Consider the following 54,172-nt stretch of genomic DNA (forward strand, 5'->3'; position numbering starts at 1 on the left):
GTTTCATTCATATCGATAGAGGGTCCACTCCAGCAAAAATTAATTCACTGAATGATTGGTATTCACACTCGCTGCGGCCTGTAAATTCCCGCTGCCCATATTACCGCCAGAGGTCAGACACATTTCTTGGTCTATCAACTCACGTAAACTCGTATATTTCTCTCCATGAAAGTCTCGTCCGTTTAAACAGCATCCGGTTTATCGCAGCGTTATTTCGCCGTCTAATTTAGCGTTTCAATAGTCAGCGCATTATTCGCGCGCTAAGAAATACAGCTAACGTCAGTGCATTGCCCCCTCAGAAGCCGAGATAGCAGGAGGAGGCTGGATTGTTAAAAGGGAGCCGATTGGCTCCCTTAGGGTATAACTGGTTAACCGAAAATCTGCGCTTATTCGTCGTCTGAAGGTTCGATTTTATCGATACGAACTAATTCAATACGGTAATCGGTCACGTCAATGATTTGGAAACGCAGTTGATGCAGTTCAATCACATCTCCGGCAGATGGCATGTGGCCGGAGTGAGAAAGTAACATCCCCGCCAGCGATGCGTAGTCCTCCGTCGGGCTAACCAGTTCCTGACAGTTCAGCGCTTGCTCCAGCGAGTGCAAATCTGCACCGCCCTTCACCAGCCAGCCATCCCCGTCGGTGATGATATCCGGGGTTTCATCTTCGTCAGGGAATTCACCGGCGATAGCTTCCAGCACGTCCAGCGGCGTTACCAGCCCCTGAACCACACCGAATTCATCATTGACTACCACCAGACGCCCTTTGGCTTTACGCAACACCGCCAACAGATTGATGACATCCATGGTATCTGGCACCACGATGGGTGGCGTTGCCGCCGCAAATTCGCAGATAGACTGGCCTTGCTCAATGGCCACCAGCAGATCTTTAGCTCGCACCACGCCGATAATCTGATCCAGCGAGTCACGGCACACCGGGAACAAGCTATGCGGCGTATCCAACAACTGCATCCGAATCTCATCTTTGGAGCGATGGCAATCAACCCAGCTGATTTCGGTGCGCGGCGTCATAATGCTGCGCAATGAGCGGGAAGCCAGCGTCAGCACACCGCTAATCATATAGCGCTCTTCTTCCGCAAAAGCTTCAACGGGCGCATTTTGAGGCGCATTGCCCTGCTCTTGCTCCTGATTACGTCCGCCCATCAAGCGAATAATCGCCTCGGCGGTACGCTGGCGTCGCGGCAACCGGGATTCATTTTTGATAAAGTTACGGCGCGCAATCTGGTTAAACAGCTCAATCAGGATAGAGAAACCAATGGCCGCGTACAGATAACCTTTCGGAATATGGAAACCGAAACCTTCCGCGATCAGACTTAAGCCGATCATTAACAGGAAGCTAAGGCACAGCACCACCACCGTAGGATGGGCGTTAACGAAGTTAGTTAACGCTTTAGAGGCCAGCAACATGACGCCCATCGCAATGATCACTGCGGTCATCATGACCGGTAAATCGTTCACCATGCCGACGGCGGTAATCACCGCATCGAGCGAGAACACCGCATCCAGCACCACAATTTGCGCGACTACCGCCCAAAAACTGGCGTAGCCTCGGTTAGCATTGCCATCATGCTGATTACCTTCCAGCCGTTCGTGTAGCTCAGTGGTGGCTTTAAACAACAGGAACAGCCCGCCGACCAACAGGATTAAATCCCGTCCGGAGAAACTGAAACTGGCGACGCTAAACAACGGGGTGGTGAGGGTAACCATCCATGAAATCACCGACAGCAGTCCCAAACGCATAATCAGCGCCAGCGCCAGGCCGATAATCCGGGCCTTGTCTCGCTGTTTAGGCGGCAGTTTGTCGGCCAGAATGGCGATAAACACCAAGTTATCGATACCCAGTACAATTTCCAACACGACCAGCGTAAGTAACCCTGCCCAAATCGAGGGGTCCATTAGAAATTCCATGCAAGACTCCAAAAATTAGAACATGACTGACGGGACAGACGTGATTTAACAGGCACGACAAAACGCCGCAAACCGATTACACGTCGGAATTCAGTGAAAGATTGTACGAAGATGAGCGATAGATAAATACGCGATCGAATAACCTGATTTTTACCCGCAGGCGGGGGATAACCTTCTTCAAAGCAGTAACTTCGGTGACAGTCCATAGGGAGAGCTGAGGCCCTTAACTCCTTACAAATAAAAATGAACTTAACTTTATCAGGAATCTTTTTAATGTCATAGCGGGAATTATTAACCTTCCAACACTCTTTGTCACATCAGTGCTGTTTAATTATCCAACCAGACTAAATCTATTCATAACATGTCCCAATAAATGAGCAACGTCACATAAATTATTTTTTCACTGACTAAAATAAATACCAGCCAGCGGCATTGTGCCCATGACCTGAATCGATTCATGGGGATAAAGGACAAATCGTCGGCGGGTCGTAGTGATTACGACTATCATAATAGATTCAATATGTACCGCAGGGACGCGCTGGTAGTAAACCAACTTTCATGACGTGCCAGAACTCAATCTTGAGTTAACTGAGGGGGTAGCGAGTGAGTATAGCTATTATCATCGGCACACACGGGGCAGCGGCTGAACAGCTACTGCGTACTGCGGAAATGATCCTAGGCGAGCAAGAAAACGTCGCGTATATCGATTTCGTACCCGGTGAAAATGCCGAAACGCTTATTGAGAAGTACACAGGGAAATTGGCAGGTCTGGATACCACGAAAGGTGTCTTGTTCCTGGTCGATACCTGGGGAGGCAGTCCCTTTAATGCCGCCAGCCGTATCGTTGTTGATAAAGAAAACTATGAGGTCGTCACCGGGGTTAACATTCCGATGCTGGTAGAAACCTTTATGGCGCGTGATGATAATCCATCCTTCGCCGAACTGGTCAGTATCGCGGTGGAAACCGGTCGCACTGGTGTAAAAGCCTTAAAAACGCCAGATACGAGTGATAAGCCCGAGACGCAGCAACCAGCTCCCGCAGCCAAAGCGCCGTCCGCGCCCGCTGCACCTTTGGGTCCCGATGACCATATGAAGATCGGTTTGGCGCGTATCGATGACCGTCTGATTCACGGCCAGGTCGCTACTCGCTGGACCAAAGAAACCAACGTCAATCGTATTATTGTTGTCAGTGATGAAGTTGCTGCCGACCATATGCGTAAGACCCTACTGACTCAGGTTGCTCCTCCCGGCGTAACGGCCCACGTCGTCGATGTGGAAAAAGCCATTCGCGTATACAACAACCCTAAATATGCCAAAGATCGGGTCATGCTGTTATTCACCAATCCAAACGACGTCCTGCGCCTGGTAGAAGGCGGCGTGGATATTAAATCAGTCAACATTGGTGGTATGGCGTTCCGTCAGGGTAAAACCCAGGTCAACAACGCGGTTTCCGTTGATGAGAAAGATGTCGAAGCATTTAAGAAATTAAATGAACGCGGGATCGAACTGGAAGTACGAAAAGTGTCTTCGGATAGTCGCTTAAAAATGATGGATCTGATCGCAAAACTTAACTAATTAGCTCTATAAATAACTACACAGAAAGGTTATGTCCGGTTCTGTTTGAACAGGGTTATTTTACTCAGCTTTTTTTAGTCATAGGAGAAGTACAATGGAGATCACAACTCTTCAGATTGTGCTGATATTTATCGTTGCCTGTATCGCCGGGATGGGTTCCATTCTGGATGAGTTCCAATTTCACCGTCCCCTCGTCGCCTGTACCTTAATCGGTATCGTTTTAGGTGATATGAAAACCGGTATTATTATCGGTGGTACGTTGGAAATGATCGCTCTGGGCTGGATGAACATCGGCGCCGCCGTTGCCCCTGATGCTGCTCTGGCATCCATCATTTCTACCATTCTGGTTATCGCCGGTGGTCAAAGCATCGGGGCCGGTATTGCACTGGCGATCCCGCTGGCCGCCGCCGGTCAAGTGCTGACCATCATCGTTCGTACCGTTACCGTGGCTTTCCAGCACGCGGCAGACAGTGCGGCGGAGCGCGGTAGTCTGCGAGCCATTACCTGGCTACACGTCTCTGCCCTGTTCTTACAGGCCATGCGTATTGCTATTCCTGCACTGATCGTTGCCCTTTCCGTCGGGACATCGGAAGTTCAGTCACTGCTTAACTCTATCCCAGAAGTCGTTACCAACGGTCTGAATATCGCAGGGGGTATGATCGTCGTGGTCGGTTACGCCATGGTTATCAACATGATGCGTGCTGGCTACTTGATGCCGTTCTTCTATTTAGGTTTCGTTACCGCAGCCTTCACCAACTTCAACCTTGTTGCTTTGGGTGTGATTGGTGTCGTCATGGCCGTTCTCTACATTCAGCTCAGCCCGAAATACAACAAATCTCAGGTTGTGCAGTCTGGTCCGGCTCCTGCCAATAACGATCTCGATAACGAATTAGACTAAGCGAAGGTGAGAGAAATGGTTGATACAACAACTACTGGTGAAAAGAAACTCACGGCCAGCGACATTCGCGGTGTGTTTTTACGCTCTAACCTTTTCCAAGGGTCATGGAACTTCGAACGTATGCAGGCGCTGGGCTTCTGCTTCTCTATGGTGCCGGTGATCCGTCGTCTGTATCCAGAGAATAACGATGAGCGCAAGCAGGCAATTAAACGCCATTTGGAGTTCTTCAACACCCACCCTTACGTGGCCGCGCCGGTACTGGGCGTTACCATGGCAATGGAAGAACAACGGGCTAACGGCGCACCGATTGACGATGCAGCGATTAACGGTATCAAAGTCGGTTTAATGGGGCCTCTGGCCGGTGTGGGTGACCCGATCTTCTGGGGCACCGTACGTCCGGTATTCGCGGCGCTGGGGGCCGGTATCGCCTTGAGCGGCAGTTTGCTCGGGCCGATCCTGTTCTTCGTGCTGTTTAACCTGGTTCGCCTGCTAACCCGTTATTACGGCGTGGCCTACGGTTATAAGAAAGGGGTCAATATCGTTAACGATATGGGCGGCGGCTTCCTGCAAAAACTGACCGAGGGGGCGTCAATTCTCGGCCTGTTTGTTATGGGAGCCTTGGTTAACAAGTGGACGCACGTTGATATTCCGGTGGTGGTATCCCGTATTACCAACCAGGCCGGTGAAACCACTATCACGACGGTACAAACCATTCTGGATCAGTTGATGCCGGGGCTGGTACCGCTACTGTTAACCTTCGGCTGTATGTGGCTGTTACGCCGTAAAGTTAACGCCCTGTGGATTATTATGGGCTTCTTCGCCATCGGTATCTTCGGCTACTGGATTGGTTTCCTGGCACCGTAATTTCCGCGCACTGTCTGTATATCTGTATCAAACCGGGGGCTAGCCCCCGGTTGTTTTTTCAGGAGTAAACGCATGTCGGTTACCGATATTGTCTTGGTTGTCTTTATTACCCTATTGCTTATCTACGCTATTTACGACGAATTCATCATGAAGACGTTGAAGGGAAAAACGTTATTGGCCATCCGCCTAAAACGTAAAAATAAACTCGACTGCCTGATCTTTGTCGGGTTAATTGCCATTCTTATTTATAATAATGTGATGTCCGACGGCGCCCCACTCACCACTTATTTATTGTTTGGTTTGGCTTTAGTCGCTCTGTATATATCTTATATCCGTTGGCCTAAATTATTGTTTAAACCCACCGGATTCTTCTACGCTAACGCTTTTATAGAATATAACCGGATAAAGACTATGAATTTGTCTGAAGATGGCATTCTAGTTATCGAGTTAGAAAAGCGTAGGTTACTGATTCAAGTGACACATTTGGATGACCTAGAAAAAATTTATAACTTTTTCCTTGAAAATCAAGGTTGAAAATATTTCCTCGAACCTAATGGCAGATTAAAATTTCCGCAGAATGCTTAATTTGCCAACAACAAAAATATATTTCCGCTTTAAGTCCACATTATTATTGCTGCTTATATCATCTGATTTAGCGCTCAAGTTGATAACAAGAATAAATATCATTATCAACTCGATCGCTATTATTTTTTTATAGTTGTCCGATGTCAAAATAATATGATAAGGTTGCGCCGTTCATTGGGGAGTAGCCGGTTTCTGACGCATGTAATCCTGCATTACATCGCTTTTCAGAAACGCCCGTATCAACATACTCGTTTCATTCATCGAAACGTGGTGCGGGCAGCCAGGTAAGGTTGGCGAGACCATAGACACGTAACTCCGTCGTAGGTTGGGGGTGGGTTGCGTGTATATGGAGCCACCCGGCCGAGACTATTTACCATGAATCTATCAGCAACCCTTATTCTGGCTTTTGGCATGTCAATGGACGCATTCGCGGCCTCAATTGGCAAAGGTGCCACTCTGTATAAACCCCGTTTTCGTGAAGCCGTTCGCACCGGATTAATTTTCGGCGTGATTGAAGCTATTACGCCATTAATCGGCTGGGGCATCGGCTTATTTGCCAGCCAATACATTATGGAGTGGGATCACTGGGTAGCCTTTAGCCTGCTGTTTATCTTAGGTTGCCGAATGATCGTCGAAGGCTGTAAAGGGCCTTCTGCGGACGAAGCGCAGGTTAGGCGTCACGGCTTTTGGGTTTTGGTGATGACCGCCATTGCCACCAGCCTGGACGCGATGGCCATCGGTGTAGGTCTGGCATTCTTACAGGTCAATATCCTGCATACCGCCATGGCTATCGGTATGGCCACCATGATAATGGCAACGCTCGGTATGCTGATTGGCCGCTATATTGGCCCACTGTTAGGCAAGAGAGCCGAAATTATCGGTGGCGTTATTCTTATCGGCATCGGCTTTAATATTCTATACGAGCACCTGTATAACATGGCCTAGCTCCTCCGCAGCCGGTTAGTTATTCCCTGATCGGCTGCCTGAACACTCTCTTCCTCACGATTCATCCTACTCACAACACAACGTTCCCCTCCTTGTATTGGCGAATGGCCCTCTCTCCCCTATTCTGTCTGTTCCCGCTATTCACTGAGGTAACAACAGAAAATGGATAATTGGGCGACGTTGGCTCCCGAAATAGTGGTGCGCGACATCAAGAAAAGCATTTATTTTTGGTGTGAAATAATTGGTTTCAGCATCAGATACGACCGACCAGAACAAGGCTTTATCTATCTGGTTCGCGAAGGTGCGCAAATTATGCTGGAGCAGTATCAGGGAGATGATGATCATTGGCTGACGGCACCTTTCGGTAAGACATTGGGTAATGGCGTGACTTTCCAGATTGAAGTGACTGAGGTCGCCCCGATTCTGACGCGCCTGCAGCAGGTCAACTGCCCGGTGTTTCAGCCCTGTGCCGACGTTTGGTATCGTGCCAATGAAATCGAAATCGCCCAGCGACAATGTTTAGTGCAAGATCCGGACGGTTATCTGCTGCGTTTGGCGCAGAATATCGGTAAACGAGCTATTATCGATTAAAAAAATCCCGCCGTTAGCAACCCAACGGCGGGACAGTGACAGAGAGTTTAATTAGCCTAAGCTAATTAGAAATCCATCGAGACAGACAGTTTCAGCTCGCGCGGATTGCCTTGATAAATATAAGTACCCGTATCTTCTACAGATTCCCAATAACGTTCGTTAGTCACGTTCATTAGGTTGGCACGCCAGATTAGATTGGTATCTTTTAACGGCATGGTATAACGCATACCCAGATCCAGACGAGTCCACGGTTTGATTTTCAAGGTATTGGCATCATTCGCATACTGAGAGCCGGAACGAGTCACGGTGCCTGTCGCCGTTAACCCCTCAACCGACTGAATATCATATTCGCCGCCGAACACCAATTGATAGCGAGCAACGCCAACCGCGTAGTTACCGTTATTCTTACTATCCTGCGCTTGAGTCAGAATAGGATCTAACCAGACCGCGCTACCTAACAGGCGAGTGCCAAATACGGGTTCACCGAACACATTCAGCTCAATACCACGGTTACGTTGTTCGCCGCCGAGAGCGTATGTATTGGTGACAGGATCGATAGAACCTGCCGGCTTGGTAATTTCAAACAGCGCTAACGTACCTCCATAGCGTTTGTTATCAAATTTCACGCCCACTTCATTTTGTTTAGAGTGAACAATGCCGGTTACATTACCTGCGTTTGCCGTATACCAGGGCGCAACTTTCCCCGGAGACAACGCTTCAATGTGGTTTGCATACAGAGATACGTTTTCCCACGGCTTAACCAACACGCCGTAGATTGGGGTCACTTTCATCGCATCTTGTGAATTGACGCTGTCCGGCACACCGTTACTAAAGTTACGAATCACCAATTCCTGGCGACGCAGCCCCAGCATCAGCTGCACTTTATCATCCAGTGCCGATAAGGTATCAGACACGGAAATGCTGCTGGCGCGAACCTGACTGTTAAGCGTTGGATCCTGATTGGCACTACCTGAAGTTGCCGGCGGGAATGGAATCACGCCCGGATTATAGATATTGGTCTCTACCGGGTCGGACATATTCCAGGCGGACATCGCTTTACGATAGTTGGCCGCATAACCAATATTCACTTTATGCGTGACCAAACCAGTATCGAAATGACCGCGAACCCCGCCTAACGCGGCAATAGAATCCGAGGTATAAGGCACGTACAGGCGGCTAATAGTCGCGTTGCCGTTGTTATCCGTCAGTGTAGGTGAGCCATACTGGCCGGTTTCTTCGTTACGACTGGCACCAACAGAACCATAGACGGTCCAGTTATGACTTAGGTCATATTCACTGCGCAGCATACCAAAGGTGGTCGCCATGTCGGTATAAACCCACTGCTGACCATAATTCAAAGTCGCCGCCGGCGGTTCAGGAATAACGGTCGCGGCGCCTACCGCAACATCGGTACGCATGCCGTGTACGGTTTGTTTCTGATAACCCACATCGATGGAAGTACGGGCGCGATCGCCACGATAATCCAAGCCGGTAGAAAGTGCGGTGGTACGCTCTTTCTGGTCATGGATTGCCGTCTCCCCTTCGCGATGCAGCATATTCACACGCACGCCAAACTGATCATTGTCACCAAAGCGACGCCCCACATCCAGCGCCCCGCCCACTTTGGATGAGGAAGTATAATCCAGACTAACGCGAGTCAATGGCGTATCACCGGCGCGTTTAGGTTCAAGGTTAATCATCCCGCCAACGCCGCTACCGCTCGGCGAAATACCGTTCACAAAAACGTTTGGGCCTTTGAATACTTCAACGCGTTCGATCATGCTGGTGTCAACAACCTGACGCGGCAATACGCCGAACAGGCCGCCGAATGAAATATCATCACCATCCAGATTAAAACCACGAATCCGATAGTTTTGTGAGGCATTACCGAAACCGCGTACATTTTGTACCGAGGCATCATTTTTCACGACCTCAGCTATTGTATGTGCCTGTTGATCTTCCACCAACTTAGAGGTGTAACCGATAACGTTAAAAGGAACGTTACGAGCATCCTGCTGGCCGAGGAAACCAATGCGGCCACCGTTCGCCACCTGACCGTCCAGATAGGTCGGAATCAGATCGTTACCGCCCGCGCGGAAAGTTTCCTGCGTGCCAACGACGGTAATAGTATCGCCACCTTTTGCCGCAGCTGGCTTAGCGGCGTCTTTGGTTGCTACCGCTGTTTCATCGGCTGCCATTAGCGGCGCAGATAGCGTGCCCAAGGCTGCGCCGATCATGACAAACAAAAGGCGCGGCGCTAAACGATTTTTACCGCCCCGGATTATTGCTGTGCTTTTCATTATTTGGTGTTCCCTGAAAGTTTGCGATGTTATCGCTAATGCGAATATTTAAAGGTTGATGCCTAAATGTTAATAACTAAATGCGAATGCTTATTATAAGAATTCACGAATTATGCCGCCGACGTGACACTTTGCAAGCGTTTATGTTCATTAATTTGAATGCTTTTACGAGATTTGTTTACGTAACAGATAGATAAAGCGCGGAGCACCCGAAAAAATTGCCCGTAATCCAGCTTGTCTGCCACCGCTCACGCTATTGCGTCCAGCGCCAAAATCGTTCGAACGAAGGCATTCCCACGCAATGCAATAATGTGGTTGAGATTCAGATGTCGTGGCGTTGAACCATAGGAAAATGTGCCAAACGACAGCAATGCGACCCCTTGCAACCACCGGAAGCGGGAAATCTCACTCTGGATATAAAAACGATTCTCATTATGATTCTTATCCCCTATTATGCTTGCCTGAACTCGTCAGCCGATGCCCCAAAGCCTGATTTGAATAAGGTTTTTAAATAGGATTATTATGGCGCTAACCGCAGAAAATCTCAGCCTCGCCCGACAGGAAGCCATTGAACAGTACTTTCCGTCTGCAGCCTCGAGACAACGCGAGACTTTTTCTGCCGGTGCTTTATATACGCCTGAACGCGCACTCACCTTGATCTCGCCCCTGCTGAATCTTCATTCGAATGAAGATCGCGCAGCTTTGGTATCAAAATGGTCGCAATGGTACTTTGCCCGCCTGTTGGGGCCGTGGATGCGGATTAATTTGCAGTTCAACTGGCAGTTGCCCATTTTACCGGAGCATATCGGCCTGACGCTCAATGAAGCCGGCGTGGTTGAAAGCTTTATTCTTTCCCATTCGGGTCATCAAGTAACCCAACAAGACCCTGAACGTCGTTTTCAGCAGTTGGTGCAAGATCATCTGACACCGGTTTGCGGTACTCTGAGCCAACTGGCGGGTATGGGCGAAAGCCTGTTTTGGAATAACGCGGGGATTCGTCTGTATCAGGGAATAAAAATGGCGCAGGAACAGCAGGCAAATACGCAAATTGCCGAGCATTTTCTCGCTTTACGTACCCTGTCCGACGGCAGCAAAAACAAGCTGTTTCAGCCTGTTCGTCAGGTCACGGAGAAAAGTGGCAATATAAGAATTGAGCGCCGACTTTGCTGTTTACGCTATCGTTTGAATGGATTGGAAATTTGCTCTACCTGCCCATTACAGCGCGTCAATAATTTAGATAAGAAATTGAACAGACGCTGATTCGTTTCGCGCACCGTTCACCACAATATAAATGTAACCACTCAACGCAATCACATCACTAAGATTAATCGCCTCTGCATATGGCGCTATTAACGATTCGAGTTTATAGCCCACAAACGCAGTTAGAATGCGTTTTATCTTAAAAAACATCCCTTAAGCCAAATTTCCTGTTTTTTACTTACGATAATATCAATCTAACCCAACAAACCGAATCCACGGTTCAGGCGTTGCGTCAGGCAGATATTGCCTGCTACTCGGCTAAACACGGTGGTCGTAACCGATGGGTGATTGGTCTTTAACTTCTCAGAGCACTGGCACTGTTCCTCTCTTCCCTTCCTTTCTCTTTTCTTCCCTTCTTTTCTCTTCTTTTCTCTTCATTATTATCCTGCTTGCCGTAATGATTCGTACAAATAACCGCCACCTACCTTAACGCATCCTGCTTAATTCTCAGCAATTCGATCTCGGTCATAATAAAAAGCCGCCCATCATGATATACAGCATATTATCCCGCACTAAATAAATGGATTTCTATGCCTTACTTTACCGTGAGTGTTAAATTGCATAATGCCGAAGAAAGCGATTACCAGACGCTTAATGAAAAAATGGACGAAGCCGGTTTTACCCGATTAATAGGTCGGGACAAAGTTTATAAATTACCGGACGGCGAATATAATTACGGCAGCGGATCGTTGAATAAGCAGGAAGTTGCCGACTTAGCCTTGAAAGTGGCAGAGCAAGTGCGCTTCGTACCATCGATTCTGGTGACCGAGTCTGGCGGACGCACATGGCGTAACCTGGATCTTAACTCACAAAAATAGAGATAATACGTTTTAAATTTAAAGAGTTAATAAAATGACAGTGAAAGAACCAATCCAGTTGCTCATTGACCCATCATTAGGCCGACACTTTCCCCGGCCCGCGATCTGATTGGTTTATTGATAATATCTAAATCATTACCAATACTATAAAACGGTCACCCCTAGTTATCACTAATGATTTGACTTAATTATCGCTATTTCGCTGTTTATTACATCATTGAATGTTATAGAGCGTCAGGTTCGCCTATTTTCCCTGACGCTCATAATTCTTTATCTAAATATTATTTAAGCCATAATGATCTGGCTATATAAAATAGAAACCGACATTAATCTGCACTACATTCAGTTTTATCGATATGCCGCTGATGCACACGAATAACAAAATCTGTTTCGCAGGCAAAAGTTTCCATCTCGGCCAACTGCTGACCGGTTTCAACTGACGCTCGCCAGGCAAAAGGCGTCATTTGCAATAAATTGACAGCCTGCGATCCCGGCAACGCCATTGGGTAGGCTAATGACTCATGGCTAACCAAATCAAATCCTTCCAAATGTTCGTCGTTCTCACCATGCAGCTGCACTTGCTGATAGATCATTTCTTTCAATTGATATAAATGACGTGGGCCCGGCGCAACCGTCACCAGAAAACCGCCCGGTTTCACCGCTCGCGCCAATTCTTCCGCCTTACATGGCGCATAAATACGCACAACGCCGTCCAGTGCCCCGTTGGCAAACGGCAAACGGTGGCTGGATGCCACGCAAAAACTCACCTCAGGGTAGCGTTTTGCCCCATAACGCACCGCAACCTTGGCGACGTCTAAGCCATAAACCTGCATCTCTCGCCGCTGTTTCAGCTGTTGAGCTATAGCCGCGGTGTAATACCCCTCACCACAGCCAATATCTAGCAATAATCCGGCTTCAGGCGGCAAAACGCCGTCCAACAGCGCAGCAACCCGCTGTTGCAGTGGCTGATAGTAACCGGCATCAAGAAATGCGCGCCGCGCCTGCATCATCTCCGGGCTGTCTCCCGGCTGCCTGGAGCCTTTATGCTGAACGGGCAGCAAATTGACATAGCCCTCTTTGGCACAATCGAACTGGTGATTATTTTCGCAGCGCCACTGCTTCTGATTAAGCTGTAACGGCTGATGGCAAAGAGGACATTGATAAGACATGGTTATATTTCCAGATAGCAGGGAAAATGCGAGAACGCGCAAGGCGGCGCTAGTCTAAAGAACCGCCTCCGTGGTTGCAAGCCGGGGCAGCCTTGTCCGACACTATTCTCAGCTATGGCGCTGAGGCGAGCCAAGAACGGCATCTGGCTCCACGTTCATGGTTCGCAAAATTTGCCCCATAATTTCGCTGAATACCGGGGCCGCCACTGCTCCACCGTAATATTTTCCCCCTTGCGGGTTATTAATCACCACCACCAGAGCAAAACGCGGCTGGCTGGCGGGAGCCACGCCAGCGGTATAAGCCACATATTTATCAATATATTGTCCGTTGGGGCCAATTTTCTTAGCGGTACCGGTTTTAACTGCCACCCGATAACCGCGTACCGCTGCTTTCACCCCGCCGCCGCCGGGCAGCGCCACGCTTTCCATCATATGCTCTACTTCTTGAACCTGTTCCGCAGGCAGGACTCGCTGCCCTAACACCGGCGGATCGACTTTAGTGATAGACAAAGGGCGATAAATCCCATAACTGCCAATCGTGGCGTAAACCCGCGCCAGCTGCAGTGGCGTCACCATCAATCCGTAGCCAAACGAGAAAGTGGCGCGATCCAGATCGCTCCAGCGTTGACGGTGCGGCATCAACCCACTGCTTTCTCCGGTTAATCCCAATTCGGTAGATTTGCCCAACCCAAATGAGCCATAGGTTTTTAGCAGTGCCGAAGCGGGCATCGCTAATGCCAGGCGGGATACGCCGACGTCGCTGGATTTTTGTAACACGCCAGTGAGAGACAGCGCGGGGTAAAAGCCGACGTCACGAATTTGGTGACCACTCAAAATATAAGGGTGCGTATCTAACACGCTATCGGGTTTCACTAGTTTGCGCTGTAATGCCGTCATCACCACCATAGGTTTTACCGTCGAACCCGGTTCAAAAATATCGCTGATAGCCCGATTGCGGAAATTTCCCTCCGGCGTATCGGTTCGGTTATTGGGGTTATAGGTCGGGTAATTGGCCATCGCCAGCACTTCGCCAGTGTCCACATCCACCAACACCGCCGATCCAGACTCCGCCTTATTAAACAACACCGCATTGGTTAAAGCATGGGAAGCTTCGGCCTGTAAGCGCTCATCAATACTGAGCTGAACATTTTGACCGGGATGACTATCGGTGGCGGAAATATCCTCCACCACGTTGCCGTAGCGGTCTTTGCGTACTACCCGATTGCCCGCCGTTCCGCTCAGTAGCTGATTAAAACTCTTTTCGATACCTTCGATGCCCTGGTCATCGATATTAGTGAAGCCGACCAGATTCGCCACCGTAGCACCCGAGGGATAGAACCGGCGCGACTCCGCTCTCAGGGCGATTCCCGGCAGTTTAAGCCGTTGAATATACTCAGCCGACGCCTGCTCCACCTGTCGCGCTAAATACACAAAACGCCCATCCGGATTCTGATTGATACGGCTGGCAATATCAGCCAATGGCATATGTAGCATTTGGGACAACGCCCGCCAGCGGGCATCATTCCCGACGCCGCCTTTTTCCAGCAAAACCTTGGGGTCGGCCCAAATTGCCGCCACCGGCACGCTCACCGCCAGAGGATGACCGTTGCGATCGGTAATCATGCCGCGAGTATTCGGGGTCGTCATCACGCGAACCGAACGCATATTCTCTTCTTTTACCAGCGGCTCCGGTTCAACCACCTGTAGCCAGGCCACCCGCCCAAGCAATCCTAGGAGTGACAGCAGGATACAACCGCACAGCAGACTAAAACGCCAACGGACAAAATTGTTAGCGTCATTATTTACTTTAGAAATCATTCGGTTTCCCTGTAGGCATTATCCGCTCTGGTCGATCATTAAACCTGAACCTTGGCCGTTACAGGGTGGAAACAGTGATACAAGGCGTCTTATTTTGCAACAAAGCGCAAATGGGAACGTCATTCAGGTTATTAAAGCAGCCAACAGTAGCCAACTAATCAAAATTCGGCCTACACTGGGCTACTCCGCAGCCACCGAGGCAAAGTGATTCACATGACTGACGTATCCAGATTATTTACCCATGTCCCTCATATTCTTCATGGCTTTGGCAGTAAATCCGCATTGCTGCCGGAGAATTTACAGCCATTTCGTGCCACCATGCCGGAGAAAAAACAGGTACATGGTACGCGAATTGTCGATGTTCGCGAACCCAAGCAAGCCTGCGGTGAAACCGACGGTTTATACACCACCCAACCCGGTATTTTGCTAACGGTACTCACGGCGGACTGCCTACCGGTCATTTTTAGCCGACGGGACGGAAAAGCTATCGCCGTGGCTCACGCAGGCTGGCGCGGATTATTGGATGGAATTTTACTGCGAATGGCAGAACGTATATCGCAAGATGATTCGCCGCATGAATGGGTTGCAGCTATTGGCCCAGCGGCACGTTCCTGTTGTTACGAGGTAACCGAAGATTTAGTGGCACGATTTATTGATAATATGAATGTCCCAAAAACGGTTATTTCTCCCCGCTATCGACATCTCAACCTTACCGCCATTGCTGAGCATCAGTTGCAATCATTGGGTTTTCATCAGATAGACCGCGCGGGAAGTTGCACCATCTGTACACCGGCAGACTGCATGCCGCCGAAATCAGCCGGTTCGGCCAACGAGAATCGGGAAGAGCTTGTCCCTGCGTTTAAATACACCAGTTTCCGCCGCAATAGCCAGCAGCGAGCCATAGATCCAACCCATCCAGGGATCAGCGGCAGAAACCAATATTCCGGCTTAATCATCTTGCCTTAATTATTAATAAAACGGATTACTATAGAAACGAAAAAACCCGCACCAAGGCGGGTTTTTTTCAGCTAGAGCTGAATTAGATTGCAGTAACGTTTACTGCAGACGGACCTTTCTGACCGTCTTGGATTTCGAACTCTACGTTCTGGCCTTCGCCCAAGGTTTTGAAGCCGTTACCCTGGATTGCAGAGAAGTGTACGAACACATCTTTGCTGCCGTCAGCTGGAGTGATGAAACCGAAACCTTTAGACTCGTTGAACCACTTAACTTGACCTTTAATCTTAGCCATCTTGAGTATTTCCTTTGGATTGTTTAACTCGCCCGGAGGCGTTACATAGACAAACTAGAGTCGTTACTGCTTGAGGCACTAAGATAAGGATCGGCAGAGAAGCGGTATTCAACGCTAACGTCTTTACTCAGAACTTCTTTACTGAAAATGCCACACATATACAGAACTGTACCTCGTTTTACCCATATGCGTTATCACATACTCTGAATTCGTTGGCAAGCCATTTTTAATCAACGATGTACTTGTCGCACATATTTGGGCCAGTCGATCACAAACACTGCTTAAATATGCTGAAATTTGTTGAAGGTCATCGTATTTTCTGCTCTATTTTTTTATACTGTTTAACCCGTTTTTTTTGCTTAACTTTAACAATCTTGCTAACTATTTTTATAATACCTATTACGTCATAAACGTTGTCGATTTTCTATCCGTTCTACGCGGAACAAATCTATTTTAATAAAGCCTATTGGTCTTTGATATATAAAAATAGAATATACCTGCTCTGCCAGCCCTCAGCCCTTCCACACCTCACTCCGGGTTGAAATTTTCAACTTTTAGTTGATTAAATCCTTACTTATGCTCAGGTTGGCGAAATCTCATGCTTATGACAATCGGATGACAATAACGGCTAAAAGCCGCAGATCTTCACAAAAAAACGTTACGATGCATAAATGACTACAAATATATTTACCTAAAAAAATAAATGTGAATAATAAATAAAATATCGGAATCTATTTAATCAATATTTAGTACCTCATCATTAACGGAAGTTTATTATTCTATTTAATCAAAATGGATGCGCACTATCATGGTGCAATGGAATGGATTATCACTAGTGGCATAAATACACATAAAACGGACTCTTTTAATCAAGTAAACGCACCTGAAAAACCGAGTGATTCTTATACCTTAGCTAAATGAAAAGGGTAAATAGGATATTTCTTCCTTTTCATCAGCATTTTTTTCAGTACAATACCCGCCTTTATTTAAAGCCCGATGTATTTTACTAAATTAATTAAACTAGCTATAAAGACACCTATGAAAGTAATCAAAACGGCTAATAGTCGGATTATTTTCAATAATAATTAATCGGCAAAATTTGTTTTACCTTTGATAGGCACAAGGGGCAGAAACTCCCCCTATTCAACTTATCGATACCAGAGACTCCATTATGAAATATAAAGTTGCAGCTATAGGTGCTGCTCTCCTTGCGCCGAGTCTGTTGTCTGTGGCCTTTCCGGCATGCAGCGAAGCGTTACCGGTAGCCAATCAACCTAATGCCATTAAAGCCGAAGATGGCGGCCTGTGGGAACGTTTTAAAGGCAATGTCTCGCTGACCTGGGATGCGCCGGGGCGTGAATTCTACCTACCGGTGCTGACATGGCATAACCGTTGGACCTACGACAAGGAAAAGACAGACTCGTATAACGAGAATCCGTGGGGCTTTGGCTTTGGCAAATATCGATACGATGAAGATAACGACTGGCACTCTCTGTATGCCATGGCTTTTATGGATTCACACAATAAAGTTGAGCCTATTATTGGTTATGGCTTTCAGAAGATGTGGATTCCAGGAGCAATGGACGGATGGCGTTTCGGCGCGGGCTTTACTCTCAGCGTCACTGCGCGCCATGAGTACTATTACATTCCGATGCCATTGCCTTTGCCTCTGGTTTCCGTCGAATATAATAAGCTTTCGCTGCAAGCCACCTACATTCCGGGGACTTATAATAATGGTAACGTATTGTTTGCCTGGCTTCGCTGGCAGTTCTAATCATATTTGATTATATGGAGATAATATTCCCTGCTGTGGCGTAATATCTCAAACCAATTTGCACCAGATCTCTTAATGGATAACTACGCCGTTATCAGGAATGATTCTCAAATAGCAGTGCACTCACTCGGTGCACTGATTTATTAGCTCGCACACTCGGCAAGATATTCTTTACTTCGCCTAAATTAACCCGAAATTAAGGCGGAAAATAGCCCCCCGCCGCCTCTAACGCCTTTTGCCTCTATCCACTCCGTCTTTCTTCGTCTCTATTTCTTATCCGCGTGACAAAGCGTTGAGGCGCATTCAGCACCGACTATTTATCGATTTCGCTCACAAAAAAGCCCGCTGATGAGCGGGCTTTACGTCAGGTTTCAAAACATTCGCACGGCAGACATGAGAAAATAAACCCAAACTGCCGGTTTCATCTTAAGCCTCGGCTTTTTTCCGTCGTGTCAGTATAAAACCGATCCACAGCACCCCAAGCCAAATAGGCATTAACTGCACGGAAATACGGATCCCTTCGGTCATGTACATAATCACCAGAATCAGGCTGAGGAACACCAGGCACAGATAATTACCGTACGGATACCACAAAGCCTTAAAACTTGGCTCTACGCCTTCACGCACTTTAGCGGCGCGGAATTTCAAATGCGCCAGGCAGATCATGACCCAGTTAATCACCAGCGTTGAGACCACCAGCGCCATCAATAAAGCAAATGCTTTTCCGGGCATGATGTAGTTAATTAATACGCCAGCGGAGGTAGCCAAAGCAGACAAAGCGATTGATAACACCGGTACGCCGCGCTTATTCACCTTGGTCAATATTTTAGGCGCATTGCCTTGCGTTGCCAGCCCAAATAACATGCGGCTATTACAATAAACTCCACTGTTATAGACCGAAAGGGCCGCAGTCAGTACCACCACGTTAAGAATAGTGGCAACCAAATTGCTGTCTAACGCATGGAAAATCATGACAAACGGGCTACCACCCTCAACCACTTTTATCCAGGGATACAGGGAAAGCAATACCGACAGAGAACCGATGTAGAAGATTAAAATCCGGTAAACCACCTGATTGGTCGCCTTAGGAATGCTACGACGCGGGTCTTCGGCTTCAGCGGCGGTAATACCGACCATTTCCAACCCGCCGAAAGAAAACATAATGACCGCCATCGCCATAATCAGGCCGCTGATACCATGTGGCATAAAGCCGCCATGTGCCCAAAGGTTGGTGACGGACGCCCCTGGCCCACCGGAACCCGAGGCCAGCAGATAAGCGCCAAATACAATCATTCCGATGATGGCGGCAACTTTGATAATGGCAAACCAGAACTCGGTTTCACCATACATTCGGACGTTGATTAAATTTATAGCGTTGATTACGACAAAAAATACTGCGGCAGAAACCCAAGTGGGGATTTCCGGCCACCAATATTGGATATAGATACCCACCGCCGTCAGCTCAGCCATGCCCACCAAAATGAACATTGCCCAATAATTCCAGCCTGACAGGAAGCCCGCAAAATCGCCCCAATATTTATAGGCAAAATGGCTAAATGAACCAGCAACCGGCTCTTCAACGACCATTTCACCCAGTTGACGCATAATCAAAAAGGCAATAATCCCGCCGATGGCATAGCCTAAAATAACCGAAGGTCCAGCCATTTGAATCGTTTGCGCGATGCCCAGAAACAGGCCGGTACCAATCGCGCCACCTAGCGCAATCAGCTGAATATGTCGGTTTTTTAACCCTCGTTTTAGGGTCGAATCTTGTAACTGCTCTTGCATTGTATCCTCTGCCGCAATTTCCTCCCGTTAAACGAGAAAATTGACTGTCCGTAAATGAAGCCGCGCGGCTTTTTAACATTTAAACCCGGTAGCATCAAGGATTAAGGCATTTCAGTGCGGGGAAAATGGGGGTTTATCAGTCTGAAATTTGTGATAAACCCGGTGGCAAAATTCGTTATATCAATGCCATTGATGTTTGAGTATCAACCACGGCAAAGATGTGATTGATGCAATTAATTAAGGATAAAGCGATGGAATATTGCACAATCTACTCAGATTACGTGCACCTATCATTAATGTGGCAACATAAGACTGACGTCGAGTGACAACTTCAACGGCGACCCGATTATTTTTATAGCGGATGAGATAAGTTGAAGGCCAGCCTTGACGACGATCGCCATAGGACTGTTGGTGGCGATCAATCGCCGTATGAGCAATAACGAGGTGGGATAAATTCATATCCCCTTTAATAATACGTTTCATGATCAGCTCCATCGCAAAATGACTGGCTAAAATATGGATAACGCATACCACCCAGCCAGATTTTCTGGCGGATTTACTCGATAACTACATTAGGGCTTTCTCAGTATCTTGACTCAATAAAAAACAGATCATTGCCGCCCGTAATGGGCTGGTGCTTCGGGCTTGCCATTCCCCCTGGCTTGTGGCGATACGCGCCTGCCAGTGGTTATCGTCGCTATTTTCAGGAGAGTGAATGCCTATTTTATTGGCGCAGATAATCGGCCAGGCATCGGAAGGATTCTTGCAATAGTCTTTACCTTTCACACCGCCGTAAGGGTACCATTTGTCCGGATCTTCTCCGGTCAGCAGTGCAATATTTCGGTTCACTTCGGTGTCGCTTTCTTCATACCATTTAATCATCTAGGTTTACCCTTGGGCTGGAGTATTCCGGCTACATTAGGGGAAAAATAAGACACATTTATGACAATCAGCGTCGGTTTAAGATTAAAGCTAATAATGTATAAATGAAAGGAACAATAACGCTGAAGCAGCAATTTTTACCGCGAGGAGGATAATAGAAAAAGGAGTGAAACCAGCACATCGGGCAGGCACTGCAACCCGGTCACAGTGCCTTCACAGCATTAACGCTCAGGAATGAATCCTTTAAAATCCAGCACTTCTACCGTATCACCATCCGGTAAATCCTTGCCGTCGCCGGAGGTCTTACGCACTAACGTATTGAGTAACTCAATTTGTTGTTTTTGCTGTTCAGTGATTTCCTGAAGCAATCGAATTTGCTCATTGGCGCGGACGCTGGCTCGGCTTAAAAAGAACCAGACGACCAAAAAGAACACGACCACCAGCGATGAGAATCCAATTGAGGCGATATTCACTGCGCCCATACCTGTTTCGTACATTGACAACCCTATTACATGCGAGACTAGAACGCTATCTTATCACTGCGCCGCGCCCAATGGCGCGTTCAGAAAACAAACTAATACTGAAACGTAGTACACTTGTTCAGAGGAAAGACGGCAACGGGCAATAATTATGCCTCTGTTTTGCCAGATCGCGGTTCAACATTACCAAGGGACAATAGCGGTAATAGAACAAATACCATTAGAGAAATTACCGCCTTGATCGCAGTAACTGTCTAACGCTAATAGATAAAACAAGCAACAAACGGCTATCAGTATCACCGTTGCAACAAGTTTCTTAATGTTCACATCAGGCACCTTTTAATTATTTTGATAAATTATACTTCAGCCAGCCTCAACGGGTCATAGCCGAACGGTCATTCTCTATATCACTCTGCCTGCCCGGGCTACGGATGTTATTCCTCAGGTTAAACGCCTTGCCCTACTCCGCAAGTTTAGGATTTTTAGCGTAAACTGACCTTAATCTTTCAGCTAGAGTTGTGCTCAACCTTGTAACAGATTGAGTACATCTCAATTTATGGAGCTCTTTATGACCCTTTTCAGACTTGCACTCATTTTGCTGGTCGCTTACCTGGCACTGCTTTTTTCAGGCTATGGTGTCCTTATCGGCAGCGAAAAGAACGCTGCTGGATTAGGCCTACAGTGTAAGTACCTCACAGCCAGAAGTATTGTTACTGCACAATTCCTGAATGGCGATAATGGCTTTATCGGCATCACCGACTGCCCATTACTGAAAAAAACCACCTCGGTGATTGAGTAACTTGACTAACAGCCCGCATATACTGCGGGTTGTTTTTTCAGTTTTGGGTGAATTTCAGATCAATAAGGGCGATGGCTTTCTCAATTGCCCGTTTAGTCACCGGATCGGCACCTGCGGGATGAGTAGAGAAATCAATGGATTTGAGTTGATGAGACATCTTATCGCGCACTTCGGTAGGCGCGATAACGTCAATAACATCAAGGATTTGTTTGATGACTAACTGACAGGCAACCAGATCGGATACCAATTCTTGATCGTTTGTTAAAATCTCAGACACAATAAAATTCCTAATTTGCAGCTCAGTAGGCAAAGAATATCACGCTCGCAACAACTTTTCTTTATTCGGGGTGTCGTCATCAGAATAATCTGTATAGGTTTAACCACGGTTAACCTTTGAGATTGCTTGGAAATGGGATATTTGACGCAGCGTTTACCCCTGTGCGCGGTTTCTGAAAATCAATAGCATTGTAGCGAAATGAGCGTCTTAAACTGACGAGGAACCAAAAGGAAAGTATAAAAAAACCAGGCGCTAGATGAGCAGTTCGCCTGGTTCGAAGTAGACAATCATCACAGCAATCCTATTCTCACAGTTCATCACCTCCAACACGTTTGCCTTTATCCAAAATCATCACTGGCATCATGAGAAACACCGTAACACCAACTACCGCTATCAGAGTCATAATCACCGTTATCAACATGCGATCACCTCATCAATTTTGATTTTTTCTTACGGGAACGGACAAATTCCTCAGGGGGAATCCCCCACAAACGACACTACTCCTTTTACTCTCGCAGCTGATACATTTTTTACTTAATCGTGCCATTTAATCATATATGCTAATCAGGAAGGCGCCCTGATTTTGTCTTGTTGGATTTAACTTGTGTATACTGCATCACTACTTATCTTCGGAACAGACTAAATAATGCAACAAGAAAACCATCTCTCGTTAGTCTGCGCCCTCAGTAAATGGGTTGAAACTCACCTCGGTAGAGTCATCCACCTTGAGGAGCTGGCGGCTTACTCAGGCTATTCGCTGTGGCATATGCAAAAAATATTCAAGGAAGTGACCGGCATTTCTCTGGGTAAATACATCCGGGAAAGAAGATTGGCGGGCGCGGTTTATCAATTGAGAAGCAGTGACACTTCTATTTTTGATATTGCTTTGGATTTTGGTTTTGGTTCGCAGTCGCACTTTACCTATATGTTCAGGAAGCGTTACGGCATTACACCCTACGATTTTCGACAGAATGCCGACATTGATTTGAAAATCGCCCCGCCGCTGCACACCATCCATCAAAAACAGGCGTAATTTTCCCTGAGATGATATTAGCCCCGGCCCTCAGAAAGCGGCAGTGTGGCTCTGGCATCTAAACAGGGTTATTTGTTTTGGATATAACAGTTTTGGATATCTACAACTTTAGCTTCATTACGCTGGCGTTCCGTCATATAAGTCAGAGTAAACATCACACTGACGGCAATTAACGCCGCTGTTAATAATCCTACCAAGGCAATGACTTTATTATCATCAAATAAACTCTTATCCACACATCCTCCATTACTCAACAATTGCTCAAACTATCCATAAAATTACAGCCAAAGTTACAACCACTAATGCCGCAGAAGTCGCCAGCAACACGACCAGTGCAAACTGCGCATCCCCTATTCCCCCCGTGTAATCACCCGCGGGGACAGAGTTTCGTTGTTTTTTCAAGAAAGCACCTACCGGTGTATTATTCACCAGCCATTTTTTATTTAAGTGGTAACGACCTCATTCATTTACCCGCGGGTGCTGACCACTTAATGGTCACAGATCCTGTCGTAGTCTAGGTGACAGATCAAGCCCCTGCCGGAACGAAATTCAGCGCATAATGGAACGCATTAATAACGGTAATATATTAACCCTTCATCACTCGCCGATTAAGTGCGAATGAGTTCCGCACTTTACGCCATTTTTTACAAGCTACTCTCGATAAATATTGGGAGAGTAACGTTGCATGAAAGTCTGCGGCTGACTCAGTGCCGTAAAACCGAATTGAGCATAAAGCCCATGGGTATCTGACGTAGCCAAAGTAAAACGGCGCAGCCCCTGCAAATCCGGATGAGAAAACACCTCACCGAGCAGCAGTTTACTATAACCCTGACCACGAAATTCAGGTAATACAAACACATCCACCAGATTAGCGAAGGTAGCACAATCGGTGATGACTCTAGCAAACGCCACTTGCCGTCCGCTCAGGTAACCGCCAAAGCAAAGCGAACCGCAAAGAGAACGTTCAACTTTTTCTCGCGAAATCCCCTGTGCCCAGAGACTCTGGCGGGACAGAAAATCATGAATAAGCTCGATATCCAGCACATTTTTATCCGTTGAGATCTGAAACATTCTGCGGTATTCCCATCGCTATGAACGTGAAACACTCAGGCTCTGAACGCCCCCAGAGGCTGTCGTTATAAGTGATTGTTGTTAAAGATAATATAGCAGCGAGAAGAACTATTGGGCTCTACACTGCGGTATCCTGGATTGAGTGCCGTGTATTTATATATTGATGGCGCCGGTCACCAAGCCATAAACCGCGCCCGCTGCCGCGGCAATGGCTACGGCAAATAAAACCTTCTCAACGGCTGTAAATACCGGTTTATGCTGCTCTCTCTTGGCCAAAATAAACAACAAAGTGCCTGGTCCATAGATGACGGCCGACAGTAATACGTATTTCAGTCCACCGGCATACACCATCAAAATGGCGTACAACGTAGCTATGGCGGCAATCAAAAAGTCTTTTTTATGCTCTCTACTATCCTTTTCATAGGTTTCCCTGCGCCATGCCAGTTTTAAGCCATAGGCCGCAACCAACAGGTAAGGAATCAGCACCAGAGAACTGGTTAACTCTAAAGCTAGCTGGAACGCATATTCTGTGAATAGGGTGACAATTAAGAAAAATTGAATAAAAATATTCGACATCCACACCGCCGCAGAGGGCACACCATGCTTGTTTTCCGTGGCAAAGATTTTTGGCACAATATGACTTTTAGCCGCGGAATACAGCGCTTCGGCAGCCAGCAACGTCCACGAAAGATAAGCCCCCATCACCGAGATAATTAAACCGATACTAATAAAAATAGCGCCCCAGCGGCCAACAATATGCTCCAGCACGCCCGCCATTGATGGCTGCCTTAAACTGGCTAAATCGGGGCGCAGTAACACGCCGTATGACAGCATCGTGACCAAAACTAATAAACACAGTACCCCGATAAAACCAAGTACGGTGGCAATACCAACGTGCCTGCGTTCTTTGGCATAGCGCGAATAAACACTGGCGCCCTCTATCCCCACAAAAACAAATACCGTGACTAACATCGTGCTACGTATTTGAGTAAATAATGAGGTTGAAGACGCGTCTATTTCCGTGGCCGCATGGCCGACATAACCGTAATTATCCCAATGGTTGATATCTGCCGTCATCGACGGCACCGGCGCGCCCCAGAAATTCTGCATAAAAATATCGCTGTTAAAGGCGAAAATCAGTACCACAATAAAAATAAAGATAGGAACGACTTTAGCGAACGTCGCGATGGTATTAATGGTGGCGGCTTCTTTCACACCTCGCAGCACCATAAAATGAAAACTCCAGAGGATTAAGGAAGCAATCAACACCGCCGAAAGCGTATTACCGTCACCTAATAAAGGGAAAAAAGCCCCCAGCGTCGATTTTATCAGTACAAAATAGGACACGCTGCCAATACAGGCTCCAGCCCAAAAACCTATCGCGGAAGCAAATCCAGCGTAATCACCAAAACCTTTTTGCGCATAAATATACACGCCGGAATCCAGCTCAGGCTTACGCTGCGCCAATGTTTGAAACACAAAGGCCAGCGTTAACATCCCGCCACCGGCAATCACCCAGGCAATCATTGCCCCTAAACCGCCGGTAGCTCGGCCAAACGTCGCCGGAAGCGAAAAAATACCGGCCCCGATCATTGATCCTACTACCAAAGACGTTAACGACCACAGAGATAGCTTTTTAATTGACGAAGCTGACATATAGGTATACCTGCATTAAGGCTGGCTAACGTAATAGACAGAACTCTTATCATTAACTATATCAGTAACGTCGGAGAGCGCACGAAGCTACCCCACAACTTACTTATCAGCTGAGAGCGCCCTAGGCATAGTGGCAATCAGAAAGTCCAAAAATACGCGCACCGATAACAGCATTCCACGTCGGGTAGGAAAAACGGCATGCACCACTAGCGGATTTGAAGCCCATTGCGGTAACACGCGCACCAAAGCTCCGCTGGCAATCTCTTTTTGGCAGGCGATGTCCGGCACAGAAGCAATGCCCAATCCCTGACAAACGGCTTGCAGCATGACGCTCCACTCCATGCACATTAACCGGGGCTGAATCTGAATATTCTCCAACTTGTCATCCGGGCCAATGAGCGGCCATTGTTGTACCGACTCTGAATCAATCAGGCTTAGAGTCTGGTGTTTAATCAGGTCTTCTGGTGCCATCAAAGCACCGGCCTGAGCAAGATAATCAGGTGAGGCGACCAGAATACGCTGGCTGTGACCCAGTACGCGTGAGACCAATCCTTCGTCCATTTGCGATGCAGCGCGCAGGCGAATTAATACATCCAGATTATCGCTGATGGGATCGAAACGTTGATCTGAAGTGACCAATTGCACCCTAACCTTGGGGTATTGCTGCAGAAAATCGGATAGATAAGGCGCTAGCAGAAGTCTTGCAGCCAGCGGCGGGCAACTGACCCGTACCAGCCCCGCGACCTCGGCCCGCGAATTGGAAACAACGCCTTGCACCACTTCAGCCTCTGCGACCAAGGCCTTGCAGTTTTCCAGAATGTTTTGCCCAATTTCGGTTAACTGCACCTGTCTGGTTGTGCGTTGAAACAACAATACGCCAAGATTCTTTTCTAGCGTTAACACACGTGCGCTGAGTCTGGATTTGGAAATCCCCAAAGCGCGACTGGCGGCGCTAAAACCGCCAAATTCAGCGACACAGGTGAAGTAATACAGATCGTTCAAATCCAGATTCATCAGTTTCTGCATTGCATTATCCTAAAAATCGAGACAGTCCTTCCTATTTACCCCTCTTCTGCCGCGATTAGCCAGCAAATATACTCATTTACCATAAAAAACCTCGTCGCAGTCGAAAGGAGAGCGCTATGGAAGCGGTTATGATTGATTCATTTTCTGACACACCCAAACTAGCCACGCTAGATAAACCCACTCCAGCCCCAGGTGAAATTCTGCTGCGAATGGTAGCCGCTAGTCTCAATCCCATCGATTGGCGCATTGCTACAGGTTTTTTGGATGGCAAAAAGCCCCATCATTTTCCGCTGATTTTAGGTGCGGAAGGCTCGGGTATTGTTGAAGCCGTTGGCGAAGGCGTGACAAAATTTTTGGTTGGTGATGCGGTTATCGGCAACTTTTTACATCATCAAATTGGTCACGGGAGTTTCGCTGAATACCAGGTCATTCAGGAAGATGCGATGTTATTGCGGGTTAATAATCTGATCGATCTGGTTCAAGCTTCAGCATTACCTATTGCCGCAATGACCGCCTGGCAGGCCGTTAACACATTGAATCTTCCCTCCGGTAGCCGCGTGCTTCTGGTCGGTGCCAGCGGTGGAGTTGGCACGTTTACAGTTCAGTTTGCCGCTCAGTTCGGTTACAAAGTCATTGCTGTTGCCGCTACAGAGGCAACGACTTTGTTGCATAAACTCGGTGCCTGCAATGTTATCGATCGCCATAAGAGTTCGGTTAACACCCAAGTTTTACTGCGCTATACCAACGGAATTGACGGAATTATCGATCTTGTAAACCCTCCAGATGCCTTTGCTCAGCTGCTTCCTCTGCTAAAGCCGCAGGGTACCGCTATCAGTACCATAGGTTCCGCGTCACTCAAGATGTCCCAGCATATTCGCCTGGTGAATCTAGAGATGAAACCCGAACTATCGGACCTGCGCCTGCTAATGGAAAAACTGGCGAACAACACGCTGCAGGTCGTGGTCGACCGAACTATTGGCTTAGAGCAGGTGCCCGCCGCGTTGGAGCAAATACGCCAAGGTGGCATACGTGGAAAAATTCTGATCAGATATTGAGGACCTAGGAATAACACTATGAATATTCATGCAGCCGTTAGCGTTGAGAGTAACCCTTTGCTCCAGATCCGCCAATTAAGGTTGGAGGAACCGCGAGAGAATGAGGTTCTGGTAAAAATTATTGCAACGGGCCTATGCCATACCGACATTGCATCGCACCAACAAGTGATCAATGTACCTCTGCCTGCGGTTTTAGGTCATGAAGGTGCTGGCATTGTTGAACGCGTCGGTTCTGGTGTTAAGCATATCCAACCAGGCGATCACGTCGTGCTTTCGCTTGCTTCCTGCGGAGAATGTGAAAAATGCCATATCGGTTTACCGACCTATTGCCGTGAACATTGGCCACTTAACTGGCACGCCAGTCGCAGCGATAAATCGGTTTCGCTACAAGACCCCACGAGTGGCGAAGCCATTCATAGCCATTTTTTCGGCCAATCGTCTTTTGCCAATTATGCCACGGTAAATGTCCGCAGCGTGGTGCCCGTGGATAAAACCATTCCTCTGGAATATTTGGGGCCGCTGGCGTGCGGGATGATGACCGGTGCCGGTGCCGTCTTAAATAGCCTGAAACCTGAGGCGGGTTCCTCGATAGCTATTTTCGGGATGGGAGCCGTTGGGCTTGCCGCTATCATGGCCGCAGTTTTAGCGGGCTGTACCACAATTATCGCCGTGGATATCAAAGCCAATCGGTTGACGCTGGCAAAAAGCCTGGGCGCCACTCACAGTATCGATTCCTCAAAGGATCGCACGCGAAATAGCCTCCCAATGCTGCTTCAAGAACTAACCGATGGCCGAGGAGTGGACTACGTGGTGGAGGCCGCAGGTAGCCCGGCAGTGATGGAAAGCGCAATTGCGGCTCTGGCAGAGAACGGCCAATGCGTCCTGACCGGCGTGGTCGCACCAAATGCCACTTTACCATTAAATATTATGCACTTACTACGTGGCCGTTTGGTTCGAGGTTCCATTATGGGTGATGCCGCACCGATATCATTCATTCCGCGATTGGCTAGCCTATTTCAGCAGGGACGCTTTCCTGTCGACAAATTGGTACGTTTTTACGCCCTGGATCAAATTAATCAGGCCATGGCTGACTCTCAGTCTGGCAGCACAATTAAAGCCGTAATAAAAATGCAGCATCTGGCTGTCTAAACAAAATAGTGGGGTTTCTCATGAGCAAGCTAATAAAATGTTTATTGATCTTCACCGCAATATCAGCCAGTTCTACCGCCCTGGCCGCACAACAACTGTCAGATCATATTATAAGTAAAGAGGGTAAATACTATCTGCTCCCAGGCTATAGCACTGAAGATGTTGCCATATTCTTTTGGCAAAGCCTGAATCGTTGGTCAGAAAAACCGGATAACGTCGCAAAATATTTTACGCCCGCCGGAGAGTTCGAATTGGTTTATGCGCCGGTGGATGATTTCCCGATATTTTCACGAGGTTCAAGAGGCCGCGAAGCGATGACGGCCTATTTCACTAAAATAAGTGCCTATCTGGAGGACTTACGTTATTCCAAACCTCAAACCTGGACCCAATTAGCGACAGATAAACCTGGAGTCTACGTGTTCGAATACAGCAGTTCAGGTTTTATTCGTTCCGCTACATCTGAAGATAAAAAATCGAAAAACCATAAAAAGCCTTATCACCAGAACTTTATCAGTATTGTGACGGTTTCACCCGACGGTCAGTTAAAAAACGTCAAAGAATATTGGGATCCCTACGTTGCTCTACGCGATTTCCATATGATAGATAAAGCGCAGCCCCAGTCTTAAGTTAGCTAAGAATCAGCATTACGACTTATCGAACAAATAAGGCTGTCGATATAGTAGCTGCATTTCCCCCCAATGCCGACGGGATCACTTACCGTATATAACCTTTCGATTCTGATGAGGCGCAAAGGTTATCGTTTTGATCCCTGTCGGCACGATCATTACGCCAAAAACATATTTCGGATACTCAACCGATTTACCCTAACTAACTGACAATGCTTTCGTGAGATAATAGCGATGATGGGTATCCAGATAATTATTTAACGCCATTTGTAGCTGATAGCCCTGTTTTTCGTAGAATGGTCGCGCCTGGAAGCTAAAAGTATCAACCTGAGAAAACTGACAACCTCGTTTAACCGCTTCTTCTTCAGCCATTTGAATCAATCTGGTGCCCATCCCAGAGTGCCTCACACTATCGGAGACCCACAGCATTTCAATATTTAGCCATAGGCTTAAGGTATAACCGGTCAGCCCGCCCTGGTTTTTGCCATTGTCATCAGTAATAAATACCGCCAAGGGATTTCTGCGTTGCGCACCAACAAAACGTCGATTAAAAACTCTCAAACCGTCACTAATAGCCTCAATATCTTCAGGTTTTGGTGCATCGGTTAATTCTAGTTTCATTATTCAGCTCCTGATCATTGGGCATTAACAATACTCAATAGCCGGAAGAATCTGCAACGGATAAAAATGAGCCAATGCGTGACGATAGTCATCTAATTTGCACTTTATGGTAATTAATAGTTTCGCCGACAAAATTTAATCACGTCAGGTGACTTTTAATAGGCTAATAGCTTGACAACTAAAACAATCTAAAAATGCTATATGTAGTTTATTTAAAAAAAGAACCGGCATTCTTCATCTATTATTAGTAGATGTGAAAAATAGTAGATCTGAAAGACGACAGGAGGCCAATAATGAATCGCCTAACACCCTATACCATTAAAACCGTCAGCCGAGAAAATCGCCCTATATTTGAACATGTAAATAATGAACTGGGTTTTATTCCCAATTTATTTGGCGTTTTGGCTCATGCGCCCAAGGTATTGAATGCTTATACAAAAATGTCGGCTGTCAACGGCAGCGCAGACCTTAATCAAAGCGAACGCGAAGTGGTTAAATTAGCTTCAGCTACGGCTCATGAATGCCATTTTTGCGTGGCTGGCCACTGCGCGGTTATTGATAGAAACGATTTGCTTGCCCCAGATATTGCTCAAGCTTTACGTCAGGGCGATAATTTAGCCGATGATCGTTTAAACGCGATTGCCGCATTTACGCGGGCCATTATACGTAGCCAAGGAAATGTCTCTGAACCTGAATACCAGGCATTTTTACAAGCCGGATACAATATGGAGAATGCGTTGGAAGTCATTTTCGGCGTAAGCCTGGCAACGTTGGCTAATTTTGCCAATAACTTAGCCCAGCCGCCGTTAAACGTAGAGCTTGAGCCTTACAGTTGGGCGGGAAGCAAATAAGAACTTCCTATTCTATTTATTATTTTTTGCAGTTTAGATTAATGATTCCATCGCGTAACCACCACGATAATATCAGGTTACGCGGCGGTATTCCCTCACTGCCAGCAATATTACCCCAGTTCCTTTTTTGTCTGCCCGGCTAGCACATCCAACTCCACGCTTTCCGTCTAACCTGCCATCTGTGGGAACCGATGCTATTAATAATCATTTAAATTTATTATGCTGCGAACTGGTAATGAGCCATTTATTCACTAACTCACCCATTTGTCTCTCTCCGACTTTAAGGAAGCATTGATGCTCCGCCGTTTTTTCGCTTACTACACGCCGTATAAAGGGCTTTTCCTCCTCGATTTTGGTTGTGCCATTCTGGCTGGTTTGCTGGAGTTAGGCTTCCCTATGGCAGTCAAAACCTTCATTGATAAACTGCTTCCGGACCAGAACTGGTCATTGATTCTATGGGCCGCAGCCGGCTTACTCTTAATTTATTTGTTGAATACTGCTTTGATGGCCGTCGTAAACTATTGGGGTCATGCGCTTGGCGTTGGTATAGAAACCGATATGCGCCGACAAGCGTTTAGCCACCTGCAAAAACTGTCTTTCCGCTATTATGACAATACAAAAACTGGCCATATCATTACCCATGTCACTAAAGATTTAGAAGAAGTCGGTGAAATAGCGCACCACGGCCCGGAAGATTTGTTTATCGCAATCATGACCTTTATCGGGGCCTTTATCCTGATGGCCATGGTGCATCTGCCTCTGGCCCTCATCACCATTGTTATCGTGCCCTGTATGACTTATATGGTCAGCCGCTATGGTTCGCAAATGACTGATACATGGAGAAAACTATTTGGTCAGGTAGGCAATTTTAATGCGCGAATCGGAGAAAGCATCGGAGGAATTCGCGTAGTGAAGGCTTTTGCAAATGAGTCTCACGAAAAGAAACTGTTTGCTAAAGATAACGAAAACTACCGTACCACCAAGCTACGTGCTTACCGCATTATGACCACCAGCATGACGCTCAGCTATCTGAGTACCCGTTTGGTTCAGTTGATCGTGATGGTTTTCGGCACCTGGTACGTCATTCAGGGGCAATTGAGCTACGGCGGTTTCGTCGGATTCTTGTTACTAGTGGAAGTCTTCTTCCGGCCGGTGGCTAAAATCACCTCGGTATTAGAAAGCTATCCGAAAGGGATTGCCGGTTTTAAACGTTTTACCCAGTTGATTGATACTGCACCAGACATTCAGGACAGCCCAGATGCACAGCAGGTTGGCCATTTAAAAGGTGATATTTGTTATAACAATGTCACTTTCGGTTATACGCCACAAAGCCCTATCTTTACCGGCTTGAATCTGCGTATTCGCGCAGGAGAAACCGTGGCTTTCGTTGGGCCGTCTGGCGCAGGTAAAACGACCCTATGCTCTCTGCTGCCACGTTTCTACGAGATAGATTCGGGTTTGATAACCATTGATGGTATTGATATCCAAACTATGACGCAGCAATCCTTGCGTCATAACATTGGTATTGTTCAACAAGATGTCTTCCTGTTTGGCGGAACCATTCGAGAAAACATTGCCTACGGCAAACTGGATGCCAGCGATGACGAGATCATGCTCGCGGCCCAACAGGCCAAACTGGATGAACTCATCAACGCCCTGCCCGATGGACTGGACACGCGGGTAGGTGAACGCGGCGTCAAGCTGTCAGGCGGCCAAAAACAGCGTCTTTCCATTGCGCGAATCTTCCTAAAAAATCCGCCGATTCTGATTTTGGATGAAGCAACTTCTGCCCTGGATACCGCCACCGAACAGGCGATTCAGCAGGCGCTGATTGAGCTATCTCGTGGTCGTACCACGTTAGTGATTGCCCACCGTCTGGCCACCATTCAAAACGCCGACCGAATCATCGTGGTAGATAAGGAAGGTATTGTTGAACAAGGCAATCATCAGGAGCTTTTAGGACAGCAAGGCGCCTATGCCCGATTGTACAATGCGCAATTTAACGCGGCCTGATCCCCTAAATACCACCTGCGGTAGATGGCGGATGGTAAACTGGAGGAAAATTCGACCAAAACCATTCCATCGCGGGCTTAAATAGGGTAAAAGGACGCCATGAAAATTCCAAAACGAATCCAACCCTTGGTTGATGACGGCTTGGTTGATGAAGTCATCCGCCGTTTGAAAAGTGGTAAAGAAGCCGACGTCTATGTCGTTCGCTGCGGCTCCGATATTCGCTGCGCCAAAGTTTATAAAGAAGCCGAAAACCGTAGCTTCAAGCAGGCCGTACAGTATCAGGAAGGTCGCAAAGTCAGAAACAGTCGCGATGCCAGAGCGATGGCGAAAGGCTCGAAGTTTGGCCGTAAGCAGCAAGAGGAAACCTGGCAAACCGCCGAGGTTGACGCTCTGTATGTGTTAGCCAACGCCGGCGTGCGCGTTCCTCAGCCCTATGCCTGTCTAGACGGCGTATTGTTGATGGAGTTGGTAACCGATGAAAACGGCTCGGCCGCACCGCGTCTGAGCGATGTTCCTCTCACGCCGGAGCAGGCGGTGCACGATCACGCCTTGATCATTCAATCCGTGGTCCGCATGCTGTGCGCCGGGTTAGTTCATGGCGATTTGTCTGAATTCAACGTGTTAATGGATGCGGAAGGCCCGGTGATCATCGATCTGCCGCAAGTCGTTAACGCCGCTGCCAATAACCATGCCAAATCCATGCTGGAACGAGATGTAGCCAACATGACCAACTATTACGGCCAGTATGCGCCTGAGTTATTAGGGCGAAAATATGCCAAAGAAATGTGGGCGCTGTATGAAGATGGCAAACTTCGTCCTGACACTCAGCTAACCGGAGTGTTTGCAGAAAGTACTCAGGCAGCGGATGTCGAGTCAGTGCTGGAAGAAATTAAAGCGGTCATTGCAGAAGAGCAAGAACGTCTGCGCGCCGCTCAGGATCCTGATTAATACCACGGGCAGAGCACTCCCTGTTGCTCTGCCATTTATTTCCCTCAAACCGATATTTTCTCTCCGCCTGACGCAACGCCAGTTTCGCATTTTCAGTTCGCCTCAGAGCGACACGGCCTCCACACGATTTTTACCCGCCTGTTTTGCCCGATACAACGCTTTATCTGCAATATCCGACATATCGCTGGCGGATAATCCCTCTTTCTTCGGAACCATCGTCGCCACGCCGATGCTGATCGTCACCTTACCTTTGGGCGACATCGCATGAGGAATATCCAACCGCTCAATAGAATCGCGCATCCGTTCAGCAACCAGAAGCGCTTCGTCATGGTTGCTTGGTGATAGCAGAACAATGAACTCCTCCCCGCCGTAACGCGCAATCATATCGGTATTTTCTCTGATGAAAGAAGACAAGGTCTCCACCACCAGTTTTAAACAAATATCCCCGCGAGCATGACCATACTGATCGTTAAAGCTTTTGAAGTTATCAAAATCGATCATTAATATGGAAAGAGACTCTTCGGATACCTGACTGACCTTCCAGGTTTGATGGTAAACCTCATCGAAATGACGACGGTTGGAAACGCCGGTCAGCACATCCGTCTGCGCTAAGGCTTTTAAAATTGATTCAGACTGCTTCAGTTCAGTTATATCGAAAAACGAGCCATACCACATCGTCGATCCGTCATCATGACGAGTAGGAAAAGATTCGCCGTGAAGCCAGCGCATTCCTTTATCCGGCAATATGACTCTAAAATCACAGCGCCAAACCGATAAATCACGGCGTGAAACCATGACTTCTTCTTGCAGCATGGCCATATCTTCAGGATGAATCAGCGAGAATATCGGATTATCTTGTTTCGGAATATTCGTCACCTGTTCTGGGGACAACCCGAATATTTTATGGATACCGTCACTACAATACTTAAAATAAGACTCTCCCGCTTCACTGAGATGATAGGCATAAATCATCGCTGGGATGTTTCGCGTCAACTTGTCCATTATTCTTTTGCTGTTTTCCAGCTTTATCAATAGCTCTTTACGCTCGGAAATGTCTGAGATCAGGCTGACATAACCAATGGGCTCTTTATACTCATTATTAATAACGTGTATGCTTAAATCGCCCCAAAAAGCATCACCGTCTTTGCGTCGATAAAGCCATTCGCTTGATTCAGGTTGGTTCTTCAACAGATTTTTTACGCAGCTTTGCTCGGCTTTGTTGGAGTCGACATAGATAACCTCCGTCGCTAATTTTCCTAAAACTTCTTCCTTTTCATAGCCAAACATCTTTTCTGCGCCAGCGTTGAAAATCTGGATACGATTATCCAGATCGGTCGTGATAATCGCTACCTGAGTTGCAGCATTAAGCAGTGATTCCAAATGCAGATTAATCAGTTGATCATTACCGGCATGTTTATGAGATCGATCACTTTTACGATAGTTGCCCGCTAATCTCCTGGCGAAGAGCCGCAGGCTATTTCGGTAAAAATAACGTAAACTCATAAAATTAACTCACCTATATTTAAAGATGTAAATAAAACAATAACGTTTCATTAAGTTTATTAATGATAATTACTGTAAATGATAGCATAGGTGACTGTTTTTTTATAGAACCCAAAGGGATGCTGAGAACAAGGTAAGTTGTGAGAAATAATAGAATTGTTTTTACCTATAAATATGATAGCTATAATCAATATGTTACACCCAGCTAATGCCTTACTTTTTAAATGGTCTAACGTAACCTATTCTTCCATCGCCATTATTACTACACTTTGTTTAAATAAGTATTGTTGAGAATTTTTTAGTATTAATTACAGCATTAAACATTACAGTAGTGATATATTTCGTAAATCCAACATTATTAACTTTAACAACCGTTACTCTCAATTTAAAAAAAGGGCTATCCGTCATATTAAAGTAGATTAGCCCATAGATTCTAAGCGCCTTTCTGAACAGTCTTGTGTATTAATTCGGTATTATTGATTAAATCGAACGGCAATGTGATCGGACATATAAGTCATCATCGCAGCTATAAGCGGGACGGCAAACAGCCTAACCGTACCGGTTGCAGCCCCCAGCACGGCGTAATCCAGCGTATTCCCCCCCTGATGCGTTGGCACATTGGGATCAACAACGTGGTAAGTATTCAGCATCGTAGTGCCAGGCAATGACAAGCTGGCGCGTAAACTATCCGGCGATTGGTTAAAATCCCCCATGAGTATCCAAGTTGCCTCCGCACGCCGCGTTAATACGCTGTTAGCCATATAGTTATCAATGAATTGCACAATCATCGCAGCCTCATTATGTTGATGCGCTCCAGCGTGAAGGCTAAAAAAATAGTCATTACCGATTCGAATGCCTAATGTTGGCCGTGCATTAGGCCCGGTTTCCAACGGAGGAATAATAAGGACTTCATCCGCCCGAATCCGCGAGGCAATAGCAATATTAACCCGATGCGCGTTGGTATCATGATCTATATGATAGATATAAATATTTCCGCCACGTCGTCCGCCGGGTTGCCAGAGCGATTCTTCAACGTCGGAGATCACACCACGCCGTTGTGGATTGACTCTATTTGGTGCCCCGCCGGCGATTCGTTGTAAATCAATGCCTCCTGGGGTTCCCGGACTGGGATAAGGGCATGCGGAAGGCGGTCTGGCCCCCGCCTCCTGAATGGCAACAACCTGGATATTTTCACGCAAAAACATATTGGCAATGCCGCTAACCCATTTAGAATTACTGGCCGCGCCGCTGCCCGCGCCTTGAATATTCCAGGTCGCTAATTGGTAGTCTGTCACTGAGGCTGATAATAACGTTGACCAATACAAGCCTCCAAACACAAACATCCTAGATAAAACACTCTTCATTATTCACTCCCTGTGGATTCACTCAGTTATTGAGCGGAGGTACGATGGTCCAGTAATGATAAAAATTGATCTCTTCGCATTTATCACTGTATACATAGTAATGGCTGATGCCAGGATGAATATAAAGGCATTCATTATTACTATTAAACCGCATAAGCATTCCGCCAGAGCTGACCAGTTCCAGATTGATTTGCTGATTTCTCAATAAGGGATCACAGGTATCTTCAATGACCTGATATTCTGTCCCGTAATATTGTAGGCATAGTCCTGAGTATCTATTTTTAAATGATACCGTACCATTCCTATTATAAATATATTTCCAGTTTGCATTTTCTTTCCATCCTCCATTAAGATTATATGCATAATCAGCAGATAGATATTCTTTTTGTTTGTATTCGGAACTGTAGACCAACGTGCCGCTACCAATATTATAGAGAGATACAGCCTGATTACTTTCTTCCAATACGCGCGATGATAAGTGTTCTCGGTTATCAGAACGAGGGATGACATTATTAATGTTGTGAGCCTCAGCATGAATTCTCACTGTAAGTAAAATGATAAATATCAGTGCCATGTTTGGTTTTTCTTTATTCATGATTTACCTTTAGTCCGTTTATTGAAATTTAGAACTTCCGTTTCCCACCCCATGCTATTCTCACCTCAGTTCAAACTGTAAAATAATAGCATCCGGAGCCTGGCATTACGCTTATCCGAATTAAATATCACACTGAAAACAACGTAATAAGCCTTACTAACAAATAAAAATAATCTCCTGGCCAATTTCAAATAAAAATCAAATTATAAACCCAATAATAACCATGCGAATTAATATAATATCGACGCATAACTATAAATTGAATATTTACCGTAGAGGATAAGTAGTCGAATGGCGCAACAGATAAATTAAGTGAATTACTGGCCTAATTTAAATTATTGGTCCATGCTTAGACTCGAAATATAAACCAGAACCTGAGTTATATTGGAAATTATTGATCCGAAACCGCAAGGAGATAGGCATGTCATTTAAATCATTACGTAATATCCCATTGGCTGGTTTGCTGCTGTGCGCAGCCACCGCGTCATTTGCTGCCGCTACCAGCCCGACTACGCCAGCGGATATGAGCTGTAAAGAGTTTATCGACCTGAACCCGAAAAGCTTCACTCCGGTCGTATTCTGGATGTTGAATGACGATACGCAATATAAAAAAGGCGATTTCGTTGACTATCAAGAAATTGATACCGTTGTAACGCCGAAGGTGTTTGAGTTATGTAAGAAATCACCAGAGAAGAAGGTCAGCGACTTTAAGCAAGATATTGTTAACTTCGCGAAAAAACACCTGTAATCGTTTTCAGAGACTCCCTCTCGGCCGCAGGGGAGTCTCTGTTATTTCTCTTTTATGGTTGAGTTAAATAGTTGAGCGATTAGGTTACAACGTCACTAATCAGGTTGCGTGACTTAACAACAACGCTCCCCTTTTCATCTCAGTCGAAGTGGACTACAGAGACTTAGACTTTAAGAATGCTGCATGGTCGACGAACATTTTCACCGGATCAAGATGCACTGGCACTACGCCAGCCGTTTGGTTGACCGCATCCATATGGTCCATTGAATAATTCGAACGAATAACTTTACCTAAATGCATACTAAAACGCCCTACCATGCCATCGTTCTGTTCTGCCTCTCTAATAAAGAATTGTGAACCAACGCGCATCGCGATATGCAGTGGATCAGCTGTATTCAACCCTTGCTCAAGAATCCCTCCTTGGATAAATCCACCCCATGAATAGTAATGAACGCCGTTTTCAACTTCCTTGCCTTCGCCCCCCCATTTCTCTGGCAGACCCTGCGGATATTTGGCGTTAAATTCCGTAACGCCTTTCGTGGTTAATGCATCCAGTGACGCAATAGCATCCTGAGGCAGTTCTGGATGACCACTGAGTAAAGACATTAAATTTGTGAATGTAGAGACAACCAAATTAGCCACTGATTCAGGCAGGCCACCTTCGACAAAGGCTTCACGAACCCGATCGGCAAACTCTGAACCGTGGTTGACACCGTTAACCGAAGTGACAGACGCCACCAGGTCAGGACGCATCGCGGCAGCATAACGGCAGGCTAAAGGCCCTTGGCTGTGGCCGATGAGATTCACCTTTTTCGCTCCGGTTTTATTCAAAATATATCGAATAAAATCAAGTAGTTGCTCACCTCTCGTTTCATTTGAATTGGTTGCAGAAACTGACGCAGTGAACACTTGTGCACCGGCAACTTCCAATGCTGGCTGGATTTTGAAAAAGTAGGGATAGCCCAGCATTTTGTCAAAACCAAATAGGCCGTGTACTAAAATAATAGGGTACTGTGTTTTTGTTGAAGTTTTCATATTACTCATCCTTGAATTAATTTTCATTATGTGTACAGCAATATACTGTATATATGCACAGCATTTATATGGTGGATAAAATACAACAGGAAAATAATGCGAAATGCGCAAATGATGACCAGCATCATGTTTGCAGCTCCGATTGTAACCCGCAATAAACACTTTAGTTACACTAATGAAACTTTCTCTATTTTCTTCATTGAGGGCAGTCAAAATTAAAGGGTTTCGACTTCATCATAACCAGCCATTAAAAAAACAAAAAAATATAGCTTTATTTACAATTAGTTATAAATTAACTGACGATAAAAATCTTAGAGATAAAGACTCGGGGAGAGGCATCTGTTTTGCCGTCTACTATGGAAAAACAGATGATAGATAAAATAAAATGATGATAAAGATAAATGCCAGTCCTACTCATCTGCGCCTGGCGCCCAACCTTATTTATAAACAGGTACAATATTTAGTGCACTTATTGAGCAATGGCCTTAATTTCGACCATTAATCCATAGTGCAATTCGGCTACGGGTACTACGCAACGCACTGACCGATGTTCCCCTAAACAATGAGCGTATAATTGATTGAATTGCAAGCACAATCCTTCATCGTTCAGATACCCCCGAATCCGTATCAACGCACTGCAATCGCAGCCACAACTAAGCAGTACGCGATCTATATTGTCGAATACCTGTGCCAACTGAGATTCAACTGGCTGATTCGTCAACGGTTTCCCTAGAGCAATTATGGTCAACTGGCCGAAAAGATAGGCCCGGCCGTCGGCGCAGGCTACGTGGCTGTCATGGCCTGGCGGCGGATTTCTATTAAGATTTATCAGGTGAATATCAGAGATTAATTTTCCTGCTGGATGAAGTGGGCAAAGCGGCTGAGATCCACATTTCCACCGGAAATTATCACCCCGACCCGTTTGCCGCGCAGGTCCAGCGCCTCCCCAAACGCCACGGCGGCCGCCAGACATCCCGTAGGCTCGGCCAGTATTTTCATCCGACTAGCAAGAAATTTCATGGTTGTAATTAACTCAGCGTCGCTGGCGGTAAGTATGTCGTCCACTCGTTCTTGTATCACCGGAAAAGTATAGTTTCCCAGAAATGGCGTCTGCGCACCGTCGGCAATAGTGTGCGGCGTAGCGATTTTCACAATTTTCCCACTGCGAAAGCTCTGCTGCCCGTCATTACCCGCTTCAGGCTCAGCGCCGATCACCAAACATTGTGGATTCAAAGCCTTGGCGGCCGTGGCGCAGCCAGATAACAGACCGCCACCGCCCAAAGGAACGATGAGTACATCCAGGTCCCCCACTTCCTCAAACAGTTCTTTCGCCGCCGTGCCCTGCCCAGCCATTACATGGGGATGATCATAGGGAGGTATCAGCGTTAAACCTCGTTCAGCCGCCAATCGTTTTCCAATCGCATCGCGATCTTCGGTATAGCGATCGTAGAGAATGACTTCGCCACCGTAACCTTTGGTAGCGGCAATTTTCACCGCTGGCGCATCAATAGGCATAATGATGGTGGCGCGGATGCCCAGTTTTCGCGCGGCCAGTGCGATGGCCTGAGCATGATTGCCAGATGAAAAAGTGACGACCCCCTTCTCTCGCTGCTCTGGTGTTAACTGCGCTAAAGCGTTAAAAGCGCCGCGAAACTTAAAAGCGCCCATGTGCTGAAAATTTTCACATTTGAAAAACAACGACGCTCCGGTTTGGGCGTCTGCCGTGGCAGAAGTGAATACCGGTGTTTTGACTACTTCATCGGCAATACGTTGATGTGCCTGTACAATATCGTCATATCCAATTGCGAGCCGGGGCATTTTCAACTTCCTTCATCAGTTGGGAGATAGGTATAAACTGTGGAGCGCGCGACCCCAAAATTGTTGGCCACGACTGTTTGCGCATTTTTCAAATCCATCAATCCTTCCTTGGCCAATTGCCGAACCACTTCACGGCGTTGAGCCGGCGTCAGGCCGCGTGGCGTGGTGTTCCAGGCCGTGGCGAATTGTTCCAATCGCGCACGCAGAGTTTCCAAACGCGGGGATTGCAGATTTTCCTGAATGTCATTGGGCAACGTTTGCGTCAGCTGCGCCAGACTGCTGCTAACGGCGGAGAACAGAGAAATATCCATATTGAGGCAGAGCGCACCAATAAACTCTCCTTTGCTATTTTTCAAACCGATAGAGGTGCTTTTGGCTGGGCGACCATCGGGAAACTGATTGGGGTAGTTTTGGAGCACTTCGGGAAAGTTAGGATCGGCTATGCGGCTCAACCCCAGTTCTGTAGCAGGTTCCCCCACTTCTCGTCCGGACAAATTATTAGCAATTGCCACAATGGCGTACTCCGGATGGGTTAAATCGTGCAGCACGAATTCCACCAGCGGCGCAAAAGTGTTTCCTAAGGCTTCGACAATTTTTTTGCTCTCTCGAAGTAAGAGCTGGTCTTCTGTAAGTTTCATTTCTGAATTATTGTCATTAAGTGACATAATGTCAAATACTGACAATAATTACCGTCCACATATTTTTAGGCAATAAAAAAGCTGCACCAGGCAGCTTTTTACAGAGTTCCATTTCACCTATCGCACATCATCATAGGTGAAATAAATAGAGGCTATTTCGCTTGTTCACTCAGTGAAATCGAGCTTTTTAACGCCTGATCCTGCTGATGACGTTCCAAAGCGAGTTCAATCAGTGTAGTGATAAGCTCGGTAGAATTGATGCCAGTGGCGCGCCACAGCTTCGGATACATACTGATGTTGGTAAAACCAGGTAACGTATTGATTTCATTGATGACAATTTGGTTATCAGGCGTCAGGAACACGTCCACACGCGCCATACCCAAACACTCCAGAGTACGGAACGCTTCCACAGCTACGGCGCGAATATTATCGCTGATGTGTGGCTCCAGAACCGCCGGAATCACAACCTGAGCACCGCTGTCGCTAATATATTTGGTATCGTAAGAATAAAATTCATCGCTGATCACCACTTCGCCACACAGGCTGGCTTTCGGGCGATCGTTTCCCAATACCGCACATTCGATTTCACGCCCAACAATAGCCGATTCAACCAATACTTTATGGTCAAAACTGAAGGCCAGCTCGACCGCATGGGCAAATTCTACGGCATTACGAACTTTACTGACCCCAACGGAAGATCCCTGATTAGCCGGTTTGATAAACAGCGGCAACCCCAGTTTCTCCTGCACTTGCTCAAAAGTGTATTGGTGACGATTGGCGCGGGTTAAAGTGATAAACGGCGCAACGTTCAGCCCGGCATCCCGCAGCAGGCGCTTGGTCACGTCTTTATCCATACTGGCAGCCGAACCGACTACGCCAGAGCCGACAAAGGGAATGTTCGCCATGCGAAGCAAGCCCTGCAAAGAGCCATCTTCGCCTAGCGTACCGTGAACAATAGGGAAGACTACGTCCAGTTGCGTCAACGCTGCGGCATTACTTGCATCAATCAGTTGATGCTGTCGTTGGCCCGGCACCAAAGCGACGTTTTGATTCGAGTGATTCAGGGCGATCAACGCAGGGTTTTCCGCGTGTAACAGATAGCTCGACGCATCGTTAATATGCCACTGGCCCTGTTTATCAATGCCTAACAAGGTGACTTCAAATTTTTCCGTATCTACGGCATCAACAATATTTTTAGCCGATTGCAATGACACTTCATGCTCAGCCGACTTGCCACCAAAAATGACCCCAACCCGTATTTTCGTCACGCCAGATTCCTTCTTCAACCCATTACCAACCGATAAGTAAAGTCATGCTAAAATTCGCACAGCAACATTGTTATTCTGCTTTTGGGTAACCCCGGCACGTTAGTTATTCTGCCCCCGATAAATGGGCGGCGAAATGTGACAATTCAGTGCTCTAACAGCAGGCTCATCACACTAATACAGTTTTCTGCTCTACGTAAGTCTTTCCTTGCGGAATAAGACAATCTTGACGCTGGAAAAAGCTTATTGCTAGCTAAATACTCTAACTAACCCAACCTTGGCTTGGTTTTAATAAATTTCAGATCGCAACCTGACGTATTCTGGTTAATAAAGCACCGCATTATTTTCCAGCCATCTGGCATAAAAAATTCGATTAAAATATTTCCCCTTTCATAATTACGCCGTTAGGTAACTCTCTCTATCCGTGTAATAATCCATAGACAGGTAGCATTTAGTTACCTTATTTCAGTGAGTTACCGTGTATCGGTGATTTCCACACTCTTTCTACCGTTGCCTATTTTATTTGGCTAGCGTCAGGGACTCAGACTATGCGCAGGATTTTCCTTCTTCTTTCTTCACTTATGTTTTCATCTTATTCGTTGGCGGACTGCCAGAGCTTTATTCCTCAATTGGCGAAAACACTACATCCGGAATTAACGCTAGCGCCGTCAAACCTGAACATCTGTAAAGTCTGGCCCTATGCACCGGATAAAACTATTGTCGTGATGACCCTGATTTCGGATATTCCCGAACAGTATTCCGATCAACCGACTTATGATGTCGATGTATTAGTGGTCGATTCGGCTACCGGTAAGTTAATCGCTCACCGCTACGATCAAAAAGCCATCAGCGATGATGCGATTTATACCGATAACATTAGCATTGACACCGCACGCTATCAATTAACGGCGGAGAACCGCGCCTTCGGCATACGCACCTACCATCGCGGTTCATCGCGCGTTAATCCAATCGCGGACTACGTATTAACCTTATATAACCTGCAAGATGGCAAACTGAATAAATTAACTAAGCCGTTGCAGATGGATCAATATAGCGGCGAATGGGACGGTAACTGTACCGGTGAATTTTCCGAAGATAAACGCACGATTTCCGTCGCTAAAACCCAGACTCACGGCTTTAACGATCTGCAAATCAATTCGGTCACCACTTCCCGTCGCAGCGAATTATTAAAAGAAGATAACTGTGTCGATAAAGAAGTCAAAGTGAGGAAAAACAGTATGCTGTTGAAATACAACGGCACAGAATATTCAGTTCCTCAAAAAGCGTTAAGTTTTTATCCGTTTTAGCGAAAGCCCCTTTTTGTCAGCACAGCGCTGGGCATGCACCATGCCCAGCGAAACTTCACCCTGAATTTAACGCTAATATTTCAACGAGATAATCAACATGACGGAACAACAGCGCGCGCCTTTAGCCATTGGCATCGATTTAGGCACGACCAATAGCCTGATTAGCGTTTGGCAAGAGGGGCAAGCGGTACTGATTCCCAACGCCTTAAACGAGTTTTTGACCCCATCGGTGGTCAGTATCGACGAGGACGGCTCTATTTTGGTGGGACGCGCCGCGCTTTCTCGCCTGACCACTCATCCAGAAAGGTCAGCCTCAGTGTTTAAACGCTATATGGGCAGCAAAAAGCAGTTCAAACTGGCTCAGCAAAACTTCGATGCGCCCGAACTGTCCGCTCTGGTGCTGAAATCCCTGAAGGCCGATGCAGAAAACTATCTCGGCCAACCGGTTAGCGACGTTGTGATTTCAGTTCCGGCCTATTTCAGTGATGAACAGCGCAAGCAAACCCGTTTTGCCGCTGAGCTGTCGGGGCTGAATGCGGTTCGGTTGATCAACGAGCCGACCGCCGCGTCCATGGCTTACGGTTTGCATACTCAGAATCACGGGCGCACTTTAGTGTTCGATTTGGGCGGTGGAACCTTCGATATTACCGTTCTGGAATACGCATTACCGCTGATCGAAGTTCAGGGTTCCGCCGGTGACAACTATCTGGGGGGCGAAGACTTCACTCAGGCGTTGATAAATGCGGCGCTGAAAGAGTGGCAATTGTCTGCCGAATCGATACCGGCAACGGATTTGTCTCGCCTCTACCACAGCGCCGAACAGCTGAAATATCAGTTCAATGGGCAAACGGCCCGCTACGAATTAAGCTGGCACTGGCAAGACAAGCATTGGTGTATGGCTCTGGATGAGCTACGTATTGAAGACATCTGGCTACCGCTGATCAATCGCCTGCGGGCGCCTATCGAACAGGCGTTGCACGATGCACGTTTGCAGCCACAGCAGTTGGATCATTTGGTGTTGGTCGGCGGCGCATCACGGATGAACATCATTCAGAAACTCGTGGTACGTTTATTCGGCAAACTGCCACATCAGCACCTCGATCCTAGCACTATTGTGGCGTTAGGTGCCGCCGCGCAGGCCGCCTGTCGTTTACGTAATGAAGATATCGAAGAAGTTATTTTGACCGATGTGTGCCCCTACACCCTAGGTATTGCTACCGCCGAGGAGAAACGCAGCGGTATTTTCTCACCGATTCTGGAACGAAATACCGTAGTACCCACTTCGCGGGTGGAGACTTACTCCACTCGCTATCCGAATCAAAAAGCCATCAGTATTGCCATTTATCAAGGGGAAAGTCCTCACGTAGATAACAATATCTTTATCGATGAGTTTGAAGTTCCAGTTCAGCCTAACGGACGCCTGCAATCTCTCGATGTGCGCTTCAGTTACGATATCAACGGGTTGTTAGAGGTGGACGTGAATATTCCAGACAGCGGCGGCACTTTTAGCAAAGTCATCGACCATAGCCCAACCGGACTGACAGAGCAGCAGCGTCGGGAAAGCCATCAACGTCTCAACTGCCTGAAAATCCATCCTCGCGACAGTCTGCACAATCGGGCGTTATTAGCGCGTATTGAGAAAGCCTGGGCGCAGACGTTAGGTGACCCGCGCAGGCAAATTGGCATTTGGTTACGGGAGTTCGAGACGGTGTTGGCCGGGCAGGATGAAGAGGTTATCGCGCCGATTCGTCAACGATTGGAACAGTTTCTCGACGATATGCAGCTATAAACCATTTAGGACTCAAGCGAGATATGTAGCTTAAACCGATCGTAACTTAAGCGAATTGCGACTTAAGCCCTATGCCGCGATAGCAGAGACGAAAACGCGGGAGGCACCTGCGACGGTGCCTCCCCTCGGTTATTCGCCATTGCCCGCTGGCGGCCCGCTATGGGTAAATCCAGGATAACTTTTACCGAAGAAAAACAGCAGCAACGGGAATAGGGTTAGCATACTGACCAAAGCCTGAAGGCGCGGGGATTCCTGATTGAGATCGTTGGCGCGACGAGTCAGACCGCTAAACAGATTTCCCACCATCAGGACAGAAAGTAGCAACGTATTAGGCAAAGTATCCAGCAGCACTATATCGCCAACCAAGCTAATCAGCAGGGTTCCACCCGCCACTTGCTTCACTAATCCTCCGCGGCCCAGGCGCGTTTTCAAACGCCAGAACTGCCAAAAGCGACTCACCTGACGCGGCGCATTTTTGAAACCGGCTAAACGCTCTCGCCCTAATTGTACCAACATAATGGCGGTTAATCGCAGCGCCGGATCTTCCTCTTCATCTTGCGCCCAAAGTAGCCATTCATCGCTCAATGATTGTTCCGGCAGATAGTCCGGGTTGTCATAAAAACGGAAATTACCGGTAGCCAGACTCAGTAAGCGTGGATTTTCCTTCAGTAACGCTGTTTTAGATTCCAGATGCGGCGGCGTGATATCCACGATCATTTTTTTAAACGCCGCTTCATCCCGGGTTTCCGTCTGTTGCTCTTGCAACGCTGCCACATAATCATACACACCGTGGTAGGAGAAGAAAGCCCACAGCAATGATTTATGAGGCATCGGCGATTGCGCCATCAGAGACTGCCACTTAGCCTGATAAAAATCGCAACCGCTAACGTGCGCGCAATACTGATAGTGAGCCACATAATCATCCACCGTCAGCGGCAAATGCGTCCAGCAAAGATAGTGGAGCCGGTCTTCCATGCGTAACTGATGTTTTAACTGCTCAACCCCGTTGCCCCGAGTCAAATCGACTCGTTTAAACGCTCGAAACAGCGAAAAAGCCAAATGCTGCGGCGGTAGAAGGCGTGAATCAGCCTGACAGATCGTCGCCATTTGATCATCGGCAAATCCCAGCATCAATATCAGCAAGATACCCTGACGGAAATCATCACGATGAGAAATATTTTGCGGCGCGGGTAGCTCGATTTTATCCATTGTAGACAAGAATGTGAGCCAATCCTTAATCGGTTCCAGTTTGGGCTGGTACAACTCGCTTTCATATAAATGTGCGAGATTCAACGCAGGTAAATGACGCCATTGCCACAACCACATTTGGCACTGACGGATCGCCGTTTCCTGACCCAATATTGACGGCATTGGTTGATCCTGCGGACTATTCAGCCAATGAATTAACCCGGCGATCACTGTGGAATGTGTTAGCCAATCCAATCGTTGGGCAGCCTGTCGCTGTAATCCATGTAAAATCAGGGCTGCCAGCGGCGAATCCGGCTGCGGTTCATCCAGAATATCCTGTAATAACGCTTCGTTCCCCAGTGCTAACATGCTGGCGTGCCAATACAAACGGTCGATCTCATTCTCACCGCGATTATTCAGCAAATGCGGGTACATACTCTCTAACCGATGCGCGCCCGATTTCCATTTCACCAGCGCTTCCCCTTGCGGAGAAAACGTCAGCTGCGATGCATTTCCCCAACGCACCTGCGTCTGAATCGATTGGGTCGGCCTCAGATATTGCTGCTCATCGTCATCGATTTCCATCGAGGTATCAGCCGGATAACTGGGGCGATCCAACGCCTGAATCAGCAATGGCAACATTTCCGGCTGCTCGCGGCGACACCAGGACAACATGCCCTGCTCGGCTTCAGCATGTTGATCTAACTGATACAAGGCCATCCAGTGAGCTATCGCCTGCTCGCCGTCGCCCAGTAAATTGGCATGGCGAGCGCACAGGTACAGCCAGTCCGCATCTCGCGGAGATTCTGCCAGTTTTGCCTGACAAAGGTCCCGCAGCCACGGGCTGGGGATTTCGGCTAAACTGAACCAACGAGCCATTTGCTGTAATAATTGCTGACAATCTGGCCAGAATATCGCTACCGGCATCAACAACCAGCGCCGTAACGCCGCGGCAGGCTGTTCCCAATAAAGCTGGCGCGCATGATGGAAATAAACCACAGTTTCCACCTGTGCGGGCAAACTCATCGACGACAGCAAGGAAAAATCGAACATATCTTCACGATAGATATGATTTAGAAATGCATCCATATCAGCCGCAGCTTGTAACGATATTTCATCTAGCCTCTTGCGCCATTGCAAACGTTCCGCCAGCAGCCGGACACAGTTAGCGGAAAGCGCAGCCCCCTGGTGAACGCGCCCTAACAGCGGCCAACGTAAACGATCGACTATTGTCACGCTGTATTGATCAAGATGATAAATGAAACGATGCCAGCTCTCCGGCTGATAGCGCTCGGTCGGATTGACTAATAGCTCATCGAATTCGCTCAGCAGACGTTGAATCGCCGGATAATCCTCATCGATAAACTCATCGTCGTCGTCGTCCTCATCTTCTTCAGAATCTGACTCATTATTGATGACGCTTATCCGTTGTTCACTCTCTGTGACATTATTCTGGTTCCACAGGGAACGGGAAATCACCGGTTTCTCCGCCCAGCGGCGCGCCTCATCATAGGCCGCACGCAGTCGCTTAAACCCTTCAGGATCGCTTTCCGGATGGAAGTCAGGCAAACGCTGACGATAAGCCGCCTGAATAATCTCCTGATCTTCCGTTGGAGCCACGCCCAGCAGTGCCCAGCAATTTGTCTCCATCACAGATTCACTCCCTGTAAAGATTCTGGTCGTTCTATTTCGATTATTTCGATTTGCCACGGAAGGCGCTTAAAGGTCGGGTTTCGGGTGAGATACAATTCGCTGGCATACTCCATGCTAGCCGCCGTGCCGCTGCATTGACTGAGGGCAAAATTCAGGGTTTCCGGCGTGTCGTTATCTTGCGTTAACCAATAGGCTCGGCCAATCAGAAAGGCGTTATAATAACTTTCCCAATCACCGTAATAATGCCTAGCGCGTGAAGCAAATTGGGTATGGAACCACAGATTTTCCTCTTCATTAATCCAACGGTTGAGCAGCCCAATGCGGCATAAAAAACTGACGCGAGCCAAATCCCAGGCCTGAATTCCTCCTTCACCGCAAATTGCCGCCGTCTCAGCGACCAGATTGAGCCAAACCTGCTCTCGCCCGGTGCGTTGAGCCACGTAATCCTGCCATTCCCTATGGCTAAAGCGATGCCACATATGATAATAACCTGCCAAATGTGGTGCGTGGCCGTCATCGGTCATCCGAACGACCATAGCGATCAGTTCCTCGCGATTATCCACGCCCCAGCTCTCGGTTAAATCTACCGTAGTATCAAAAGGATAGAATTTAGGGCAATCATAGGCCGCCCCCTGTTCCTGGTTCAGGGCAACCAAAGGCGCAGATAGCGTCAATAACCAGCGCTGATAATTTTGATCAATCAAAGGAGTGTCCATTCATCTGAATTCGTTCTCGGTATCCGTTAGCAGTGAGCCACGAAAAATAAGGCATCACTGCTAAGATAAATGCCAGAGGCAAATTTGGGCGAAACGCCGCCCTTCGTATCAATAGTTAGCTTTAATTAGCTTTCGTAAACCCAGGTATGTTTAGGACACCCCTGCGGGCCGGGGGAAATTTGCTTACCACTTTCATCAAACTTTGTTTCGCACCCCCCTACAACCACGCCTTGTTTATAGATTCCGCGGCTTTTTACCTGTCCATTTGGGTAATAACAGATATTTTCGCCCTCTCGATGAGCCCCCTGATTATCCTTATACTCTTTCCCCTCGAGAACAAAAGCTTCAAAACCTTGCAGATGGACGCGACATTCAATCTGACCGTTCGGATAATAACTAGTCTGAATACGCGAATCATTTTTACCTAGCAGGGTTTCATCTTTTTTCTGCCCGTTGGGGTACCAGCTATTATTAGTTTGCTGACGTCCCCACAGATAATCTTTATCGCTCACTGGACTGCCATCGGGGTTAAATTCGCGCTGATGTCCGCAATAGCCGCTTTGTTCAAAACTATTACTGAATTGGCAAATGTTAGCCTCAATCAGCAATACACCTTTCTCATTGAATACCTGACGGATACCGGTATTTCTACCGCGAATGTAATCAGCAATTTCTTGAGGCTTACCGTTAGGGAAGTTATAGCGGAAGGAGCCATGCAGTTCTCCATTTAAAAATCCACGATCTGCACGTAACGTCACGCCATCTTCGTAATAAACAATTTCTCGTCCGTTTAGTTGTCCGTGTGCATAAGTACCACGAGACAGTAATTTACCTTGCTCGCTGTACACTTCTTTATCACCGGATAATTCACCAGATTTATAATTAGAATATTCCCGCAGTTGGCCTTTGGCATCAAATTTACGATATGCCCCGTCCCTTTGACCTTTGCTCAGCACTAGCTCTTCGCGACCGCCGTCTTCGGTCAAAATAAGCCAATCGCCGGTTCTGAGGTCGTGCAAATAGCTGCCGACTGCTCCGGGCATTCGCCAGTGACCTTCTTTTTCACCGTTTACGTAGTTTCCCTGCTCAGTAATCTTCCCTTTAAACTGTCTCTCGCTTGGGCCATTACGCCGATCGTTAACAAAAGTATCGAACCCCGTTAGGCCATAGTCTTCACTGGCTTCACCGTCACTAATTTCCCAACGCCCTTCGCGTTTGTCGTTCACCATCATGCCGGTGCGACTTGCTTCACGCCCGATGATTTTCCATTTACCGTGGCGTTTGCCGTAAACATAAGTGCCGAATAATTGCTCCTGTTCGCCGTTATTGATACTCCATTCGCCGGTTTCTTTCCCTTGTTTATATTGTCCGCGTGTCATAATTTCGCCCATTTGATAGACAATATATGGGCCATCTTCAGTACCGCGATATTGTTTAGGATCGGCTTCCCAGCTCATTCTGGCAATATGGTAACTTGGGCGCGCATCTTCTTCGCTAAATACCCAGCGGATATAAGTAACAGTCAGGAAAAGCCCTTCTTTTTGCTGGTATGTTTTTTTATAAAATACCGCGTCGGTAGAGAAGAGATCTTTAGGTTCAGGTATGGGTTGCTCGTCTTCATTAAAGTAGCTGACCAATTTCCCCTGCAAATGATCGATCGCGTCAAATTCCGCAATTCCGGTCGGCTGGTAAGTTATAGCGAGGTCGAATGGCGTCAATTTAGCTAATGCGGTTTTAATCATCACCGCCGTCGGCGCTTTTTGATTGCTGATAATCTTATCGAGGGCAGACTGCAATTTATCGACTTTAACAAAACCGCGACCATTCTCCCAATAGCGATAAGCTCGTAATTGATAGGCCTTGCCGGTTTTACTTAATACCAAGGTCAGCGGGCCAGCGTTATCCATATCGAAGAAAAAGACCGACTCAATACTGGCATGGCCAAAACGATCCAGCGTACGCTGTGTAGGATCCGGGTTAGCTTCGTCCTCACACAGACAATAATATCCGTTAACCCCATTGGCCTCTTTAATAAAGGCGATCACGGCGGTGCCTTCTCTGGCACCATAAATAACCGGGTGAGCCAGCATTTTGCCATCGAAGAAGTAAGATTGAGTTTCAGCTGCCTGAGCACCGCTTCCCAACGTCAACATCCCGGTTAATATGGCTATCCCTATACTTTTCATTTAACAATCAGCCTTAGCGCTCAGCAATTTTTAATAATTTATAAAATTGCGTGAGTGTATATGCCAAATCGTCTATTTAAGCAATATGATTAGTTGATTAACCAGTCTGCTGCCAAAACTGCTCTAATCAATTGACAATAAAAGAATAAAAATTTTGGATATGGCAGTGTTAAACCCCTTTATCTCTACATTTTTTAGTGACAGACACGGCGCTGAGGAATTTAACTCCCTAGCTCAAACGCCTGTTCAAAGGGCAAAATGTAGCATTTAGCTTAATTCAATTTTTATCGCCGCCATTCCATCTCAAAACACTGCAAATATTTTTGCGCTGACGGTGAAAAATACTCGCCCTCACGCAGCAAATTAAAATCATGGCGTAAATAAAATGCCAAAGCGTTGGGGGTTGAGGAAAGCCTCAGGGTATTAATACCGCGGGCAATAGCCTCCTGTTTAATAGCATCCAGTATCCGTGAACCCACGCCTTTTCCCTGATAGGTATCCCGCGTAAATACCGCTTCCACAGAATGATTTTTAAGATCGAGAAAGCCTGAACCAACGGGACAGATCCCTGCTTCATCATCTATAACAAAAAATGGATTGGCCATGATGACCGGAGGAAATCCCGATGGCATGACATCTGGCGTAAAAGCCGCAAGCGTGGCCTGATCATAAACGTTCCGACAGCCACTCCTAAGGGCATTATTTCTTAGCGCCCATAGCGCCTCGGCTTCTTCTACTCTGGCTTGTCTCACTTGCATAAACGCCCCTTTCTATAATGTCAATGTCGTCGTACCAAAGTATATTGCCCTATTGTGCCCATAGGGGCTGTGATTGCGCGTTCAAATAGCGTAATAGTTCCGCGAGATAAATCCGTTACTAATCATCAATAATAGATTTCAATGCAAACTGGAGGTAATATTATTCTCGTTGCTGATATATTTATCTTTACTGAGCAACAATAAGGTAAACGGAATTTAAGGGGAAATGAATGGACTTGAAAATAGTTTTTTTGCTGGCTTGCGCCACATTAGTTGCCGGATGTTCAAGCTCTTCCGATGCTGATTCTTACTATCAGTGTCACGATAAGACCTCAGCAGAATGTCGTGGTAAATATATGAGTTCTGGCCATGTGATAAATGAAAAAGGCCAGACTGACCGTCGAATGCAGCAGGTTCAACAACGCGGTCAACAGGACAACTCTACCGACGGTGGCGCTCGCTTTGGCTGGTAAGCCTTCAGTTTGCGTCTTTTGACCTCTACTGAAATCCTAAAAAGCCTATTACTCAGATAGCGCCGTCTGTTTCGGCGCTATCCTTATTTTCCCACTGGCGCAGTGCATTAAGATTAAAATCCTCTTGTTAAACTGCCCTGGAAAAACGCCTTAATAATAAACTTCAGTTTATCCTAACGACTTTTGGAGCAGATATGGCTCAGAATATTTATGATAACCCGGCATTTTTCGCTGGCTACGCACAATTGAATCGTTCAACTCAGGGGTTAAACGGCGCACCAGAATGGCCATCGATTGCCAAAATGCTACCCGACCTACACGATCTTAACGTTATTGATTTAGGTTGCGGCTACGGTTGGTTCTGCCGTTATGCCCGCGAGCAAGGTGCTCGGGAAGTTAAAGGTATTGATGTTTCCGCCAAAATGCTGGCCAAGGCCAATGAAATGACCGACGACAGCAAAATAAGCTACTGCCGTGAGGATCTGGAACAACTTAAATTACCGGAAAATAACTACGATTTAGTCTATAGCTCATTAGCTTTGCATTATGTCGTTAATCTATCGGCACTGTTCGACACGATTTTTCGCTCTCTTAAACCCGGTGGGAAATTTGTTTTCTCTGCCGAACACCCTATTTTTAGCGCACCGATCCAGCAGGGTTGGTTAACTGATGATAAAGGCCAAAGATCATGGCCGGTTAATCATTATCAGGCCGAAGGCAACCGCGTCACCAATTGGCTGGCAGACGGAGTGATTAAGCAGCATCGTACGTTAGCCACTTATATTAATCTCTTGATAGACGCCGGCTTTACTCTACATCGCCTTGAAGAATGGGGGCCTACGGCGCAGCAAATTGCAGAACAACCGGCATTGGATGAAGAAAAAGAGCGCCCAATGTTATTTTTGGTTTCTGCTACAAAATCTTAATGTGCCACTATTCCAGCTATATACATCGTCAGCGCAGGCCATTTAATTTCCTATAAAACCAGAAAACCCGCACAAGGCGGGTTTTTTGTTGGCAATTTTTATCGGATAGAAAACCGGGGATTTCTATCCGATAATTAGCCGTTATTGCCTGTCTTTACAGGA

52 protein-coding genes and 1 riboswitch are annotated in these 54,172 nt (G+C 47.0%); of the genes, 23 read left to right on the forward strand and 29 right to left on the reverse strand.

Annotated elements, in window-relative coordinates; translation table 11 throughout:
- Nucleotides 1-386: 386 nt before the first annotated feature.
- On the reverse strand, nt 387-1,928 hold the full coding sequence (locus tag ACQ4OC_RS17690) for a TerC family protein (protein ID WP_064517960.1): 1,542 nt from the start codon (nt 1,926-1,928) through the stop codon (nt 387-389).
- Nucleotides 1,929-2,531: 603 nt separating this feature from the next.
- Here ACQ4OC_RS17690 and manX point away from each other — a divergent pair.
- The 6 genes from manX (at nt 2,532) to ACQ4OC_RS17720 (ending at nt 7,386) form a co-directional block, all read left to right on the forward strand.
- Complete coding sequence (manX, locus tag ACQ4OC_RS17695) at nt 2,532-3,503, forward strand: PTS mannose transporter subunit IIAB (RefSeq protein ID WP_064517958.1); 972 nt, start codon at nt 2,532-2,534, stop codon at nt 3,501-3,503.
- A 94-nt stretch (nt 3,504-3,597) separates the two neighbouring features.
- Nucleotides 3,598-4,401, forward strand: a complete 804-nt coding sequence (locus ACQ4OC_RS17700; RefSeq protein WP_049600476.1) for a PTS mannose/fructose/sorbose transporter subunit IIC — start codon at nt 3,598-3,600, stop codon at nt 4,399-4,401.
- 15 nt (nt 4,402-4,416) lie between these two features.
- A complete protein-coding gene (locus ACQ4OC_RS17705) occupies nt 4,417-5,265 on the forward strand; it encodes a PTS mannose transporter subunit IID (protein ID WP_064517956.1) in 849 nt (282 codons plus the stop codon).
- A gap of 72 nt (nt 5,266-5,337) precedes the next feature.
- Complete coding sequence (locus tag ACQ4OC_RS17710; RefSeq protein ID WP_064517954.1) at nt 5,338-5,799, forward strand: DUF986 family protein; 462 nt, start codon at nt 5,338-5,340, stop codon at nt 5,797-5,799.
- A gap of 215 nt (nt 5,800-6,014) precedes the next feature.
- Nucleotides 6,015-6,214: riboswitch (yybP-ykoY riboswitch) on the forward strand.
- 11 nt (nt 6,215-6,225) lie between these two features.
- Complete coding sequence (gene mntP, locus ACQ4OC_RS17715) at nt 6,226-6,795, forward strand: manganese efflux pump MntP (RefSeq protein ID WP_120806912.1); 570 nt, start codon at nt 6,226-6,228, stop codon at nt 6,793-6,795.
- Nucleotides 6,796-6,957: 162 nt separating this feature from the next.
- Entirely contained in the window at nt 6,958-7,386 is a 429-nt protein-coding gene (locus ACQ4OC_RS17720; RefSeq protein WP_120806911.1) for a bleomycin resistance protein, read from the forward strand.
- Between the two features lie 65 nt (nt 7,387-7,451).
- Here the strand turns inward: ACQ4OC_RS17720 and ACQ4OC_RS17725 are convergent, their stop codons facing one another.
- Nucleotides 7,452-9,686 carry a TonB-dependent receptor gene (locus ACQ4OC_RS17725; RefSeq protein WP_064517949.1) on the reverse strand — a complete coding sequence of 745 codons (2,235 nt, stop codon included), beginning with the start codon at nt 9,684-9,686 and terminating at the stop codon, nt 7,452-7,454.
- Nucleotides 9,687-10,208: 522 nt separating this feature from the next.
- Here ACQ4OC_RS17725 and fhuF point away from each other — a divergent pair.
- Nucleotides 10,209-10,946, forward strand: a complete 738-nt coding sequence (gene fhuF / locus ACQ4OC_RS17730; protein ID WP_064517947.1) for a siderophore-iron reductase FhuF — start codon at nt 10,209-10,211, stop codon at nt 10,944-10,946.
- A 530-nt stretch (nt 10,947-11,476) separates the two neighbouring features.
- Nucleotides 11,477-11,764 carry a hypothetical protein gene (locus ACQ4OC_RS17735; protein ID WP_064517945.1) on the forward strand — a complete coding sequence of 96 codons (288 nt, stop codon included), beginning with the start codon at nt 11,477-11,479 and terminating at the stop codon, nt 11,762-11,764.
- A gap of 326 nt (nt 11,765-12,090) precedes the next feature.
- Here ACQ4OC_RS17735 and rlmA read toward each other — a convergent pair whose 3' ends face one another.
- Both rlmA and ftsI read right to left on the reverse strand, forming a co-directional pair.
- Complete coding sequence (gene rlmA / locus ACQ4OC_RS17740; protein WP_120806910.1) at nt 12,091-12,933, reverse strand: 23S rRNA (guanine(745)-N(1))-methyltransferase; 843 nt, start codon at nt 12,931-12,933, stop codon at nt 12,091-12,093.
- Nucleotides 12,934-13,041: 108 nt separating this feature from the next.
- The gene (ftsI, locus tag ACQ4OC_RS17745; protein WP_430971464.1) at nt 13,042-14,751 is read right to left on the reverse strand and encodes a peptidoglycan glycosyltransferase FtsI; all 1,710 of its coding nucleotides are present in this window, start codon (nt 14,749-14,751) and stop codon (nt 13,042-13,044) included.
- Between the two features lie 213 nt (nt 14,752-14,964).
- Here ftsI and pgeF point away from each other — a divergent pair, with 213 nt between their 5' ends.
- Nucleotides 14,965-15,717 carry a peptidoglycan editing factor PgeF gene (gene pgeF / locus ACQ4OC_RS17750; protein WP_430971465.1) on the forward strand — a complete coding sequence of 251 codons (753 nt, stop codon included), beginning with the start codon at nt 14,965-14,967 and terminating at the stop codon, nt 15,715-15,717.
- A 73-nt stretch (nt 15,718-15,790) separates the two neighbouring features.
- Here pgeF and cspE read toward each other — a convergent pair whose 3' ends face one another.
- Complete coding sequence (cspE, locus tag ACQ4OC_RS17755; protein WP_038243301.1) at nt 15,791-16,000, reverse strand: transcription antiterminator/RNA stability regulator CspE; 210 nt, start codon at nt 15,998-16,000, stop codon at nt 15,791-15,793.
- Between the two features lie 41 nt (nt 16,001-16,041).
- The gene (locus tag ACQ4OC_RS17760; protein WP_002211058.1) at nt 16,042-16,158 is read right to left on the reverse strand and encodes a DUF2627 domain-containing protein; all 117 of its coding nucleotides are present in this window, start codon (nt 16,156-16,158) and stop codon (nt 16,042-16,044) included.
- A gap of 1,013 nt (nt 16,159-17,171) precedes the next feature.
- On the opposite strand from ACQ4OC_RS17760, the gene pagP reads away from it, so the two are divergent.
- Nucleotides 17,172-17,774 (forward strand): lipid IV(A) palmitoyltransferase PagP, encoded by a 603-nt coding sequence (gene pagP, locus ACQ4OC_RS17765; protein WP_084414363.1) that lies wholly within the window; start codon nt 17,172-17,174, stop codon nt 17,772-17,774.
- A gap of 426 nt (nt 17,775-18,200) precedes the next feature.
- On the opposite strand, the gene ACQ4OC_RS17770 is transcribed toward pagP, so the two are convergent.
- The 5 genes from ACQ4OC_RS17770 to ACQ4OC_RS17790 all read right to left on the reverse strand — a co-directional run bounded on the left by ACQ4OC_RS17770 (nt 18,201) and on the right by ACQ4OC_RS17790 (nt 21,250).
- On the reverse strand, nt 18,201-19,562 hold the full coding sequence (locus ACQ4OC_RS17770) for an amino acid permease (protein ID WP_064517937.1): 1,362 nt from the start codon (nt 19,560-19,562) through the stop codon (nt 18,201-18,203).
- A 237-nt stretch (nt 19,563-19,799) separates the two neighbouring features.
- Nucleotides 19,800-20,045 (reverse strand): DUF4060 family protein, encoded by a 246-nt coding sequence (locus ACQ4OC_RS17775; protein WP_064517935.1) that lies wholly within the window; start codon nt 20,043-20,045, stop codon nt 19,800-19,802.
- Nucleotides 20,046-20,129: 84 nt separating this feature from the next.
- The gene (locus ACQ4OC_RS17780) at nt 20,130-20,444 is read right to left on the reverse strand and encodes a phage protein NinX family protein (protein WP_064517933.1); all 315 of its coding nucleotides are present in this window, start codon (nt 20,442-20,444) and stop codon (nt 20,130-20,132) included.
- A 221-nt stretch (nt 20,445-20,665) separates the two neighbouring features.
- Entirely contained in the window at nt 20,666-20,941 is a 276-nt protein-coding gene (locus tag ACQ4OC_RS17785; protein ID WP_064517931.1) for a YebO family protein, read from the reverse strand.
- Between the two features lie 165 nt (nt 20,942-21,106).
- Nucleotides 21,107-21,250, reverse strand: coding sequence for a PhoP/PhoQ regulator MgrB (locus tag ACQ4OC_RS17790; RefSeq protein ID WP_071925617.1), 144 nt, complete (start codon nt 21,248-21,250; stop codon nt 21,107-21,109).
- Between the two features lie 241 nt (nt 21,251-21,491).
- On the opposite strand from ACQ4OC_RS17790, the gene ACQ4OC_RS17795 reads away from it, so the two are divergent.
- Nucleotides 21,492-21,722: a YobH family protein gene (locus ACQ4OC_RS17795; RefSeq protein WP_049600433.1), complete on the forward strand. Its 231-nt coding sequence runs from the start codon at nt 21,492-21,494 to the stop codon at nt 21,720-21,722.
- 37 nt (nt 21,723-21,759) lie between these two features.
- On the opposite strand, the gene ACQ4OC_RS17800 is transcribed toward ACQ4OC_RS17795, so the two are convergent.
- Entirely contained in the window at nt 21,760-21,999 is a 240-nt protein-coding gene (locus ACQ4OC_RS17800) for a DUF2766 family protein (protein WP_049600431.1), read from the reverse strand.
- 646 nt (nt 22,000-22,645) lie between these two features.
- On the opposite strand from ACQ4OC_RS17800, the gene ACQ4OC_RS17805 reads away from it, so the two are divergent.
- Nucleotides 22,646-23,032, forward strand: coding sequence for a helix-turn-helix domain-containing protein (locus ACQ4OC_RS17805; RefSeq protein ID WP_064517929.1), 387 nt, complete (start codon nt 22,646-22,648; stop codon nt 23,030-23,032).
- A 68-nt stretch (nt 23,033-23,100) separates the two neighbouring features.
- Here ACQ4OC_RS17805 and ACQ4OC_RS17810 read toward each other — a convergent pair whose 3' ends face one another.
- From ACQ4OC_RS17810 to ACQ4OC_RS17825, 4 genes are all read right to left on the reverse strand, one after another.
- On the reverse strand, nt 23,101-23,268 hold the full coding sequence (locus tag ACQ4OC_RS17810; RefSeq protein ID WP_049600422.1) for a hypothetical protein: 168 nt from the start codon (nt 23,266-23,268) through the stop codon (nt 23,101-23,103).
- 415 nt (nt 23,269-23,683) lie between these two features.
- Nucleotides 23,684-24,103, reverse strand: a complete 420-nt coding sequence (locus tag ACQ4OC_RS17815; RefSeq protein WP_064517927.1) for a GNAT family N-acetyltransferase — start codon at nt 24,101-24,103, stop codon at nt 23,684-23,686.
- Nucleotides 24,104-24,256: 153 nt separating this feature from the next.
- On the reverse strand, nt 24,257-25,759 hold the full coding sequence (locus ACQ4OC_RS17820; RefSeq protein ID WP_120806907.1) for a basic amino acid/polyamine antiporter: 1,503 nt from the start codon (nt 25,757-25,759) through the stop codon (nt 24,257-24,259).
- A 99-nt stretch (nt 25,760-25,858) separates the two neighbouring features.
- Nucleotides 25,859-26,785: a LysR family transcriptional regulator gene (locus ACQ4OC_RS17825; protein ID WP_064517923.1), complete on the reverse strand. Its 927-nt coding sequence runs from the start codon at nt 26,783-26,785 to the stop codon at nt 25,859-25,861.
- Between the two features lie 116 nt (nt 26,786-26,901).
- On the opposite strand from ACQ4OC_RS17825, the gene ACQ4OC_RS17830 reads away from it, so the two are divergent.
- The 3 genes from ACQ4OC_RS17830 to ACQ4OC_RS17840 are packed head-to-tail and all read left to right on the forward strand — an operon-like array spanning nt 26,902 to nt 29,615.
- Complete coding sequence (locus ACQ4OC_RS17830) at nt 26,902-27,840, forward strand: NADP-dependent oxidoreductase (RefSeq protein ID WP_430971466.1); 939 nt, start codon at nt 26,902-26,904, stop codon at nt 27,838-27,840.
- A gap of 18 nt (nt 27,841-27,858) precedes the next feature.
- Complete coding sequence (locus ACQ4OC_RS17835) at nt 27,859-28,989, forward strand: NAD(P)-dependent alcohol dehydrogenase (RefSeq protein WP_430971467.1); 1,131 nt, start codon at nt 27,859-27,861, stop codon at nt 28,987-28,989.
- Between the two features lie 20 nt (nt 28,990-29,009).
- The gene (locus ACQ4OC_RS17840) at nt 29,010-29,615 is read left to right on the forward strand and encodes a nuclear transport factor 2 family protein (RefSeq protein WP_120806905.1); all 606 of its coding nucleotides are present in this window, start codon (nt 29,010-29,012) and stop codon (nt 29,613-29,615) included.
- Between the two features lie 198 nt (nt 29,616-29,813).
- Here ACQ4OC_RS17840 and ACQ4OC_RS17845 read toward each other — a convergent pair whose 3' ends face one another.
- Nucleotides 29,814-30,236: a GNAT family N-acetyltransferase gene (locus ACQ4OC_RS17845; RefSeq protein ID WP_120806904.1), complete on the reverse strand. Its 423-nt coding sequence runs from the start codon at nt 30,234-30,236 to the stop codon at nt 29,814-29,816.
- A 293-nt stretch (nt 30,237-30,529) separates the two neighbouring features.
- Between ACQ4OC_RS17845 and ACQ4OC_RS17850 the strand changes: the two genes are divergently transcribed.
- The 3 genes from ACQ4OC_RS17850 (at nt 30,530) to ACQ4OC_RS17860 (ending at nt 34,048) form a co-directional block, all read left to right on the forward strand.
- Nucleotides 30,530-31,087, forward strand: a complete 558-nt coding sequence (locus ACQ4OC_RS17850; protein WP_064517912.1) for a carboxymuconolactone decarboxylase family protein — start codon at nt 30,530-30,532, stop codon at nt 31,085-31,087.
- Between the two features lie 294 nt (nt 31,088-31,381).
- Nucleotides 31,382-33,100 carry an ABC transporter ATP-binding protein gene (locus ACQ4OC_RS17855; RefSeq protein ID WP_064517910.1) on the forward strand — a complete coding sequence of 573 codons (1,719 nt, stop codon included), beginning with the start codon at nt 31,382-31,384 and terminating at the stop codon, nt 33,098-33,100.
- 99 nt (nt 33,101-33,199) lie between these two features.
- Entirely contained in the window at nt 33,200-34,048 is an 849-nt protein-coding gene (locus tag ACQ4OC_RS17860) for a PA4780 family RIO1-like protein kinase (protein ID WP_064517908.1), read from the forward strand.
- Nucleotides 34,049-34,150: 102 nt separating this feature from the next.
- Here the strand turns inward: ACQ4OC_RS17860 and ACQ4OC_RS17865 are convergent, their stop codons facing one another.
- From ACQ4OC_RS17865 to ACQ4OC_RS17875, 3 genes are all read right to left on the reverse strand, one after another.
- Complete coding sequence (locus ACQ4OC_RS17865) at nt 34,151-35,551, reverse strand: sensor domain-containing diguanylate cyclase (RefSeq protein WP_064517906.1); 1,401 nt, start codon at nt 35,549-35,551, stop codon at nt 34,151-34,153.
- A gap of 473 nt (nt 35,552-36,024) precedes the next feature.
- Entirely contained in the window at nt 36,025-36,915 is an 891-nt protein-coding gene (locus ACQ4OC_RS17870) for a cytolethal distending toxin subunit B family protein (RefSeq protein WP_430971468.1), read from the reverse strand.
- A gap of 22 nt (nt 36,916-36,937) precedes the next feature.
- The gene (locus ACQ4OC_RS17875) at nt 36,938-37,510 is read right to left on the reverse strand and encodes a hypothetical protein (protein ID WP_430971469.1); all 573 of its coding nucleotides are present in this window, start codon (nt 37,508-37,510) and stop codon (nt 36,938-36,940) included.
- A gap of 421 nt (nt 37,511-37,931) precedes the next feature.
- Here ACQ4OC_RS17875 and hdeB point away from each other — a divergent pair, with 421 nt between their 5' ends.
- Nucleotides 37,932-38,258: an acid-activated periplasmic chaperone HdeB gene (gene hdeB, locus ACQ4OC_RS17880; protein WP_430971470.1), complete on the forward strand. Its 327-nt coding sequence runs from the start codon at nt 37,932-37,934 to the stop codon at nt 38,256-38,258.
- A 153-nt stretch (nt 38,259-38,411) separates the two neighbouring features.
- On the opposite strand, the gene ACQ4OC_RS17885 is transcribed toward hdeB, so the two are convergent.
- The 5 genes from ACQ4OC_RS17885 to ddlA all read right to left on the reverse strand — a co-directional run bounded on the left by ACQ4OC_RS17885 (nt 38,412) and on the right by ddlA (nt 43,017).
- Nucleotides 38,412-39,293, reverse strand: coding sequence for a lipase family alpha/beta hydrolase (locus ACQ4OC_RS17885; protein ID WP_064517898.1), 882 nt, complete (start codon nt 39,291-39,293; stop codon nt 38,412-38,414).
- A gap of 469 nt (nt 39,294-39,762) precedes the next feature.
- Nucleotides 39,763-40,140, reverse strand: a complete 378-nt coding sequence (locus tag ACQ4OC_RS17890; protein ID WP_071925647.1) for a RidA family protein — start codon at nt 40,138-40,140, stop codon at nt 39,763-39,765.
- A complete protein-coding gene (locus tag ACQ4OC_RS17895; protein WP_430971471.1) occupies nt 40,140-41,111 on the reverse strand; it encodes a threo-3-hydroxy-L-aspartate ammonia-lyase in 972 nt (323 codons plus the stop codon). The genes ACQ4OC_RS17890 and ACQ4OC_RS17895 overlap by 1 nt, the downstream gene beginning before the upstream one ends.
- Nucleotides 41,112-41,113: 2 nt before the next feature.
- On the reverse strand, nt 41,114-41,749 hold the full coding sequence (locus tag ACQ4OC_RS17900) for a helix-turn-helix transcriptional regulator (RefSeq protein ID WP_064518565.1): 636 nt from the start codon (nt 41,747-41,749) through the stop codon (nt 41,114-41,116).
- 152 nt (nt 41,750-41,901) lie between these two features.
- Nucleotides 41,902-43,017 (reverse strand): D-alanine--D-alanine ligase, encoded by a 1,116-nt coding sequence (gene ddlA / locus ACQ4OC_RS17905; protein ID WP_064517894.1) that lies wholly within the window; start codon nt 43,015-43,017, stop codon nt 41,902-41,904.
- Between the two features lie 545 nt (nt 43,018-43,562).
- Between ddlA and ACQ4OC_RS17910 the strand changes: the two genes are divergently transcribed.
- Nucleotides 43,563-44,321 (forward strand): hypothetical protein, encoded by a 759-nt coding sequence (locus ACQ4OC_RS17910; RefSeq protein ID WP_128821890.1) that lies wholly within the window; start codon nt 43,563-43,565, stop codon nt 44,319-44,321.
- Between the two features lie 97 nt (nt 44,322-44,418).
- A complete protein-coding gene (locus tag ACQ4OC_RS17915; protein WP_064517890.1) occupies nt 44,419-46,110 on the forward strand; it encodes a molecular chaperone HscC in 1,692 nt (563 codons plus the stop codon).
- Between the two features lie 129 nt (nt 46,111-46,239).
- Here ACQ4OC_RS17915 and ACQ4OC_RS17920 read toward each other — a convergent pair whose 3' ends face one another.
- From ACQ4OC_RS17920 to ACQ4OC_RS17935, 4 genes are all read right to left on the reverse strand, one after another.
- Nucleotides 46,240-48,951 (reverse strand): hypothetical protein, encoded by a 2,712-nt coding sequence (locus tag ACQ4OC_RS17920; protein ID WP_430971472.1) that lies wholly within the window; start codon nt 48,949-48,951, stop codon nt 46,240-46,242.
- Nucleotides 48,948-49,655, reverse strand: coding sequence for a DUF1266 domain-containing protein (locus tag ACQ4OC_RS17925; protein ID WP_235600989.1), 708 nt, complete (start codon nt 49,653-49,655; stop codon nt 48,948-48,950). Before ACQ4OC_RS17925 ends, ACQ4OC_RS17920 begins: the two co-directional genes overlap by 4 nt.
- 137 nt (nt 49,656-49,792) lie before the next feature.
- Complete coding sequence (locus ACQ4OC_RS17930) at nt 49,793-51,853, reverse strand: hypothetical protein (RefSeq protein ID WP_430971473.1); 2,061 nt, start codon at nt 51,851-51,853, stop codon at nt 49,793-49,795.
- A 284-nt stretch (nt 51,854-52,137) separates the two neighbouring features.
- Nucleotides 52,138-52,611, reverse strand: a complete 474-nt coding sequence (locus ACQ4OC_RS17935) for a GNAT family N-acetyltransferase (protein ID WP_430971474.1) — start codon at nt 52,609-52,611, stop codon at nt 52,138-52,140.
- A gap of 230 nt (nt 52,612-52,841) precedes the next feature.
- Here ACQ4OC_RS17935 and ACQ4OC_RS17940 point away from each other — a divergent pair, with 230 nt between their 5' ends.
- Both ACQ4OC_RS17940 and ACQ4OC_RS17945 read left to right on the forward strand, forming a co-directional pair.
- Nucleotides 52,842-53,084: a hypothetical protein gene (locus ACQ4OC_RS17940; protein WP_064517882.1), complete on the forward strand. Its 243-nt coding sequence runs from the start codon at nt 52,842-52,844 to the stop codon at nt 53,082-53,084.
- Between the two features lie 194 nt (nt 53,085-53,278).
- Nucleotides 53,279-54,010, forward strand: a complete 732-nt coding sequence (locus ACQ4OC_RS17945; RefSeq protein ID WP_064517879.1) for a class I SAM-dependent methyltransferase — start codon at nt 53,279-53,281, stop codon at nt 54,008-54,010.
- The last annotated feature ends 162 nt before the right edge of the window (nt 54,011-54,172 follow it).

The sequence above is a fragment of the Yersinia sp. J1 genome (genome assembly GCF_050586585.1).
Classification (GTDB): domain Bacteria; phylum Pseudomonadota; class Gammaproteobacteria; order Enterobacterales; family Enterobacteriaceae; genus Yersinia; species Yersinia entomophaga.

Excerpts from the sequence above, each read along its gene's own strand:
- ACQ4OC_RS17690 (WP_064517960.1), bottom strand. The coding sequence starts at position 1,928 with ATGGAATTTCTAATGGACCCCTCGATTTGGGCAGGGTTACTTACGCTG.
- ACQ4OC_RS17700 (WP_049600476.1), top strand. The coding sequence starts at position 3,598 with ATGGAGATCACAACTCTTCAGATTGTGCTGATATTTATCGTTGCCTGT.
- ACQ4OC_RS17705 (WP_064517956.1), top strand. The coding sequence starts at position 4,417 with ATGGTTGATACAACAACTACTGGTGAAAAGAAACTCACGGCCAGCGAC.
- ACQ4OC_RS17710 (WP_064517954.1), top strand. The coding sequence starts at position 5,338 with ATGTCGGTTACCGATATTGTCTTGGTTGTCTTTATTACCCTATTGCTT.
- mntP (WP_120806912.1), top strand. The coding sequence starts at position 6,226 with ATGAATCTATCAGCAACCCTTATTCTGGCTTTTGGCATGTCAATGGAC.
- ACQ4OC_RS17720 (WP_120806911.1), top strand. The coding sequence starts at position 6,958 with ATGGATAATTGGGCGACGTTGGCTCCCGAAATAGTGGTGCGCGACATC.
- ACQ4OC_RS17725 (WP_064517949.1), bottom strand. The coding sequence starts at position 9,686 with ATGAAAAGCACAGCAATAATCCGGGGCGGTAAAAATCGTTTAGCGCCG.
- fhuF (WP_064517947.1), top strand. The coding sequence starts at position 10,209 with ATGGCGCTAACCGCAGAAAATCTCAGCCTCGCCCGACAGGAAGCCATT.
- ACQ4OC_RS17735 (WP_064517945.1), top strand. The coding sequence starts at position 11,477 with ATGCCTTACTTTACCGTGAGTGTTAAATTGCATAATGCCGAAGAAAGC.
- rlmA (WP_120806910.1), bottom strand. The coding sequence starts at position 12,933 with ATGTCTTATCAATGTCCTCTTTGCCATCAGCCGTTACAGCTTAATCAG.
- ftsI (WP_430971464.1), bottom strand. The coding sequence starts at position 14,751 with ATGATTTCTAAAGTAAATAATGACGCTAACAATTTTGTCCGTTGGCGT.
- pgeF (WP_430971465.1), top strand. The coding sequence starts at position 14,965 with ATGACTGACGTATCCAGATTATTTACCCATGTCCCTCATATTCTTCAT.
- cspE (WP_038243301.1), bottom strand. The coding sequence starts at position 16,000 with ATGGCTAAGATTAAAGGTCAAGTTAAGTGGTTCAACGAGTCTAAAGGT.
- ACQ4OC_RS17760 (WP_002211058.1), bottom strand. The coding sequence starts at position 16,158 with ATGTGTGGCATTTTCAGTAAAGAAGTTCTGAGTAAAGACGTTAGCGTT.
- pagP (WP_084414363.1), top strand. The coding sequence starts at position 17,172 with ATGAAATATAAAGTTGCAGCTATAGGTGCTGCTCTCCTTGCGCCGAGT.
- ACQ4OC_RS17770 (WP_064517937.1), bottom strand. The coding sequence starts at position 19,562 with ATGCAAGAGCAGTTACAAGATTCGACCCTAAAACGAGGGTTAAAAAAC.
- ACQ4OC_RS17775 (WP_064517935.1), bottom strand. The coding sequence starts at position 20,045 with ATGAAACGTATTATTAAAGGGGATATGAATTTATCCCACCTCGTTATT.
- ACQ4OC_RS17780 (WP_064517933.1), bottom strand. The coding sequence starts at position 20,444 with ATGATTAAATGGTATGAAGAAAGCGACACCGAAGTGAACCGAAATATT.
- ACQ4OC_RS17785 (WP_064517931.1), bottom strand. The coding sequence starts at position 20,941 with ATGTACGAAACAGGTATGGGCGCAGTGAATATCGCCTCAATTGGATTC.
- ACQ4OC_RS17795 (WP_049600433.1), top strand. The coding sequence starts at position 21,492 with ATGACCCTTTTCAGACTTGCACTCATTTTGCTGGTCGCTTACCTGGCA.
- ACQ4OC_RS17805 (WP_064517929.1), top strand. The coding sequence starts at position 22,646 with ATGCAACAAGAAAACCATCTCTCGTTAGTCTGCGCCCTCAGTAAATGG.
- ACQ4OC_RS17815 (WP_064517927.1), bottom strand. The coding sequence starts at position 24,103 with ATGTTTCAGATCTCAACGGATAAAAATGTGCTGGATATCGAGCTTATT.
- ACQ4OC_RS17820 (WP_120806907.1), bottom strand. The coding sequence starts at position 25,759 with ATGTCAGCTTCGTCAATTAAAAAGCTATCTCTGTGGTCGTTAACGTCT.
- ACQ4OC_RS17825 (WP_064517923.1), bottom strand. The coding sequence starts at position 26,785 with ATGCAGAAACTGATGAATCTGGATTTGAACGATCTGTATTACTTCACC.
- ACQ4OC_RS17830 (WP_430971466.1), top strand. The coding sequence starts at position 26,902 with ATGGAAGCGGTTATGATTGATTCATTTTCTGACACACCCAAACTAGCC.
- ACQ4OC_RS17835 (WP_430971467.1), top strand. The coding sequence starts at position 27,859 with ATGAATATTCATGCAGCCGTTAGCGTTGAGAGTAACCCTTTGCTCCAG.
- ACQ4OC_RS17840 (WP_120806905.1), top strand. The coding sequence starts at position 29,010 with ATGAGCAAGCTAATAAAATGTTTATTGATCTTCACCGCAATATCAGCC.
- ACQ4OC_RS17845 (WP_120806904.1), bottom strand. The coding sequence starts at position 30,236 with ATGAAACTAGAATTAACCGATGCACCAAAACCTGAAGATATTGAGGCT.
- ACQ4OC_RS17850 (WP_064517912.1), top strand. The coding sequence starts at position 30,530 with ATGAATCGCCTAACACCCTATACCATTAAAACCGTCAGCCGAGAAAAT.
- ACQ4OC_RS17855 (WP_064517910.1), top strand. The coding sequence starts at position 31,382 with ATGCTCCGCCGTTTTTTCGCTTACTACACGCCGTATAAAGGGCTTTTC.
- ACQ4OC_RS17860 (WP_064517908.1), top strand. The coding sequence starts at position 33,200 with ATGAAAATTCCAAAACGAATCCAACCCTTGGTTGATGACGGCTTGGTT.
- ACQ4OC_RS17865 (WP_064517906.1), bottom strand. The coding sequence starts at position 35,551 with ATGAGTTTACGTTATTTTTACCGAAATAGCCTGCGGCTCTTCGCCAGG.
- ACQ4OC_RS17870 (WP_430971468.1), bottom strand. The coding sequence starts at position 36,915 with ATGAAGAGTGTTTTATCTAGGATGTTTGTGTTTGGAGGCTTGTATTGG.
- ACQ4OC_RS17875 (WP_430971469.1), bottom strand. The coding sequence starts at position 37,510 with ATGAATAAAGAAAAACCAAACATGGCACTGATATTTATCATTTTACTT.
- hdeB (WP_430971470.1), top strand. The coding sequence starts at position 37,932 with ATGTCATTTAAATCATTACGTAATATCCCATTGGCTGGTTTGCTGCTG.
- ACQ4OC_RS17885 (WP_064517898.1), bottom strand. The coding sequence starts at position 39,293 with ATGAAAACTTCAACAAAAACACAGTACCCTATTATTTTAGTACACGGC.
- ACQ4OC_RS17895 (WP_430971471.1), bottom strand. The coding sequence starts at position 41,111 with ATGCCCCGGCTCGCAATTGGATATGACGATATTGTACAGGCACATCAA.
- ACQ4OC_RS17900 (WP_064518565.1), bottom strand. The coding sequence starts at position 41,749 with ATGAAACTTACAGAAGACCAGCTCTTACTTCGAGAGAGCAAAAAAATT.
- ACQ4OC_RS17910 (WP_128821890.1), top strand. The coding sequence starts at position 43,563 with ATGCGCAGGATTTTCCTTCTTCTTTCTTCACTTATGTTTTCATCTTAT.
- ACQ4OC_RS17915 (WP_064517890.1), top strand. The coding sequence starts at position 44,419 with ATGACGGAACAACAGCGCGCGCCTTTAGCCATTGGCATCGATTTAGGC.
- ACQ4OC_RS17930 (WP_430971473.1), bottom strand. The coding sequence starts at position 51,853 with ATGAAAAGTATAGGGATAGCCATATTAACCGGGATGTTGACGTTGGGA.
- ACQ4OC_RS17935 (WP_430971474.1), bottom strand. The coding sequence starts at position 52,611 with ATGCAAGTGAGACAAGCCAGAGTAGAAGAAGCCGAGGCGCTATGGGCG.
- ACQ4OC_RS17940 (WP_064517882.1), top strand. The coding sequence starts at position 52,842 with ATGGACTTGAAAATAGTTTTTTTGCTGGCTTGCGCCACATTAGTTGCC.
- ACQ4OC_RS17945 (WP_064517879.1), top strand. The coding sequence starts at position 53,279 with ATGGCTCAGAATATTTATGATAACCCGGCATTTTTCGCTGGCTACGCA.